This window comes from Erythrobacter donghaensis (genome assembly GCF_002155425.1).
GTDB classification, from domain to species: domain Bacteria; phylum Pseudomonadota; class Alphaproteobacteria; order Sphingomonadales; family Sphingomonadaceae; genus Erythrobacter; species Erythrobacter donghaensis.
The window spans coordinates 115,343-169,948 of the sequence record NZ_MUYG01000010.1 but is presented as its reverse complement, the minus strand read 5'-3'; the positions used below and the strand labels follow the sequence as shown (position 1 = coordinate 169,948).

Below are 54,606 nucleotides of genomic sequence, written 5' to 3'. Positions count from 1 at the left end.
CGCGCTGTTTGGTGGCGGGCTCCTCTGGTGGCGACGGCGCAAGCCCGCCGTCCGGCGTCTCGCCCCGCCGCCTGTCTCCGGCGATGCAGACGCCGTCGGAATCGCGGAGGATGCCGAGCAACCCCGCCTCGACCTCACGCTCGAAATCGTCAGCGCCACCCGCAGCCTGATGATGTTCACGCTGCAATATCGCCTCACCATCGCCAACCGCTCGCCGCGCGCGGTGAACGACCTCGCGCTGGCGCTCCAGTTGGCCTGCGCCCGGGCCAATGCCGCCAACGCGCCTTCGCCCGGCGCGGCGCAGGGGCTGGAGCGGATCGCGCGGATCGGCCCGCACCAGTCGCGCAGCGTGACGGGGACGGTGCAATTGCCGCTCTCCGCAATCAGCCCGGTGCGGCAGGGCACCACCCCGATGTTCGTGCCGCTCGCCCACATCACGCTCGAAGGAGATGGCCTGCGCGCCCTGAGCCGCAGCTTCGTGATCGGCTTGCGCAGCGCCAGTGGTCGGTTGCACCCGATCCTGCTCGACCAGCCGCCCGGAGGCATCGCGGGCCTTGTCGCGCAGGCCATCGCGATTCCCCCCGCCACCGCAGCCGCCTGAGGCGCGCGGCCGTCAAGCGCGTTTGCCCGATGCGGGATCAGCCGCTAGGGTTGCGCGCATGATCTCATGCCCTGCTCCGCTCGTTTCCTGCCAATGGCTTGCCGCGCAGCTTGGCGCGCCCGGTCTGGCGGTGCTCGATGCCTCCTACCACCTTCCCGCCGCCGCGCGCGACGCCCGCGCCGAGTTTGCCGCCGCGCACATCCCCGGCGCGCGCTTTCTCGATCTGGCGAGCCTTTACGACGCCGCTTCGCCCGTGCCCTATGCCTTCCCCACCCCCGATCAGCTGGCCGAGCGGCTGGCGAGCCTCGGCGTCGGGCCGGATGACGCGATTGTCGTTTATGACGACAGCGCGATCCGCACCGCCGCGCGCGCGTGGTTCGTGCTGACGGCGAGCGGCCGTGGGAACGTCGCGTTGCTCGACGGCGGGTTGGCGAAGTGGCGCAGCGAAGACCTGGCGCTTGAGGACGGCACGCCCGCCCTCGCACAAGCCGCGCCCGCATCCTTCAGCGCCCCGACACGCGTGCGCAGCAAGGCCGAGATGCTCGCCAATCTCGACGCGCCGGCCTTTCAGGTGCTCGACGCGCGCGGGGCCGACCGGGTCTATGGCAGCGGGGTCGATCCGGTCCACGGCGGGCCGAACGGGCGCATCCCAGGCGCGCTCAACCTGCCCTTCAACGCGCTGTTCAACCCCGATGGCACCTACAAGTCTCCGTCCGAACTGCGTGCGCTGTTCGAGGGTGCCGGGGTCGATCTGTCGCAGCCCCTCACCGCCACCTGCGGCAGCGGGGTGACGGCGAGCGTGCTGCTCTTCGCGCTCCACCTCATCGGGGTGGACAGTGCGGGCCTCTATGACGGCAGCTGGAGCGAATGGAGCGCCGATCCCGATACCCCGAAGCAGCAAGGGCCTGCTGCATGAGCGGCGGCGGGGACGACCGGCATCTGAAGCCCGCCACCCGGCTGGTGCGCGGCGGGCGGCGCAAGGAATGGACCGGGCCGGTGGTCAATCCCCCGGTGTGGCGCGGCTCGACGCATCTCTATGATTGCGACGCGGATCGCCATGCGGCGGGCGGCAACAATGCCGACGGGCAGTTCTTCTACGGCCGCCGCGGCGCGCCGACTCAATGGGCGCTGGCCGAGGCGCTGACCCAGATCGAACCGGGCGCCTACGGCACCCTGCTCTATCCCAGCGGCGTGGCGGCGATTGCCGGGTGCATGTTTGCCGTGCTTAAGCCCGGTGACCGGCTGCTGATGGCCGACAATGCCTATGACCCTTCGCGCTCCATGGCGACCGGGCTGCTGGCGCGGATGGGGGTGACGACGACCTTCTTCGACCCGCGCGACCTCGCCGCTTTCGAAGCGCTGTTTGCCGAGCCGGTCAAGGCCGTATGGCTCGAAGCACCCGGTAGCCTCACCTTCGAAATGTGCGACGTGCCCGCCCTTACCGCCATCGCCCGCGCGCACGGGGCGATCAGCATGATCGACAACACCTGGGCCAGCCCGCTCGGTTTCGCCGCGCTGGAGCATAGCTGCGACATCGTGATGATGAGCCTCTCGAAGCACGTCGGCGGCCATTCCGACCTGATGATGGGCAGCGCCAGCGCAGGCAAGCGCTGGTACACCGCGCTGAGGCGCACCGCGCAGGAACTGGGGCAGGTGGTCTCGCCCGACGATGCCGCGCTCGCCGCGCGGGGGCTGCGGACGATGGGCGTCAGGCTGGAAGCGCAGACCCGCACCGCGCTGAAGGTCGCGCAATGGCTGGAGGCACACCCCGCCGTCGCGCGGGTGATGTGCCCGATGCTCCCCTCCGACCCCGGCCATGCCTTGTGGAAGCGCGACTTCACTGGCGGCTGCGGGCTGTTCGCCTTCCAGCTGGCGAGCGACGATCCCGCCGCTTCGGCCCGCGTCGCCGACGCGCTGGAGCTGTTCGGGATCGGCTACAGCTGGGGCGGGTTTGAAAGCCTCGTCCTGCCGATCCGGCCTGAGGATTACCGCACCTGCATGCCCGGCACCCACGGCGCGCCCGCGCTGCGGCTGGCGATCGGGCTGGAGGATGCGGACGACCTGATCGCCGATCTGGCGCAAGCGCTGGAGCCGCTGTCATGAGCCTGTCTTCCCCCGCCTCGACCATCGATATCGCCCCCGAAGCGGACAGCACGGCCACCCCCGCGCCGGGCGAGACGCCAGCGGCCGAAGCTGCGGCCACGCCCTCACCCGCACCCACCGCCGACGCCGAAATCGTCAGCGGGGCGGACACGGTGCGCGCGGATATCGCCGAACGCAGCGAGACGGTCGGCGGCATCGTCAACCGGCTGGACACCTTCGCGATCGAGATTGGCGACTGGCGCATCTCGGCCTTTGACGTGATGTTCACCGTCGTGGCGGTGCTGGTGGTGCTGGCCTTCGCCTGGACCGCGACCCGGCTGGTGCGCAGCGGTCTGCGCCGCGTTCCGCAGCTCGACAGCACCCAAAGCGTGCTGGTCGAAAAAATCGCCACCATCGTCATCTGGATCGCGACTTTCCTGTTCGGGATCGACCTGCTCGGCATCGATCTCACCGCGCTGACGGTGTTCTCGGGCGCGTTCGGTCTTGCCATCGGCTTTGGCCTCCAGAAGACCTTCGGTAACCTCATCTCGGGGATCATCCTCTTGATGGACAAGTCGATCAAGCCGGGCGACGTCATCGCCGTGGCCGACCAGTCGGGCCAGCAGACCTTCGGCCAGATCCGCAAGATCGGCATCCGCGCGATCTCGGTCGTCACCCGAGACGAGCGCGAATATCTGATCCCGAACGAGAACCTGATGATCAATCAGGTGGAGAACTGGTCCTATTCCTCGCGCAACGTGCGGGTGCAGGTGCCCGTCGGCGTCAGTTACAACACCGATATGGAGCTGGCCGAAAAGCTGATGCTGAAGGCCGCGGCCGAGGCGAACCGCGTGCTCGAAACCCCGCCGCCGACGGTGTGGTGGGGCGGGTTTGGCGACAATTCGGTCGATTTCACGATCCACTGCTGGATCAACGATCCCGAGGACGGCGTCGGCAATGTCCGCAGCGCGGTGCTGAAGAACCTGTGGGGCCTGTTCAAGGAAAACGGGATCGAGATCCCCTATCCGCAGCGCGACGTGAACCTGCGCGACAATGCGCAGGTGCGCGCGCTGATCGCGGCGCTGGGCGGCAAAGAGGCGCCTCAAGAGACTGAATGAAGGTCGCGCTGACGCGCGACGCAGACCTCCCGCCCCGCCTCCCCACCCGGCCACCATAGCCTGATGGTATCCTTGGTGGCCGGGTGGGGAGGCGGGGCGGGAGGTCTGCACCACCGAAGGTGGCTGGCAAACAGACCCGCAATAGTTCCGCTTCGCACAGGGCAATCCATTCTCGCTGGAACGGATCGCGGCGCTGGCCCATTTGCCCTGTCATGCAGCACGTGGGCACCATCTATCTTGTCGGCGCGGGGCCGGGTCCGGTGGACCTCCTTACCCTGCGCGCCGCGCGCCTGATCCAAGGCGCGCGGGTGATCGTCCATGACGGGCTGATCGGGCCCGACATCCTCGACCTCGCCCGTCCGGATGCAAGGCTGATCTCGGTCGCCAAGCAGCGCGCCCGCCACACCCTGCCGCAGGAGGGCATCAACGCCCTGCTCGTCGCCGAGGCGCTGGCGGGGCATGACGTGGTGCGCCTCAAGGGCGGCGATCCCTTCATCTTCGGGCGCGGGGGCGAGGAAGCCGAAACCGCGCGCGCCGCGGGCGTTCCGGTCGAGGTCGTCCCCGGCATTTCCGCCGCCAACGGCGCTGCCGCCGCCAGCCAGATCGCGCTGACCCACCGCGACGCCTCGAGCATCGTCAGCTTCGTCGCGGGCCAGTGCAAGGGCCTTGCCGAGCAGGACTGGTCGGGCCTCGCGGGCAAGGGCCGGACGCTCGTCATCTACATGGGCGTCTCGACCGCTACACAAATCGCCGAAAAGCTGATGGCCGACGGCCTCGCCCCCGAAATGGCTGTCGCCGTGATCGAAAACGCCGCGCGCCCCGAAATGCGCGTGCTGCGCGGGCTGCTCGCGGGCCTGCCCGATCTTGTCGAACGCGAGGCGGTCAAGAGCCCCGCTCTCATCGTCATCGGCGAAGTCACCGCGCGCGAGGACGCTGCCGTGGCCGCGCTCGCACAGGAGAGTGCAGAATGAAAATCCTCACCGGCAATGACCTTCGCACAGGCGCTGTGACATGGTGGAACGGCTCCGGCTGGTCGCCCTTCGTCGACGACGCCGTCGACGTGGCCGAGGACGCCGAGGAAATCCTCGCCCGCGAGGAAGCCGCGCGCCGGGTCAACGTGCCCTATGCCATTGAGGCCAGCATCGACGCCGAGGGCCATGTCCGCCCGGCGCATATCAAGGACCGGGTGCGCGCGCTCGGCCCGACCGTGCGGCGCGACCTCGCCGTGCCGACTGCCGACAAGACCGGCTGGGACTGGGTGATCTGAGATGTATCGTTACGACCAATATGACCAAGAGATGGTCGAGGCCCGCGTCGCCGAATTTCGCGATCAGGCCCGCCGCCGTCTCGAAGGGAAGCTGACCGAGGACCAGTTCAAACCGCTCAGGCTGATGAACGGGCTCTATCTCCAGCTTCACGCCTACATGCTGCGCGTCGCGATCCCCTATGGCACGCTCAATGCGCGTCAGATGGAGATGCTCGCCGATATCGCGGACAAGTATGATCGCGGCTACGGGCACTTCACCACGCGGCAGAACATCCAGTACAACTGGATCAAGCTGGAAGACTGCGCCGACGCGCTCGCCGATCTCGCCACGGTCGAGATGCATGCAATCCAGACCAGCGGCAATTGCATCCGCAACATCAGCGCCGATCACTTCGCGGGCGCTGCCGCCGACGAGGTGGTCGACCCCCGCCCCTATGCCGAATTGCTGCGCCAGTGGTCGAGCTTCCACCCGGAGTTCACCTACCTGCCGCGCAAGTTCAAGATAGCGGTGATCGCGAGCGCAAAGGACCGCGCGGCGATGCGCCTGCACGATATCGGCATCCGCATCGTCAAGCGTAATGGCGAGGTGGGCGCGGAGGTCTACGCCGGCGGCGGCATGGGCCGTACCCCGATGATCGCCCCGCTAATCCGCGACTTTGTGCCGATCGATCAACTGATCACCTATGCCGAGGCTGCCTTGCGGGTCTACAACCGCTACGGGCGGCGCGACAACAAGTACAAGGCGCGGATCAAGATCCTCGTCCACGAACTGGGCGCGGCGGAATATATCCGTCAGGTCGAAGAGGAATTCGCGCACATGCTCACCGTGGGCGTGGAACCCCCGCGCGAGGAGCTGGCGCGGATCGCGGAATACTTCGCGCCGCCCGCCTTCGTCGACGGGCCGAAGACGGTGGACCGTTCGGACCCCGATTTTGCCTTGTGGGTCGATCGCAACACGCATCGCCACAAGCATGACGCCTATGTCTCGGCGGTCATCAGCCTCAAGCCCGCAGGCGGCATCCCGGGCGATGCGACCTCGGAGCAGATGCGTCTCGTCGCGAAGCTGGCGCGCGAATATTCCTTTGACGAGCTCAGGGTGATGCACACGCAGAACCTGCTGCTGCCCCATGTCCGCATTGCCGATCTCCACGCGCTGTGGACTGCACTCGACGAAGCGGGCCTCGGCAGTCCCAACATGGACACGATCGAGGACATCATAGCCTGCCCGGGCCTTGATTACTGCGCGCTTGCCAATGCACGCTCGATCCCGCTGGCTCAGCGCATTTCGGAGCGTTTTGCGGAGAGCGGGCGCACCGGCGAATTGGGCGAATTGAAGCTCAAGATCTCCGGCTGCATCAATGCCTGCGGGCACCACCATGCGGGCCACATCGGCATCCTCGGCGTCGACAAGAAGGGCACCGAAAACTACCAGCTCTCGCTCGGCGGGTCGGAAGCGGAGGATGTCAGCCTCGCCAAGATCACCGGCCCCGGCTTCGACGAGGATGGCGTGATCGCCGCGGTCGAGAAGGTCACCGACGTCTACCTCACCCAGCGTTCGGACGGGGAGCGCTTCCTCGACACCTACCGCCGCATCGGCATGGAGCCGTTCAAGGAGGCGCTTTATGGGTAATGCCCGCGATCTCGGCACCTCCCCCGACGAGGTACAGTTCCGCTTCCGCGACGACGAGCCGGTCGATCACGGCACGGTCACCGTCGATGCCTGCTGCGATCAGACCAACGCCACCGCCGTCCGCATCGAGCCGGGCGACGATGCGCGCCTGCTGCTCCCCTTCCTCGACCGGCTGGCGCTGGTCGAAGTGAACTTCCCCGTCTTCGGCGACGGGCGCGGCTATTCGGCAGCGCGGATCCTGCGCGAAGCGGGCTATACTGGCGAATTGCGCGCGGTGGGCGATGTGCTGATCGACCAATTGAGCCACATGCGCCGCTGCGGCTTCGACAGCTTCGCCCCCGACAAGCGCCTCGACAAGGAAGACGCGATGCGCGCCTTCGCGACGTGGGAGAATGTCTATCAACGTGCCGCCGATACGCGGCGCATCATTGCGGACAAGCGCCATGAAGCCTGAACTCGGCCTCAGCGGCAAACCGCGCACCCGCGATACACTCGACCTCGCGCCGCGCTTTACCGAACATGACGCGGTGCGGCTCAACCGCATGTTCCGCGGCAGCTCGACGCCCGAGATGCTGGAAGCCGTGATCCGTGACGGGCTGGCAGGCGATCTTGCCGTGGTCTCCAGCTTCGGTGCGGAAAGCGCCGTGCTGCTGCATCTGGTCGCCTCGGTCGATCCGAGCGTGCCGGTGCTGTTCCTCGATACGGGCAAACATTTCGCCGAAACGCTGGCCTATCGCGACCTTCTGACCGAACGGCTCGGCCTCAATCTGGTGGTGCTGACACCCGACGCGGAGGAACTCGCCAAGCGCGACGAGACCGGCCTCAGATGGTCCTATGATCCCGACGGCTGCTGCGAGATCCGCAAGGTCAAGCCGCTCGAAAAGGCGCTCGCCAACTACGACGCGAGCTTCACCGGCAGAAAGGCATTTCAGGCCGCGACCCGCGCCAATCTGCCGCGTTTCGAGGTGGACACCTCGGACGCGCAGGGCCGGCTCAAGATCAACCCGCTCATCGATTGGGATGCGGGCCGGATCGAAGGTTACTTCATCCAGCACGATCTGCCGCGCCACCCGCTGATCGCGCAGGGCTACCCCTCGATCGGCTGCTCCCCCTGCACCTCGCAGGTCGCGCCGGGCGAAGATCCGCGTTCGGGCCGCTGGAAGGGCTGGGACAAGACCGAATGCGGCATCCACAAGCCGGGCGAGGAGCCGTTCCTCTGATCCCGCAGGCTCAACGCCGGATCGACAAGGCGGGGTTGTAGCCCTTCACCGACACCTCGGGCGCAACCATGGTGTAACCGCGCACGATCATCGCCTGCTTCAGCAGGTCGGGCGATTGCAGCCCGGGGATGTAAAGCTGCATCACCTGCTGGCGGCTGTAGCGCAGCGGATCGATGGTCTTGACCGCGCTCACCTTGTTCTGTGCCACCGCAAGCTTACCGGGCCCGGTGTAGGCGACGAGCGGGGAGCGTGTGACGGCCTGAATCAGCAGGGTCATGCCGCTCCATTCCACCGGCACGGCGCACAATTCGCGCATCGCCGCCTGCACGGGCTTGCCCGTATCGTCAGCATATCCCTCGACAATCTTGTAGTTGGGAAAGTCGAGCCACCACGCACCGGCAGCGGCATGGTGCACAAAGGGCGCATTGGCGAAGCGGATCAGCGTGGTGCCGGGCGGGATCAGCACTTCCTTGGGATTTTGGATTCCGCCGTTGCTGGCGGGCACCATGATCTGCCCGTCGGGGCCGAGAATGTCGCCGGGTCCGGGCGTGCCGGAGGGCACCGCGCTTTGCCCCTGCGCCATCCGCAGCACTTCCGGCCGGTCGAAATATTCCTGATTCAGCGCCGCCATCGGCCCCCTCCCCTAACCTGACGGGCGCGAGACTAACCGATTCGCCGAAAAAATCAGCGACATTCCTCACACACGCGGGGCGGTTTCAGAGCCACCCCTCGCGCTTGTACCACTCCGCCGTCGCCCTCAGCCCCTCGTCGCCCGCGATCTTCGGCTGCCACAGGCCCGGCGGAGGCTTGCGATCGAAGCGCGCGACCCAGTTGGGGTGCGCCATATAACCCACCCGGTCGGGGGTGAGCTTGGCGCGGTCGCCGCGCGCCAGCCGGTCGGCGGCGGCGGCGATATCCAGCACCGCGCGGGGCAGATGCGGGGCGAAAACGCTCGTCTTGCCCATCGCTCGGCCGATCGCCTGGGCGAGCTCCTTGTGACTCCAACCGCCCTCGCGCCCATCGTCGGGCTCGTAGATCTTCTTCTTCGTCGGCGCGGCGTTGCGTGCCGCCAGCGTCACCAGCAGCGCGGCCAGATCATCGGCATGGATGATCGAGGTGGCGCCCCCCGGCGGCAGCGGCACAACGCCCCACTTGGCGGCGCGGAACAGATCGAGCATGTCGATATCGCGCGGGCCATAGACCGCAGGCGGGCGCACCGTCGTCCAGTCCAGCCCGCTCGCTTCCACCAGCGTCTCGGCCCGCGCCTTTGACGCGCCATAGGCCGACAGCTTGGGCTCGCGCGCGGCGAGCGAGGAGACGAACACCAGCCGTGTGACGCCCGCGCCCCGCATCGCCGCGATCACATTGGCGGTGCCGGTGACATTGGCGACTTCGAACTCCGCCGGATCGGGCGTGTTGGTCAGGCCCGCGACATGCACCACTGCATCCGCGCCCGCGACCAGCGCGGCGAGCGCATCCGCGTCAGCCAGATCGCCGCGCACCCACTCGAGCCCCGCGCGCGCCGGCTGATCGCGGCGGGTGAGCGCGCGCACCTGATGGCCCTGCGCCAAGGCCTCAGCCAGCACCGCGCTACCGACAAAGCCGGTCGCACCGGTGATCGCCAAGACGCTCATCGGCGCAGGCTCACAGCAGGACCATGTGATCGCGGTGGATCACGCAGGAGCGCGGCAGGTACCCGAGCCGGTCGGCCACTTCCTCGCTGCGCAGCCCTTTGATGGCGTCGCACTCGTCCCAATCATATTCGACCATGCCCTTGGCGATCAGGCGGCCATCGGGCCCTTCGACCTTGATCACGTCGCCGCGCTCGAAATCGCCATAAACCCCGGTAATCCCGGCTGCGAGCAGGCTTTTTCCGCGCGCGAGGGCCGACACGCAGCCCGCGTCCACCTTGATCCCGCCATTGAAGCGCAGCCGCCCGCCGATCCAGCTCTTGCGGGCATTGTCATCGCGGGTCGGCAGGAACAGCGTGCCGAGCCCGGTCGCCATCGCGCAGGCAATCGGCAGATCGTCGGTGCCCTTGATGATCGCCAGCGCAATCCCGGCGCGTTCGGCGATCTCAGCGGCCAGCAGCTTGGAAGTCATCCCACCCGAACCCTTGCCCGAGGAGGACTTGCCGCTTGCCATCTGGTGGATTTCGTCGGTCACGCCGCGCACTTCGGGCAGGATTTCGGCATCGGGGTGCGAGGGGTCGCGGTCATACAGCCCTTCGACATCGGTCAGCAGCAGCACGCCATTGGCCGCCGCCGCCTGCGCCACGCGCGCGGCGAGGCGATCATTGTCGCCAAAGCGGATTTCCGAGGTGGCGATGGAGTCGTTCTCGTTGATGATCGGCACCGCCCCGCGCTCAAGCAATTCGCGCAGGGTTTCCGAAGCGTTGAGATAGCGCCGCCGGCCTTCCAGATCATCGAGCGTCAGCAGCATCTGCCCCGCGACCAGCCCGTATTCGGCCAAGAGCTGCGCCCAGGTGGCGATCAGCACAACCTGTCCGACCGAGGCCGCCGCCTGCGCATGGGCGAGCGTTTCGCGCCCTCCGCCCGGCAATCCGAGCTTCGCCGCGCCGACGGCAACCGCGCCCGAACACACGACGATGATTTCCTGCCCACGCTCGCGCGCACCGGCGATTTCGGCGGCGACGGTGCGCAGCCATTCGTAACGCAGTTCCCCGTCGGGATGGACCAGCAGGGCCGAGCCCAGCTTGATCACCAGACGCGGGCATTTCGTGATGTCGCGGAAGTCGAGCAGGGACTCGATTTTCATGAATTCCCTCGCTTTCTCTTGCGTTGTTCAGATGGAGAGGCGGTGTCGGCGGGACGCGGGCCTACAGCGGCGACCAGGCGTCGGCATCGTCCGCGTCCTCGACCTCGGCCGCCTTGGTCTCGGTCGAGGTGGAGGCGGGCAGATAGCCGAGCACCGCGTCGAGCAGTTCAGGTATGCCTGCGCCGGTCGCGCCGGAGACCGCGAAGACCTGCTCAGCGCCCGCCGCCAGCAACTCCGCGCGGAAGCCCTCTACCAGTTCGGCGTCGGCCAGATCGAGCTTGTTGAGCACCACCAGCCGGGGCTTTTCATCGAGGCGCGTGTGTTCCTTGTCGCCGTACGCGGCGAGCTCTTCCTCGACGACGCGCATCGCCTCGACCGGGTCGGCGTCCTCGGTGCCGGTGATGTCGATCAGGTGGATCAGCACCCGGCAGCGTTCGATGTGCCCCAGAAACCGGTCGCCGATCCCGACGCCCTCTGCTGCACCCTCGATCAGGCCGGGAATGTCGGCGAGCACGAATTCGCGGCCCTTGTGGCGCACCACACCGAGCTTGGGCACCAGCGTGGTGAAGGCATAGTCGCCCACCTTGGCCTGCGCATTGCTGACGGCGTTGATGAAGGTCGATTTGCCCGCATTGGGCAGGCCGACCAAGCCCACATCCGCCAGCAGCTTCAGCCGCAGCCACACCCACATTTCCTCTCCCGGAATGCCCGGCTGGTGCTGGCGCGGGGCGCGGTTGGTAGAGGTCTTGTAGGAGGCATTGCCGCGCCCCCCCATTCCGCCTTCGAGGAAAACGACGCGCTGGCCGATCTCGGTGAAGTCGGCGAGCACATCTTCCTTGTCTTCGGACAGGATCTGCGTGCCCACCGGCACCTTGATGACGAGCGGACTGGCGCTCGCCCCGGTGCGGTCCTTGCCCATGCCGTGCCCGCCGCGCGGGGCCTTGAAGTGCTGGGAATAGCGGAAGTCGATCAGCGTGTTGAGACCGGCGACGGCTTCGAACACGATGTCGCCGCCGCGCCCGCCATTGCCGCCATCGGGGCCGCCATATTCGACGTACTTTTCACGGCGGAAAGAGACGGCCCCGGGGCCACCTCCGCCGGACTTCACATAGATCTTGGCCTGGTCGAGAAAATGCATGGCGGGCGCATAGGCAATTTTTGCTGCAATTGCGAGGGGAATGGCAAATGGAGGTGAGCCCCCGCGCAGGCGGGGATCTCGGGCGATGTGCGGCATGAGGCCCCCGCCTGCGCGGGGGCTCACACTTCGGGTCAGAATCGCGCGTCCACGCCCACCACCGCGGAGCGTCCCGGCGAGACAAAGCTGAACACCTGCTCGTAGCGGTCGTCCAGCAGGTTCTCGACGCGGGCAAAGGCCCCGAGCCGGTCGGTCAGCTTCACCCGCGCGTTGAGGTTGACGAGAGTGTAATCGTCAAGCTGCACGCGCACCGGCACAAAGCTCGGGTCGGTGAAGGCCACGTCCGGCGTCGCTCCATTGTGCCGCACCACCAGCGTCGCCGAAGCCGCATCCCCAGGCGCAGTCCATGTCAGCGCCGCGCTGGCGATGTGTTCCGGGCGGCGGACCTCCTCCACGCCGTTTTCCTCGGCATCAAGGTAGGAATAGGCCGCATCGAGGCTCCATTGCTCGGCCAGCTGCGCGCTCAGCGACACCTCGACCCCGCGCTGGCGGCTTGTGGTGGTGCGGTTGCCCGGGGTGGCGATGAAGTTCGGCGGCGGGAAGGTGGTGAAGATTTCGCCCTCCAGCTCACTGTCGAAATAGGTCACCGCCACGCTGGCACTGTCGCCGAGCTGCTGGTCGATCCCCACTTCCCACCCGGTCGACTTCTCCGGGCGCAGCGCGGCATTGCCGATGAAGCGTCCGTCGACAAAGCCGTAGAGTTCGAAGAAGCCGGGGTTCTTGACGCCGCTCCCGCCCGCCGCGCGCAGGCGGGTGGTGTCGGTGATCCGGTAGCCCGCGCCGACGCGGAAAGTGGTGGCATCGCGGAACAGATCATTGATGTCGTGGCGCAGCGCTGCCGTCAGGTCGAAGGCTTCACCGCTGTAGCGATATTCGCCGACGAGCCCGACCTGCTCGATCTCGCGCCGCTCGTCGAACACGAAGCCGCCGGGGGTGGCGTTGCGGAAGCCCTCGACCTCGTAATCGGCGGCGAAGGTGAGGTTGTGATCGTCAAGCCGCAGCGCCGAGACGTAGGAGGCCTTGAAGCGGTCGCCCTCGCTGGCCGAGGTGAGGCCGAAGGGGCTGTCAGTCTCGCGGTCGACTTCGGCGACCTGTGCCGAAAGGTCGTGGGTCCAGCGCCCGTCCAGCGTGTCGAGCTTTGCCCCGACGAGGGCGTAGAGCGCCTCGTTGGTGAAGGTCACGCCAGGGCTGTCGATGATGAAGCCGAAGGTGGGGCTGAGGCGATCGAAGTCGCTGTCGTTGGTCTTCCCCTCGGTGCGGATGAAGCGGGCAACAGCGCGCAGGGTGAGGTTGTCTGCCAAGTCAACGCTGCCCTTGCCCGCAAGGGTGTAGCTGTCGCGGCCGATGTCGCGGGTGCCGCCCCGCGCGTTGGGCTGGCCATCGGTGCTGACCACCACAGCGGAGAGCGCCGCGTCCCAGTCGTTGCCGCTGGCGCCGTAGCGTGCCGCGCCGTTGACGGTGCCCTGCGTGCCCCCTTCGAGGCGCGCCGCAAAGCCCGGCACTTCGCCCCCGCTGGCGGATTGATAAGCGACCACGCCCCCGATCGCGTCCGGCCCGTAGAGCGCCGATTGGGGGCCCCGCAGCACTTCAATCCGCGCGCCGGGTTCGGCCTGAAGCGTGCCGATATCGAACTCGCCCGCGAAGGGGTCGGAGACTTCGATCCCGTCGACCAGCACCAGCACGTGGTTGGCTTCCGAGCCACGCAGGCGGATCTGAGTCTGGCCTGCGACGCCTGCGATGGCGACGCCGGGGACATCGCGCAGCACATCGGCAATATCGCGGGTCTGGCGGTTTTCGAGTTGTTCGGCGGTGATGACGAGAGCTGAACCGGTGTAGTCACGCTCGTTGGTGGTACCCGCTCGGCTGGCACTGACCAGGATCGTTGGATAGGTCGCCTTTGGAATGAATTGGGGGATTTCGTTCTCGTCACCCTCATCCTGCGCCACCACAGGCACAGCCCAAACTAGCGCCGCCGCGGCGACGCTTCCCAAATATGCAAAATTCTTCACGGATTTCTCCCGTCATCAGCAACATGGTGGCCGCAAGGGTTTTCGATCCCCCACGGCCCAGCGATGTCGCTCACAACGAAAGTCTGTTTCCGCGCCTGGCCAATCCCTGAGCCGGGCAAAGAGCGACACGCCCCGGTCGGTCTCCTGGCTCACGGATCAGCGCATGGGATGCTCGCCTTCCCAGAGCGTTGCCGCCCCAGTGGCTGCCCCCTTCACCAGAGGGCGCGCATCTCACACTCACCGCTTACAGTTGCAGGGACAGCTGCGGAATCGAACCGCATTCCCGTTACCGAAACGCGGAGAGGCGGATAGCGTCAGGCGGGGCTAACGGCAAGCGGTGAAAAGCGAAGCAAGATTGGTAGCTCCGTAACGGCGCGCAGCGCCGCAAGGCCGACCGGCCGTCCGAGCTTATGCGAGGAAAGCCAAGCAGCGCGGATGCGCTGCGCCCGGCGCCTGAGGGCGAAAACAAAAGACTCCAGTTCAACGCAAAGGGCCTTCCCCGCGGGGGGAAGGCCCTTTGCGTTCAACTGGTGGAGCCGAGGGGGATCGAACCCCTGACCTCGTCATTGCGAACGACGCGCTCTCCCATCTGAGCTACGGCCCCGTTCCAGTTTTCGCACGCCCGCCCCTCAGGGTCTGGCGAGCGCGCGCATTAGCGAGAAGCGCCGGGGCTTGCAACGGCGATTTTGCGCCGCCGAACCCCGCCCCGGCCTACTCGCCGGCCGCGCCTCCCGTGCCCGGTGCAAGCGGCTGCACCACGGGCTGCGAGGTGACGCCTTCATTCACCGGAATGACCGGCACCGGGAGACCGGTCTCGGGATCGATCACGGTCTGCTGCATCATGTCCGGCGACGCCTGTCCGGCGCGGGCTTGCTGCACCGCCACCCAGCCGGGCTGCGAGGCGCCATAGAGCGAGCCCCAGCGAGCGTCCCAGTCGGCCGCCGCACGCTGATAGTCCTCGTATTCGTCGAAAAACTGCTCGAACGGCACCAGCAGCCCGTCGAAATTAGCGCGGGCAAAGCCGAGGATGTCCTTGGGCGGCGCGGCCAGCGCGCGGTTCGCCATGTCGAGCGTGGCGCGGCAGAAGCCTGCCCGCGCGCCCGGCTCGGCAAAGAAGTTGTAGACCTGCGTGGTGTAGCCATCGCGCGCCACGATCGCATCGCGGCGCACCGAGAAGCGGCGGTTATAGCTCTTCTCGATCCGGTCGTTGACCGCCTTCAGCGTCTTGACGTTCCCGGTCAGCAGCTGGCGATAGCCCTGCAGGATCGGCTCATATTCCGGCGCGAGGCAATTGAGCGCGGCGACATTCCAGGCCGAGCGCAGATTCCAGATCAGCTGATCGTCAGACAGGTCGCTGTTGATGGTGATGCGCCGCCCGTCGGGCCCGCGCGCCGGCAGGTCCATCACGTAATGCGCGCCGCCCGGGGGCAGCGGGCGATAGGGCACCGCCTCGACCACCGCAGGCGGCGGCGGGGGCGGGGGAGGCGGCGGCGGCGGCGGGGGCGGCTTGGCGCAGCCCGCCAGCAGCGCGCCGCCGACAGCGAGCGTGGTGATGGTCAGGCGCAGCGGGGTGCGGGCCCGCTGACGGGACGGGGACGGAGGCGTGTGCGTGGCCGCGCTCATTGGGGGGTCTCTCTCTCCTGCTGCGGGTCTGTGCTGCCGCTGGTGCGCAATCCTGCGCGCGCCCGGCTTGCTCCAACCTGAAGGCACCTGCGATAGCCGCCTGCGCTTACAAAGCAAATGCCCGGAGCCTAAGGAAGGCCCCGGGCACTCGACATTTCAACACCTGTGTCAGGCGCTTGGCCCCGAAAGGCCGCTGCGCCGGTGCCAACTTACTCGCGGCTGCCGAGGAAGCTGAGCAGGAACTGGAACATGTTGATGAAGTCCAGATAGAGGCTCAGCGCGCCGAGGATCACGGCCTTGCCCGCGAATTCGGTGCCGCGCAGATACTCGTACTCGCTCTTAAGGCGCTGCGTGTCATAGGCGGTGAGACCCGCAAAGATCAGTACGCCGAGGAAGCTGATCACATAGTGGAACGCCGGCGACTGCAGGAACAGGTTGATCACCATGGCGACGAGCAGGCCGATCACGCCCATGATCAGGAAGCTGCCCATCCCCGAGAGGCTGCGCTTGGTGGTGTAGCCATAGAGCGACAGGCCGGCAAAGGCCGCCGCCGTGGCGAAGAAGGTCGTGGCGATCGAACCGCCGGTATAAACCAGGAAGATCGACGACAGCGACAGGCCCATCAGCGTGGCGAAGGCCCAGAACATCACCTGCAACGTGCCGGTGCTGAAGCGGTTGGCGCCAAAGCTCATCGCAAAAACGATCGCAAGCGGCGAGAGGCCGACGATCCAGCGCAGGGCGCTGAAGTGGATCGTTTCGGCCATGCCGCTGGTAAAGGCCAGCAGCGCGACGATCCCGGTCAACAGAATGCCCGAGGTCATGTAGTTGTAGATCGAGAGCATGTGCTTGCGCAGGCCCTCGTCATAGCTCACGCGGCCGGCGACATCGCCCCCGGCGCGGGGCACGGAGCCCATACGCTGCGCATTGCGCGAGGTGTCATTCCAGTCAGCCATTGTGAAACCCTTAGCCTTTCGTAACGGAGCGCGGAAACAGCCCGCGCTCTCCAATGGGTCGAATATCGGTGTTTGTTCGCCGCTTTTCAAGCGAAACCGGCTTGCAAACGGTGCAATCTATTCAGCTTAACCGTTGTTAAGCTTAAGTCCCTCGGGAAAGTTCCGCGCCCTTGTCAGCGGTGGCGCGCAGCGTGGCGCTGAGCAGACGGCGCAGGGCCGATCCCTCGTCGAGCACGTCAAGGCCTTCGCGCGTCATCCCGCCGGGGCTGGCGACGCGGTCGGCAAGCGCTGCGGGGCCGACATCGGCACCTGCGGCCAGCGCCGAGGCGCCTTCGACCGTGGCGAGCGCCAGCTTGGCAGCGGTGGGCTCGTCGAGACCGAGATCCACCGCGGCTCCGGCCAGCGCGTCGATGAAGCGATAGACGAAGCCCGGCCCCGATCCCGCCAGCGCGGTGACCAGATCGAAGCGCGCCTCGTCCTCCAGCCACACCGCGCTGCCGAGCGTGTCGAACAGCGCAAAGGTGGCGGCGCGCGCCTCGGCGTCGAGGCCGCTTTCGGCGAGGATCACCGGCGACTTGTTGATGCGCGCGGCAAGGTTCGGCATCACCCGGACGTGGGCCGCGCCTTGCGGAAAGGCACTCGCCAACTGCGCCAGCGTGATCCCGGCGAGCAGCGAACATACCGTCCGGTCTGCGGTCAGTTCCTGAAGGCCCGGCCCGAGCATGCCGAGCTGCTGCGGCTTGAAACCGAGCATCACCGCATCATGCGTGCCGGGCACCTCGCCCGCATCGCGATACAGCGCCACGCCTTCGGGGATTGTCTCCATGCCGGGATCGAGCACGCTGAAGCGTTCGGGCGGCAGTCCCGCGGCAAGCCATCCGGCGAGCATCGCGCCGCCCATGTTGCCGCATCCGATAATCAGAAGTTTTTCAATCATGCCCCAAGGCTATCAGGCCTCGCCTGCCGCGTCGACCATTGCGGCGTCCAAGGCCGCGCGCGGGGTCTTTCCGCCCCACAGCACGAACTGGAATGCGGGGTAGAAGCGGTCGCATTCGTCGATCGCGCTTTCGACCAGCGCCTGCGCCATGTCGAGGCTCAGCCGCCCGCCATCGCCCAGCAGTGCGCCGTGGCGATAGAGCAGCACATCGCCATTCGACCAGATGTCGAAATGGCCGAGCCACATCTGCTCGTTGACGAGGCACAGCAGCTCGTAAGCAGCAGCGCGCTTTTCCTCGGTGACGCGGATGTCAGGAAGGCACAGGAACTGGAGCACGCCGTCCTCGGCCCGCCAGATCGCGCGCAGCTGGTAATTGGCCCAGCTGCCCTGCACTTCGCCGGTCATCTCGTCTTCGGAGACCAACTCGCACGGCCACCCGCGCGCCGCGAACAGGCTGACGAGCATGTCGACGGGGGCGGCATCGTCCTCGGCGGAATAGTCCATGTCCTGCGCTCTCATGGCCGAACGGGTTCGGGAGCGGGGGCGGCGGAGGGGGTCGTGAGCACCATTGGCGGACATGTGGACGCGATCACCGGTGCTTGGCAATCACCCGCATCCGAGCGGCTGGGGAGAACCGGATATCCCTGTGCAAAGCCTGTGCAAAGAAACCGGGGGACAGCCCGCAGACGCTACTTAACCGGCTGGATTTCCTCGCCTTCGGGGCTGACATAGAGGAAGCTGTCGACCCCCTTGGCCTTCAACTCGCGCACCATCGCCTGCGCCTTGTCGCGGCTCTCGACCGGGCCCGCCAGCAGCCGGTTCGCCTCGCCCCAAGGGGTGGTATAGGGCTTCAGCTTGGCGAGCGTCGGGCCGCCCTCCTTGGCTATCCGCTTCCAGTCGAAGCCGAGCGCCTTGACGTTCTTGCCGGTCGCGACCTGCACCCAGACGCGGCTGGGATGGACGGGCTTGGCCGGTTCCTTGGGCTTGGGCTTTTCAGGCGGCGGCGGCGGAGCCTCGCGCCGAATTGCGATTCGCGACAGGTCGACTGCATCGCCGCTCACCCGCGCATCGGGCAGCGGGGCATTGGCGAATTCGGCGAAGGCATCGGCCACGCGCATAGGAGCGGGCGGCGACGGCGGCGGCGGTGGAGGCGGTGCTGCAGGGGGTAAGGGCGCAGCGGCGGGTGCCTCAGCGGGAGCCGAGAAAGCGGTAACCGTCACCGGCGCCACCGTCGCCATGCGCGCAGGCTCGGGCGCAGGCGTGGCGGCAGGCGCGGTTGCAGACTGCGGCCGCGCATCGAGCGGCGGGCCCGAGGGCGCAAGGCGGCTGTCGGCTCGCTCTTCGGCGGCGAAGCGGGCGAGGCGCGGGTCGTCGCGCCCGATATCGGCGGCGCGCGGAAACAGCCCGAGATTGGCCGCGGCGGCCTGCTGCGGCTTGGTCAGGCGCGGCATGAATTCGAGATAGGGCACCAGCCGCAGCGCCAGATCGCGCGGCATCACCTGCTCGACGATCGCCTTGGCGCGATCGCCATCGCCCATGATCGCAAGGCCAAAAGCGCGGGCGCGCTGGGCCGCCATGTCGCGCCGGTCGAGCAGCGGACGCAAGGCCTCCTCGAACCGCGCCCGGTTGCCGTCAATCGCGAAGCTGACCGCCATCCGGCGGCGCGCTTCGTCATTGGCGGGATCGAGCGTCAGCGCGCGGGCGTAGGCAGTCTGCGCCGCGGCCTGCTCGCCCACCAGATCGAGCGTCAGCGCCTGATCGGTCAGCACGGCGCGCTCGTCAGCCCCGGCGGCCAGCGCGCGCTCGAACTGCACCAGCGCCTCGCCCGCGCGACCTGCCCGCAGATAGACTGCGCCCAGCCCCTGCGCCGCGCCGGGATGGCCCGGATCGACCTCAGCCGCGCGTCCGAAAAAGCCGATCGCGGCCTCCAGATCGTCAATCCCCAGCGCCGCCTGCCCCGCCTCGATCAGCGCATCACGATCACGCGGGGTCTTGGCCAGCGCAACCAGCGCGCGGTTAAGGCGCTGCACCTCGTCCGAAGGCAAGGCCTGCACCACGGGCTGCGAGACGGTCTGCTGCGCCTGCACGGCAACGCCGGACGCACCGATCAGCGCGGCGCCGAGCGCGAGGCGACTGGACAGGGACATACGCGACACCATCGAGCCTGCTCTACTCACCCCGCCGCCAATCGCCAGACCCGTACGCGAGCGGTGCGACGGACGGCACCGCACACGCGCCGGGCAGCACCGTGCCCGGGCAGACGACCGGGAGGGATTTATTGGTTGTTCTGGCGACCAAGGAAGCGCGGGATGCTGAGCGCCGGACCGTCATCATCGCCGTCGCCATCGTCGTCATCATCGTCGCGGGCGGTGCTGCGCGAGAGGTTGGCCATGCGTTCGAACAGCGTGCTTCCGCCGCCCGCAGCGCCACCATCGCCCTCGCCCGCTGCGCCGCCCAGCAGCGCGCGGCGACGCCCGCCGCCAAGCTTGGCTTCGACCGGGCGGTCTTCTTCCGCCAGACGATCGGCGCTGGCGAGCAGATCGTCCTGCTCGGGCTCGATCGGCTCGTAAGTGGCGTAATCTTCGCCCAGATCGAGCATCCCGTCATCTCCGGCGGTCGCCGGATCGGCAGGCGCGCCCGCAGCGCCAAGGCCCGGCGCGGGAGCCTCATCGGCACCGCGCAGCCCGGCAAGCGGATCGACGATGTCATCGACATCATCGTCATATTCCTCGCCGTAATCGTCCCCGGCCTGCATCCCGGTGAGATCGAAAGGTGCAGCCGCGCTGGGGGCGTCACCATCCTCGTCGCCGTCGCCGTCATCTTCGGCCATCCCGCCGAGGTCGAGCGTGTCGTCGTCTTCGCTTTCCGTCGCCACTACGGCGGCGGCTGCCGGGGCGGCGTAGCCGTAATTCGTTGTCGGCGAAGGGGTCTCTTCGGCCTCGGGCAGTTCGGTCAGGCCTTCATCTTCCGACAATTCGAGCACCGGACGCTTGGGCGCGCGCGACGCGGAAAGCGAGACCGGCTGCGAGCGATCGACCGCACCGATCGCGCTCTGCTCTATGCCGGTGGCGACCACCGAGACGCGGATCTTGCCCTTGAGGTCGGGGTTGAAGGCGCTGCCCCAGATGATGTTCGCGTCTTCGTCGACCAATTCGCGGATGTGATTGGCGGCTTCATCGACTTCGAGCAGGCGCATATCCTCGCCGCCGATGATCGAGATGATGACGCCCTTGGCACCGGCCATGCTGACACCGTCGAGCAGCGGGTTGGCGATGGCCTGTTCGGCGGCTTCGAGCGCGCGGTTCTCGCCCTCGCCCTCGCCGGTGCCCATCATCGCCTTGCCCATCTCGCTCATGACCGATCGCACGTCAGCGAAGTCGAGGTTGATCAGGCCCGGCATCACCATCAGATCGGTGATAGAGCGCACGCCCTGCTGAAGCACTTCGTCAGCGAGCTGGAAGGCTTCCTTGAAGGTGGTTTCCGCCTTGGCGACGAGGAACAGGTTCTGGTTGGGAATGACGATCAGCGTGTCGACATGGCGCTGCAGCTCGTCGATCCCGGCCTCGGCGGCGCGCATCCGGCGCGTGCCTTCGAACAGGAAGGGCTTGGTGACGACGCCCACGGTCAGCACGCCCATGCGGCGCGCAGCTTCGGCGATGACCGGCGCGGCGCCGGTACCGGTGCCCCCGCCCATGCCCGCCGCGATGAAGCACATGTTGACGCCTTCGAGCGACTTTTCGATCTCGGCCACGGTCTCTTCCGCCGCCGCCTTGCCGACTTCGGGCCGCGCGCCCGCGCCCAGACCGCCGGTGATATCGGGGCCAAGCTGAATGCGGCGTTCGGCGGGCGAAGTGCTCAGCGCCTGCGCATCGGTGTTGGCGACGATGAACTCGACGCCTTCGATTTCGGCCGCGATCATGTTGGCGATCGCGTTGCCGCCGGCTCCGCCAATCCCGATGACGGTAATACGCGGGCGCAGATCGTCGCTTGCCGCAGGTCCGATATTGATGCTCATCAGCTGATCCTCCAGCGGGGCGGTATCGTCACCTTGGTCCCCCGCAATGTCGTTCTGTGACACATTCAGGTTGCACGTTTTATCCCAGACCGCCCCTTATCCACAGTGCAAGCTTGCCGGAATATGAGCAAGTCCCTGCGAAAATGGCGTCGGGCCCGGTCAGAAATACTCCTTCACGGCGCGCAGCAAGCGCGTCAGCAGCGCCCAGAGCCCGGTTTCGCGGGTGAAGGCGAAGGTCGCCCCGCCGCGTCCGGCCCCCACCGCACGGATATCGACCGGGTCTTCAGCTGCATAGAGGCACAGGCCCGCGAGCGTCGCAAAGCCGGGCGCATGATGCGCCTCGGGCATGCCGGTCAGCTGCGGCGGGCGGCCAAGCCGCACCGGCTGGCCCAGCGCGCCCTGCATGAAATCGGCCATCCCGGCGAGCTCCGCTCCGCCGCCGGTCAGCACCACCTGCCCCGCGCGCGAGCCGGCAAAGCCCATCACCTTCAGCGCCTTGCCAATCTCGCCGGTGAGCACCGACAATTGCTGGGTAACCACCGCGATCAGCTCTGCCCGCACGATGCGATTCTTGTCGTCCGCCCCGCGCGCCATCGGTCCGGCCGGAACGCCAGTCTCGGCTCCCTCGCCCCCGGCTTCGGCGGGGCCGTTGACGGGGATCAGCTCGCGGTTGTCGGCCGGGCTGGCAATCGCCGAGCCCGCGACGCATTTCAGCCGTTCGGCCTGCGAGCGGCGGATGCCGAAGCTCGAGGCAATCGCGTCGGTGATATCGGCAGAGCCCATCGGCACTGCGTGGAGACCCAGCAGCATCCCGCCGGCAAACACCGCGACATTGGTGATCTCGGCCCCGATCTCGACCAGCGCGACGCCCAGCTCGCGTTCTTCGGGCGAGAGGCAGGCATGGCCCGCGGCGAGCGGGGCTGCGACCACGCCCTCGACCTCGAGATGCGCGTTCTGCACCGCCTCGGTCAGGTTCCGCACCGGCGCGCCATCGGCGAGCATCACGTGAATATCGACGCCCAGCCGCTCGGCATGAAGCCCGCGCGGATTGGCGATGCCGTGTGCGCCGTCCAAGGTGTAATGCGCGGGCTGAGCGTGGAGCACCTTGCGGCCATCGGGCTGGATCATGTCCTGCGCCTGGATCAGCAGCTGCTCGACATCCTCGTCCTCGATCCGCCGTCCGCCGATCTCGATATCGACCGCGACCACGTGGCTGGCGAGCCCCGCCCCGGCGCAGGCGATCCAGACCGAGCGGACCGGCGTGTTGGCGCTCTTCTCCGCGCGCTCCACCGCATCGCGGATCGCGTACGCGGCGGCGCCCATGTCGGTGACATAGCCGCGCTTGATCCCGGCGCTGGCACGGTGGCCGCTGCCGAGCACCTGCAATTCGCCGGTCTCGGTCTCGCCCATGATCATGGCGGAGATGCGGAAAGACCCGACATTGACCGCGGCATAGGTGCGCGCAAGGCGGCGGGAGGCGGCGCGGCTGGCCATCAGGTGGTTTTCCCTTCCCCATCCGTGCCCGGCTTCGCTCCGCCGACAGCTTCGGGCAGACGCATGTAGAGTCGCGGAGGGCTGCGCATGTCGAAGGCCAGCACCTTGCCGCCCAGCAGCCGGTTCTGCCCATCGAGCCGCGCGAACTTGACCAGCGCGCTCGCTGCGGCGACTTCGCCTTCGGGAAGCGCGAGCAATTGCCCGGTGGTGAAGGTGAGATTCCAGCGGCGATTGCCGACCCATTCGGCGGCCTCGACCTTGGGCGCCAGCGCGGGCGCGGCGGCAAGCAGGGTTTCGAGCGCGCGCGCCTGCTTGGCCGCCCCCGGCCCGGCGAGCCGCAGCATGCCCTTGGCCTTGTCGGCGGCAATTGGCTCAAGCTCAACGCCCGAGGGGTCGATCAGCACCAGCCGGTCGGCCTTTTCCAGCACCGCATGCGGCTCACGCTCGACGATGTCGATGGCGAGGGTGTGCGGCAGCTGGATCGAGACGCGCGCGTCCTTGACCCAGGGCAGCGCCTGCAATTCGGCGCGCAGCTTTTCGACATCGACATCGGGCATGGCCTGATTGCGGGTGGCAAGCGCGCGGGCATAGACCTGCTGTTCGTCCATGCGCGAGGTGCCGGTGACGCGCACGTGGCGCACCTCGAACCCGGCGTCGGCGGCGATCGCTGCGACCTGCGCCTGCGCCAGAGCGGGGACACCCGCAAGGCTGGCGATCACAAAGGCGACGCCCACCCCGGTGCCGATGATCATGGCGAGCCAGATGCGGCTCCACTGTTCCTCGGTGAAGGGCAACACGCCCATCACCCGGTCGATGATCCCGCTGGCCGAGCGCCCGGCTTTGCGCGCGGTGACCGCACGGCTCTGCGCCTTGGCGGCGCGGCGCACGCCGGTGGTGCCGTTACGCCGGATCTGCTGTGCCATGCGCGCCTCCCTTCTTCTTGCCCGCGTGAACCCTCAGCGCCTCGGCGACCAGCATTTCGACCAGATCGGCATAGGGGATGCCCCGCCCCGCCGCCTGTTCGGGCACGAGGCTGAGCGGCGTCATGCCCGGCTGGGTGTTGGTTTCGAGCACGAAAAGCCCGTCCTCGCCCGCTTCCTCGTCCCAGCGGAAATCGGTGCGGCTGGTGCCGTTACAGCCGAGCACCTGATGCGCCTTGACCGCATAGGCCTCGCACAAAGCGGTAATTTCGGGCGGAAGCTGGGCGGGGAAGATATGCTCGGTGCGCCCGGCGGTGTATTTGTTCTCGTAGTCGTAGAAGCCGTTGGCGACCACCAGCTCGGTGACGCCCAGCGCGCGCGGGCCTTCCGGGCCGTCGAGCACCGCGGCGGTGAGTTCGCGGCCCTTGATGAAGGGTTCGGCGAGCAGTTCGGCGAATTCCTGCCAAGGCCCGCGCGCTTGCGCGCTGATCGGATTGCCGACATTGCTGTCCGCAGTGACGATCGCCACACCCACCGACGAGCCCTCGTTCACGGGCTTTAGCACATAGGGGCGCGGCAGCGGATCGCGCTGGTAGAGTTCCTCGCGCGTCACGATCCGCCCGCCGGGCATGGGGATGCCGTGCGGGACGAGCGCCTGCTTGGTCAGCTGCTTGTCGATCGCGATCACCGAGGTGGCGAGACCCGAGTGCGTATAGGGCAGCCCCATCAGGTCGAGCATCCCCTGCACCGTCCCGTCCTCCCCCGGAACGCCGTGGAGCGCGTTGAAGACGACATCGGGCTTGGCCTCGTGGAGCCTGAGGGCAACGTCGCGGCCCATGTCGATGCGGGTCACCTTGTGCCCCTTGCTCTCCAGCGCATCGGCCACACCCGCACCGCTGGTCAACGAGACGGGGCGTTCATTGGCCCAGCCGCCCATCAGGACGGCGACGTGGAGTTTCTTATCGAGGCTCACGGCCGTCCCACTCTCTGAATTTCCCATTCGAGGCTCACGCCGGTGGCGGCGTAGACCTTGTCGCGCACCATCTCGCCAAGCCCTTCGATGTCGGCGCTGGTGGCGGTGCCGGTGTTGATGAGGAAGTTGGTGTGCTTTTCGCTCACCTGTGCGCCGCCCAAGGTCAGGCCCCGGCAACCCGCGCGGTCGACGAGTTCCCACGCCTTGTGGCCCTCGGGGTTCTTGAAGGTCGAACCGCCGGTCTTGGTGCGCAGGGGCTGTGAGGCTTCGCGCGCGGCGGCGATACGGTCCATCTCCGCGCCGATCTCTTTCGGATCGCCCGGATGCCCATGGAACCGTGCCGAGACGACGATTGCGCCATCGGGCAGGGCCGAGTGGCGATAGGAATAGTCCAGTTCCTCGGCGTTCAGCGTGATGAAGCTGCCGTCATGCAGGATCACCGCGCAATCGCGCAGCACGTCGGCGACCTCGCGCCCATAGGCACCGCCATTCATCCGCACGAAGCCGCCGACCGTGCCGGGGATGCCGCGCAGGAATTCGAGCCCCGCGATGCCGAGGTCGCGCGCGGTCGAGGCGACCAGGATGCCGCTCGCCCCGCCGCCGCAGGTCAGTTCGAGCTCGCCGGTGTGCTCGACCTTGGCGAAGCTCTTGCCGAGCCGCACCACCACGCCCGGCACCCCGCCGTCGCGCACGATCATGTTCGAGCCCAACCCCAGTGCCATCACCGGGATCTCCCCGCCGAGCCGTTCGAGGAAGGTCTTGAGATCGTCCATATCGGCGGGCTCGAACAGCCAGTCCGCCGGACCGCCGGTCTTGAACCAGGTGTAGGGTGCGAGCGGGGCCTTGCAGGTCAGCTTGCCGCGAAGGCCCTCCAGCGGCACCGGCGCAGACACCGCGCCCTCGACCGCGCAGGTCGGGGCCGCACCATTATCATATTCGTAGCTGTCGCCGGGTTGGTTCATGCCGCCTGAGCCCCCCGCTTTGCGGTGACCGCCGGTGCGAGCCCTGCCGCCCACTTGGTGATGTCGCCCGCCCCGAGGCAGACCACCATGTCGCCGGGCTGGATTTCGTCCGCGAGCGTCGCGGCCAGCGCCTCGGCCCCGGCGATCTCGCGCGCGGCGCGGTGCCCGCGCGCCTTCATCCCGGCGACGAGTGCGGTGTGATCGACGCCCGGCAGCGGCTCCTCGCCCGCCGGATAGACCGGGGCGACATAGGCGATGTCGGCATCGTCGAAGCAGGACTGGAAGGCGTCCATCAAATCGTTGAGGCGCGAATAGCGGTGCGGCTGAGCGACCGCGATCACGCGCCCGCCGCTGTTGCCGACCGCCTCGCGCGCCGCCGCCAGCACGGCGCGGATTTCGACCGGGTGGTGGGCGTAGTCGTCAATCACGGTGACAGCGCCGCCCGCCAGATCGACCGTGCCGACCTTGGTGAACCGCCGCCGCACCCCGCCGAAACGGGCAAAGCCGGTGCGGATCACTTCGTCGCTGCAGCCCATCTCGATGCTGACAGCGATGGCGGCGAGCGCATTCTGGACATTGTGGCGGCCCGGCATCGGCAGATGCACGCCCTCGATCCGGCGGTCTTCGAGACCGCGTTGGCGCACGATCACGTCGAAGCGGTTGCCACCGTCCTCGGAGGCGATGTTGACCCCGCAGATATCGGCCTGAAGCGAAAAGCCGTAGGTCACAACCTTGCGATCGCGCACCTGCCCGATCACCGCCTGCACTTCGGGATGGTCGATGCACAGCACCGCTGCGCCGTAGAAGGGCACGTTGTGGATGAACTCCACAAAGGCGCGCTTCACCCCGTCGAAATCGCCGTAGTGGTCGAGGTGCTCGGGATCGATATTGGTGACGACCGCAATCGTGCCGTCGAGCCGCAGGAAGCTGCCGTCGCTCTCGTCGGCCTCGACCACCATCCAGTCGGAATCGCCCAGCCGCGCGTTGGAGCCATATTGCTCGATGATCCCGCCGTTGATCACGGTGGGGTCGATCCCCCCCGCATCAAGCAGCGTGGCGATCATCGAGGTGGTGGTGGTCTTGCCATGGGTGCCCGCGACCGCGACGGTCGACTTAAGCCGCATCAGCTCGGCCAGCATTTCGGCGCGGCGCACCACGGGGATGCGCGCTTCCAGAGCGGCGGCGACTTCGGGATTGGTGCGGCGCACGGCGGTCGAGGTGACGACCACCGCGACGCCTTCGACATTTTCGGCCTTGTGCCCGATATGGACGGTGATCCCGCGTGCGCGCAGCCGCTCGACGCTCGGCCCTTCGGCGATGTCCGAGCCCTGTACCTGATAGCCGAGATTGCGCATCACCTCGGCGATGCCGGACATGCCGATCCCGCCGATCCCGACGAAGTGGATAATGCCGATATCGGTGCCGACGCCCTTCATGCCGCGTTCTGCTCCTCGGTCTTTTCGCCGCCTGCAGAAGCGGTCGAAGCGCGGGTGCGTAGGCGGCTGGCGGCCGAGGCCGGTTCAGCCACGCGGATCACGTCCATCAGATCGATCCCGCTCATGCTTTCGACCAGATCGGCCAAGTCCTTCGCCGCATCGGGCCGCCCGCAATTGAAGGCGCAATGCGCCGCGTTGGCGAGACTGCCGGGGTTCATCGCCATCGCCTGAATCTGCTTGGCGAGTTCCTTGGGCTGGAAGGCGTCCTGCCGGATCATCCGCGCACCGCCCGCCTTCACCATCTCGCGGGTGTTTGCGGCCTGATGATCGTCGGTCGCAATCGGCAGCGGCACCAGAATCGCCGGGCGGCCCACCGCGGTCAGTTCCGCAATCGTCGAAGCGCCCGCACGTCCGATGAACAGATGCGCGCCCGCCAGCCGTTCGTGCATGTCTTCGAAATAGGTGCCGAGTTCGGCGGGAATGTCATGCTCGGCGTAGCGCGCCCGCACCGCTTCCAGATCTTCCGCGCGGCATTGCTGGGTGACCTGCAACCGCTGGCGCAGCGCGGGCGGGAGCATGGCGAGGCCATCGGGCACCACCTCGGACAGCACCCGCGCACCCTGACTGCCGCCGGTGACGAGGATGCGCAGCAGGCTTTCTTGGGTGAAGGCGGGGAAGTCCGACGCGCGCAGGGCCAGCACCTCGGCGCGCACGGGGTTGCCGACCAGATGTACCTTGGCCGCGTGCTTGGGTGCCAGCCGCTCGACCTTCTCGTAGGAGGTCGCAATCGCGTTGACCCGGCCCGCCAGCAGGCGGTTGACGCGGCCCAGCACGGCGTTCTGTTCGTGGACGATGCTCGGCAGCTTGGCGGCGGTCGCGGCGAGCAGCGCAGGCAGCGCCGGATAGCCGCCGAAGCCGACGATCGCGGAAGGCGCAAAGCTTTCGAACAGGCGCAGCGCCATCGCCCGGCCTTCAAGCACCGCACTCACCCCGGCGGGCCAGCCCAGCGGGTTCTTGCCGAAGCGGCCTGCGGGCAGCACGTGCGCGGTGAGGAAATCGGGCTTGCCGGGAATGTTCGCCCCGCGCTCGTCGGTGATCAGCGCGACATGGTGGCCCCGCGCGTGCAGCTCGGTCGCCAGCGCGAAGGCCGGGATCAGGTGCCCGCCGGTGCCGCCTGCAGCCAGGACGTAGTGACGCGATGCGCCCGTGGGCAAGGGGGTGGAGGTCTCGCTGCTCATGCGGGCGTGTCCTTGCGTTCGATCAGTTCGCGCAGGCCCCCGCCTTCGCGGGCGAGGAACGGATTGCGCCGGGTGATCGCCAGCAATAGCCCAAGCGTGAAGCACACCGCCAGTGTCGATGATCCGCCGTAGGAAATCAGCGGCAGGGTCATCCCCTTCGACGGGAACAGCTTGAGGTTGACGAGGATGTTGATGAAGGCCTGCCCGCCGAACTGGGTGATGAGGCCCGCCGCCGCCAGCAGGGCGAAGAGATTGTCCTCCCCCACCAGCCGCAGCAGCGCGCGCAGCACCAGCGCGCCATAGAGCAGCACCACGACCGCGCAGGTCAGCAGGCCGAATTCCTCACCGATCACCGAGAAGATGTAATCGGTATGCGCCTCGGGCAGATTCATCTTGCGCATGCCGAGCCACAGGCCGGTGCCGGTCCAACCGCCCGCGGTGATGGTGCGCTGGGCGAGGTCAACCTGATCGAAGGCCGTGCCGCCGCCGAGAAAGCCGTCGATACGGTGGCGGGCATTGTCGTAGAACAGGTAGGCCAGCACCAGCCCGCCCACGCCGATGCCGCCCAGCGCGGCGAGGCGCTGCCACGGCATCCCCGCCAGCAGCACCAGCACCAACCAGATCCCGCCGAACAAAATCGCCTCACCGAGATTGGGTTGCAGCATCAGCAGTCCGGCGATGAGGCCGGTAAGGCCGCTGACATACCACAGCACCGGCAGCCCCGGATCGCGCAGCCGCCAGCTGAGGATCCACGCACAGATGATCGCGAAGCCGGGCTTCAGGAATTCCGACGGTTGTAGGCTCATGCCGACATTGATCCAGCGCCGCGCGCCGTTCTTCTCCTCGCCGATGAAGGGCACCACAAACAGCAGCGCCAGCATCACCGCGCCCACCAGAATGCCCAGACGCCGCGCGGAATCGCGGCTGAGGAAACTCAGCCCGATCATCAGCGAAAGGCCCATCAGCTGAAAGATGATGTGGCGCTTGAAGAACATGAACTCGTCGAGCGTGACCTTGCTGGTCGACAGCTGATCGGCGCTGGCGGGCGAGGCGGCGGCGACCGCGATGGTGCCGAAGGCCATCAGCAGCGCGATCAGCAGCAGCAGCACCTTGTCGATCTCGCGCCACCAGATGCGCACCGCGTCACGCCAGCGACGCTGGATCGGGGCGGGCGGCAGATAGCCGCCGGGGCCGCGCGCGGGCGAGGTATAGGCGGGCGCGGTCATGGCAGAATGCTCCGGCTGGCGCTGTCATCGCCGGTATCGCAACCGGTGATCGCGCCGACCATCTGGCGGAAATGGTGCCCGCGCTTTTCGTAATCGCGGAACTGGTCGTAAGAGGCGCAGGCCGGGCTAAGCAGCACCACATCGCCGGGACGCGCAGTCTCGGCGGCGCGGCGCACAGCCTCGCTGATGAGCTCGCAGCGCTCGACGGCCACCTGCCCTTCGAGCAGATCGGCGAACATCGGCCCGGCCTCACCCACGGTGTAGGCCGCCGCGACATTGCCGAGATGGTCGGCGCAGGCGCCAAGGCCATCTTCCTTGGGCAACCCGCCGACGATCCAGTGAATGCGTGGGCCGCCCGCGTGCACGTCAGGGTCGGGCGGGAACGCGGCGAGCGCCGGGGCGGCGGAGGCGGCGTTGGTCGCCTTGCTGTCGTTGATGTAGATCACCCCTCCCGCCTCGCAAACGCGCTCCATCCGGTGCGGCAGCCCGCGATAGGAGGCGAGGCCCGCGGCAATCTGCGCATCATCAAGGCCCAGCTGGCGGCAGATCGCCACCGCGACGGCAGCGTTCTGGGCGTTGTGCGGACCCGCCAGCGAGGGCGAGCGACCATCGGCCAGCCCCGCCGCATCGAGATCGCCGGTCGTCACCCGCACCAGCGGCTTGCCCGAGGTTTCCAGCCCCTCGGCAATCGCTTGCGTCTGCTCGTCCTCGACACAGATCAGCGCCGTGCCGGTGTGCTGCATCTGGAACAGGCGTTCCTTGGAGGCGGCATAGGCGGCGAAACTGGCATAGCGATCGAGGTGATCAGGGGTGATATTGGTGAGCGCCGCGACATCGCAATCGAGCGTGAAAGTGAGGTCGATCTGGAAGCTCGACAATTCGAGCACATAGATCCCGCCTTCCGGAAGCGGCGCCTGCCCGAGGATCGGATCGCCGATATTGCCGCCCATCACAGTGGGCACGCCCGCTGTCTGGAGGATATGGTGCACCAGCGCGGTGGTGGTGGACTTGCCATTGGTGCCGGTGATCCCGACCACCTTGTGCGGCGGCAGCGCGTCGCGCGCCATCGCGAAAAGCTCGATATCGCCGATCACGGGCAGTCCATATTGCCACACGTGCGGGCCGATCGGGTGCGAGTTCAAAGGCACGCCCGGCGAGACCACCACGCCCGCAAAGCCGGTGAGATCGAGCTCGAGCGGGTCGATCATCCGGCAGCGCCCCTCGAAGGGCTCGCGCGCATGGGGTTGACGGTCCCAGGCAATCACCTCCGCGCCGCTCGCCAGCAAGGCTTCGGCCGCCGCCGCGCCCGAGCGGGCGAGGCCTAGCACCGCATAGCGTTTTCCGGCAAAGGCGAGGGAGGTGATCACGCGCGCGCCGCCCTCCCCTATCTCAGCTTCAGCGTCGAAAGCCCGATCAGCGCGAGCACGATGGCGATGATCCAGAACCGGATCACGACCTTGCTCTCGCTCCAGCCGAGCTGTTCGAAGTGGTGGTGGATCGGCGCCATCTTGAACACGCGGCGGCCGGTGCGCTTGAACCAGAAGACCTGCACGATCACGCTGACCGCCTCAAGCACGAACAGCCCGCCGACGATGCCGAGTACGACCTCATGGTGCGAAGCGACCGCGATTGCGCCGAGCGCGCCGCCCAGCGCCAGCGAACCGGTGTCACCCATGAACACGGCGGCAGGCGGCGCGTTGAACCACAGGAAGGCCAGTCCCGACCCCATGATCGCCGCGCAAAAGATCGCCAGCTCGCCCGCGCCGGGGACGTGCGGGATGCCGAGATAGTCGGAGAAGTCCGCCCGGCCCACCAGATAGGCGATGATCGCAAAGGTACCTGCCGCGATGATCACCGGCATGATGGCAAGACCATCCAGCCCGTCGGTCAGGTTCACCGCATTGCCTGCGCCCACGATCACGAAGGCAGCGAAGACGTAATAGGCCGGGCCCAGCGGGATGCTCACGCCAGTAAGGAAGGGGAGATAGAGATTGGTGTTGATCTGGCTGACGATCAGCCAGCTGGCGATGCCCGCCACCAGAAACTCCCCCGCCAGCCGCACCCGCGCCGGGACGCCCGCGTGGCTGTTCTTGGAAACCTTGTCATAATCATCGAGGAAGCCGATGATTCCAAAGCCGATCGTCACCGCCATGCAGGCCCAGACGAAGGGGCTGGAAAGGTCCATCCACAGCAGCATCGCGACGGTCAGCGCGGTGAGGATGAGCAACCCGCCCATCGTCGGCGTCCCGCGCTTGGCGAGGTGCGATTGCGGGCCGTCGAGCCGGATCGGCTGACCCTTGCCCTGCCGCACGCGGAGGAAGTTGATGAAGCGCTCGCCGATCAGCAGGCCGATCACGAGCGCGGTCATCAGTGTCGCGCCCGCACGAAAGCTCTGGTAGCGCACCAGATTGAGGATGCCTTCGAAGCCCAGCCACTCGGCAAGAAGATAGAGCATTCAGTCGTCCTTTGGCCCGGCCTTATCGCCTGCCGGGGCGGATCAGGTGCGGGCATTCTCGGTAAAGTGCGACACCAGCCGTCCAAGGCCCACCGAATTGGACCCCTTGACCAGCACCGCATCCCCGTCAGCCAGGCCGAATTGCCCGAGCAGCGCGATCGCCTCGGCAGGCCCTTGGCAATGGGCGAAGGTCGCAGGCTTGCCAAGCGGGGCCGGGGCGGCTTTCCCCAACTCGTCCGCCAGCGCGCGCATCTCCTCGCCAACCAGAATGGCGTGGGTGACGCCCGCCTCGGCCAGCGGCTCGGCCAGCTGGCGGTGGAAGCGGTCGGAAAAGTCGCCCAATTCCTTCATGGAGCCGAGCACCGCAAAGCGGCGGGTGGCGGGCGTGGCGGCGAGCGCTTTAAGCGTCGCGCGCATCGAGGCGGGGTTGGCGTTGTAGCTTTCGTCGATCAGCAGCGCGGTGCCGCCGGTGGCCGGAATGGTGTGGCGCGCGCCGCGGCCCTTCAGCCCGCCCATCTCGGCCAGCGCCAGCCCCGCGCTCGCCAGATCGCCGCCCGCCGCGCGCACGGCGGCCATGACACCCAGCGAATTGACGATCCAGTGCTCGCCCGGCTCGGCGACCTGATAGCAGATGCGCCGGTCGCCGAGGTCGGCGGTCACCAGCGACCCTCCGCCCGCTGCCGGGATCGCGTCGAGCAGCCGCACATCGGCGCTCTTTGCGCGCCCGAAGGTCACGACATGGGCGCCGCAGGCGCGGGCGTGGCCGATCATCCGCTCGGCAAAGTCGCTGTCCGCCGGGATGATCGCGACCCCGCCGGGCACGAGGCCGGTGAAGATCTGCGCCTTCTCGTCGGCAATCGCCTCGAGGCTGCCGAGGTTCTCGATATGCGCGGGCGCGATGGTGGTGATCAGCGCCACGTGAGGCTGCGCATGGCCTGTGAGGGGCGCGATCTCGCCCTGATGGTTCATCCCCATCTCGAACACGCCGAACTTCGCGCGCGCGGGCATCCGGGCGAGGCTGAGCGGCACACCGACATGGTTGTTGTAGCTGCGCACGCTCCGATGCGCTGCGCCGCGGCTCGCGCGGTCGAGGCAGGCGAAAATCGCCTCCTTCACGCCGGTCTTGCCGACCGATCCGGTAATCCCGATCCGCACAGCTTCAATGGCCCGGTCGCGCGCCGCATGGGCGAGCGCGTGGAGCGCGGCGGTAGTGTCTTCGACGAGGACGTGGGGGTAATCCACCGGGCGGTCGACGATCGCGGCAACTGCGCCCTTTTCAAAGGCCTGGGGGATGAACTTGTGACCGTCCATCGCCTCGCCCTTGAGCGCGACGAAGACGTCCCCCGGCTTCACGTCGCGCGAATCCATTTCGACGCCGCTCGCCTGAAACTCGGCGCTGGCAACGCCGCCGGTCGCCGCCGCGATTTCAGCCGCGTTCCACAGCGCAAGCGGCAGCGTATCGCGCGCGACGACCGGCCAATGATTGAGCAACGGGTGGGCAACGGCCATGTTCATCAGCACTGCCCCCCGGCGCATTCGCGCGCGACTTCGACATCGTCGAAAGCTTCGATCCGCATGTTCTCTCCAGACCCGAATATTTGACCCTGCTCGTGCCCCTTGCCGGCGATCAGCACAATATCGTGCGGCCCGGCGTCCCCAATTGCGGCGGCGATGGCGGCGCGGCGGCCCGCAATCTCCCTGACGTTGTCGCGGGTGTCGCCGCCCGCCCCTGCCATGATCGCAGCGCGGATCGCGGCGGGATCCTCGCTGCGGGGATTGTCGTCTGTGACGATGGCGATGTCGGCAGCGCGCGCGGCGACCTCGCCCATCTGCGGGCGCTTGCCCGCGTCGCGGTCCCCGCCCGCGCCGAATACGACGATCAACTTGCCGCCGGGCGCGACGTGCGGGCGCAGCGCGGCAATCGCGGCCTCGAGCGCGTCGTGCGTGTGGGCATAATCGACATAGGCCGGCGCGCCCGCCGGGTTGAGCGCTGCACGCTCTAGCCGCCCGCGCACGGGTTGCAGCCGGGTGAGCGCGTCGAACACCGTCGAGGCCGCAACACCGGTCGCCAGCGCAAGCCCCGCCGAAACCAGCGCGTTCGCCGCCTGATAGGCGCCGATCAGCGGCAGGTTGACCTTGCGTAACGCCCCTTCATGTTCGATCTGAAGAACCTGCCCCAACTGTCCGGGTTCGCGTGCGATCAGCTTGAGAAAGCTGCCGCCCTCGCCCACCGTGCGCACGTCGAGGCCGCGCTCTGAAGCGACGGCAATGGCCTTGGCGGTCCATTCCGACCCGTCACCCGCGTCATGGATGATCGCCGGGCTGCCCCGCGCGACGACTTCTGTGAAGAGCCGCATCTTGGCCGCGAAATAGGCCTCCATCGTGCCGTGATAGTCGAGGTGGTCGCGGCTGAAATTGGTGAAGGCCGCCGCCGAGACTTTCGGCCCCTCGCCCCGATACTGGTCAAGGCCGTGGCTCGATGCCTCGTAGGCGACGTGCGTCACGCCCTCGCGCGCCAGACCTGCCATATTGGCGAGGAATGTGACGATGTCGGGCGTGGTCAGCCCGGTCGCAACGCTCCCGTCAGGCGTGGTCACGCCCAGCGTGCCGATGCTCGCCGCACGCTCGCCCGCCATGCGCCAGATCTGGCGCGTCATCTCGACGCAGGAGGTCTTGCCGTTGGTCCCCGTCACCGCAACGACGGTGTCCGGGTAAGGAGAAAAAAAGCCCGCGGCGAGGCGCGCAAAGGCGCGTCGGGGGGTGACGTCGGCAATGTGCAGCGCACCTTCGACGCGGGCTTGAGGGCGGGCTACGACGGCAATCGCGCCCGCGGCGATGGCGGGGCGGATGAAGTCCTCGCCATTGACGGTGGCGCCTTCAAAGGCGCCGAAGATGGTTCCGGGGGCGACCTTGCGATGGTCGATGGCAAAGCCGGTGACTTCGCCATCGCCCGCGCCTGCGGTGTCGAGGCCTGCGCGGGCCAGCAGATCGGCGAGCCTCATTTCGCGTCGCCCACCAGATATTTGAGATCCGAGATATCGACATCGCGCGTCTCGTCGGGCTGCACGCCGAGGATCGGGCCGATGCGCGGCACCAGTCGGCCGACGATCGGCGCCGAGGTGAAGGCGGCGGTGCGCTGGAAGCTGCTGGCGACGGTGCCCTTGGGCTCGTCGACCACCACCACCACCACATAGCGCGGCGCGTCCATCGGGAAAGCGGCGGCGAAGGACGAGACGACCTTGGTCTTGCTGTACCCGCCGACGCCCGCCTTTTCCGCCGAACCGGTCTTGCCGCCGACACGGTAGCCGGGAGCATCGGCGCTTTTGCCAGTGCCGTAGAGCGAGATCATCCGCAGCAGCTGGCGCATCCGCGACGAGGTCGATTCCTTGAACACCCGCCGCCCGCGCGGCACGTCCGCGGGGTCAATCTTCAGAAGAGTCGAAGGGCGCCAGATTCCGCCATTGACCATCGCCGCATAGCCGGTGGCAAGGTGCAGCGGGGTGACGGAGACACCGTGGCCGAAGCTCACTGTCATGTTGGTGACCCGGCTCCAGTTGTCGCCCGGCCACAGCGGCTTGGCGCGCGCGGGCAGTTCGATGAAGGGGCGCGCGTCCATGCCGAGGTCGATCATGGTCTTGCGCAGGCGCTCGGCCCCCATCGCATCGCCGACGCGCGCGGTGACGGTGTTGGAGGAATAGATCAGCGCCTGCGGCACGTTCATGGAGCTGCCGTGCGAGTGCAGGTCGCGGATCTGGCGCTTGCCGACTGCGACGGGGCTGGCATCCCACACCTTGCCCAGATCGCGCACCACGCCTGCATCGATCGCGGCGGCGACGCTCAGCGGCTTGAAGGTCGAACCCAGTTCATAGACCGCACCGGTCACGCGGTTCGTCTCGTTGGGCGCGCCGCTCGGCGGAACGGCGTTGGGATCGAAATCGGGGAGCGAGGCAAGCGCCATCACTTCGCCCGTATCGACATCGAGCACCACGCCTGCCGCGCCGATCGCGTTGGTCGCCAGCATCCCGCGGCGCAATTCGTCTTCGAGCGCGCCCTGCACGCGCACGTCGATCGACAGCGGAACCGGCTTGGCCCGCCCGACCGGGTCGGTGAGCCGGTCGTTGAGCACGCGCTCCATCCCGGTCTGCCCGCCGGTGCGCTCCTTGGTCTCGGCGACATAACCGAGCACATGCGCCGCCAGCGAGCCCTGCGGGTAGAAGCGATCGGTCTCGCGCGGGATCTCGAGCGCGATCTCGCCCAGCGCAAAGACCTTGTTGGCCTCTTCCGGCAGGATGCGGCGGCGCAGGTAGCCCGCCTTGCCCGAGGCGAGGCGACGGGCCATGCGCGCTTCGTCGATATCGGGGAAGATCGCCTTCAGCTCGCGCGCAATCTCGGCGGGCGAGCGCACCAGCGGGGAGCCGGAATCGCCCATCGCCGCGGGGTTCAGCCGCAGTGCATAGGCGGGGAAGGCGCGCGCCAGCGGGGCGCCGTTGCGATCGGTGATCTCGCCGCGCGGCGGCAGCAGCGCGTCTTCGAGGCTCGCTTGCGCGGGCGACTGCGCCGCCAGCCCGAGCGAACCGATCCGCACCAGGGCGATCAGCGCGATGCTGACAAAGCCCGCGAGCAGCCACAGCGCCCGCAGCCGCGCGGTCAGCAGCGCCTGCGCCCGCTGACCGATGCCCGGCAGGCGGCCGGCGGGAATGACCGGGGTGGCAGCGCGCGCGGCAAGCGACGCCGCGAGCGCGTTCATTCGCCTGCCTCGTTGGCGAGGGTCGCGGCAGCGGACTTGCGCGGCGTTTCGGCCCGCGCCGGACGGATCGGCGAGGCTTCGATCAGGAAGTCGCCGAAGGCCTGCGTAAAGGCCGTGCCCGCATCATCCGCATCCGCCGCCGAAGCGAGCGTCACCTTCGCCCCCGACACCGGCGAGCGCATCGGCGCAGCCTCTGCCGCGCTCTCGTTAGGAGCGGCATCCTCGGCCCGGGCAAGACGGATCGGCGAAGGCGCATCCGGGCCCAGCCGCTCGCCGAGGCTTGCAAGCTGGCGTTCGGCCTCGAGAAACTGCCCGGCGCGCGGCGACTGGTAGCCGAATTCGACCGTGTTCCACTCGGCCAGCTGGCGCTGGCTGGCGCGGGTCTGGAATTCGGTTTCGAGCAGCAGCGTCTCGCGCTGGAGCGAAATCAGCTGGCGCTCGGCCAGCAGCACCTCGCTCTTCACCGCATGCACCTTGAAGCTGAGCACCACCACCAGCGCGACACAGATCGCCATCACGGCGGCCCAGCCGAGCGAACGGGCCTGAGAGCGGTTCATCATGCGGCTAAGCTCCTGGCGGGGGCGCCGGTGCGGATCGCATGGCGCAAGGTGGATGAACGGGCGCGGGGATTGCGGGCGATTTCAGCCTCCGAGGGACGGATAGCCTTCGACACTTGCGCAAAGGTGGGCGCGGGGCCGGGGATTTCTCCGGGCAGATGGCGCGACACGGCACGCCCGGCGCCGCTCGCAGTGCGCAGGAACTGCTTCACGATCCGGTCTTCAAGGCTGTGGAAACTGACCACGGCCAGCACGCCCTCAGGGGCCAGCAGCGCCTCGGCAGCGGCCAGCCCGATCTCAAGCTCGCCGAGCTCGTCGTTCACATGGATGCGCACCGCCTGAAAGGTGCGGGTGGCGGGGTCTTTCTTGTCGTGCGGCTTGTGGCCCAGCGCGCGGCGCACCACGCGGGCAAGCTCGCCTGTGGTCACCAGCGGACGCGCGGCGACGATGGCGCGAGCGACGCGGCGCGACTGGCGCTCTTCGCCATAGGTGTAGAGCACGTTGGCGATCGCTTCCTCGTCGGCGGTGTTGAGGAAATCCGCCGCGCTCTCGCCATCCTGGCTCATCCGCATGTCGAGCGGGCCGTCATGCATGAAGGCAAAGCCCCGGTCGCCCTGATCGAGCTGCATCGAGGAGACGCCGATATCCATCACCACCGCATCGACCTGGGCAACGCCGATCGCGGCCAGTTCCTCGCGCATCGCCGAAAAGCGCGCAGCGTGCAGCGCAAGGCGGCCGTCGAAGCGGGCAACCAGCGCCTGCCCGGCGGCAATCGCATCGGGATCGCGGTCGAAGGCGTGGACGTTGGCACCCGCCTCCAGCAGCGCGGTGGTGTAGCCGCCCGCGCCGAAGGTCGCATCGACGATGGTCATGCCGGGGCGCGGTTGCAGCGCGGCAATCACTTCGTTCAGCAGCACGGGGATATGGGGCGCGGACTGGCTCATTCGCCGCCCCCCTTCTTCACGCTTGCCATCAGGCGCGCACAGGCGGCCTGCGCGCTCTTCCATTCCGGGCCCATCTGCTTGAGCTGTTCGGGCGCCCACACGAAGAAGAACTTCCCCGAGCCCTGAAAGTAGAGCCCGTCGCCAACCTGACCGAGATCGCGCAGATATTCGGGCATGACGAAGCGCCCGCTGTCGTCGAACGGCAGCTGCTCGAAACCGAACAGCTGAGCGGCGCGCACGTCACGGTCGAAATCGGTGTTCTTCATTTCGACCGCCGCCGCCGCTTCCGCGTCGAGTTCGCGGTGAAGCTCTTCGATGCGCGACAGGCCGAAACCCACGAGGCAATCATACTTGGCGTGGGCGGCAAGGCACAGCGTGCGGCTGCCGCCGGAGCTTTCCTTGACCGCCTTGCGGAACGCGGGAGGCAGAACAAAGCGGCCCTTGTCGCCGGCAGGCGAGAAGGCTTGTCCGCTATATCCCAAAAACGCAGACACGTGCCTGCCATCCCCTCTATCCCGGCGGTCCGGCCCAATGGGCCAGCCGCACAATGCCGCGATCGAATTTCCCCCGGACATGCCTTGTGCGTCCCGGAAAGCGCGCAAGCGCCGCCGGTGCGCCGACCCGACGGGCCGGACGCGAGACATTCAGGCATGTCTGATGAGCCCCGGTATAGTCCGGGAATGCATGGGGATGGAAGGGATTTTCTAGGGATGCTCGGGGAAAATTCGGGAAATCTCTGTTTTAGTTATTTTTTTGTCACTACCTATGGCTCTTATTCCGCCTGAACCTCATCACCTAAGCCCCCAATTTCGCGGAACAAACCACGCACAACGCGGGAATTCCCGGGGTTTGCCCGAATCCGAGTCCCGCCCAGCCCGTGGTTTCCCCAAGCTGCCACCAAGGCGCACGCTCATTCGAACGCCGCCGCGAGCAAGCCCTGCACCGTGGCTCCGTCCTTGCCTGCCAGTTCCTGATGCTCGAACAGCGCGGCATCGGCGATCAGGGTGACGCGGCCCTTGCCCACCGTGCAGCGCGCCGCCGCACCGTCTGCCAGCAGCGCGCATTGCGCCGCAGCAGGATCGGTGATGGCGATCTGGCCGGACAGCACCAGCGGCAGCGCAACCTCGTCGATGCGCGCGTTCCTGACCACAGGCTCCTGCGTCTCGTCGAAACGGATCGCCATGCCCCAGCGCGCCACCACCGGCGGGATCAGCGTGCCTTCGGACGGGCGGCGCGGATCGCCGAGCGGGATGTCATATTCTCCCGTCAGCGCCGGATCGAGCATCAGCAGCAAGCGCCCCCCGCGCCGCACCCACGCATCGAGCGCGACATTATCCGCCGGAGAAAGCCCGCGCGGCTGAATCACGGCGAGCCGCTCGTGCCCTCCCAGCGGTCCGGCATCGACAATGTCGGGGGCCACGCCGGAGGCAGGCGACAGCGTGTCGAGCGCGACCGGCGAATAGCAATGCCCGAAAGCGAATTGCTGCCACGGCATCGGCGCCGCGCCGCTCAAAACGTCGGCCATGTCCGCGCCGAGCGGGAAGAAGAACGGCAGGCTGGTCATGACGGCGACCGCAGGCGGCGGCTCTCCGCCAGAACGCCAGCCATTGGCGCAGGGGGCCGGTGATGCGGCCTCGGCGGGGACTGGGTCGGACGACGCTTCCCGGCACGCGCCAAGCCCCGCCAGCACCGCCAGCAGCGCGACTGCGACGGCGTTACGGCCGAGGCGCGGCATTGCCCGGCGGGACTGGTGCCGAAGGCCCGGGCGCAGGGCTCGGCTCGTCGGCGATGTCGGGCACGACGCCTGCGTCGGCGAGCGGATTGGCCTGCGCGGGCTTGGGCTCGGGCTCGGTGGTCGGCGCGGCTTCGGGCGCGGCGAGGACTTCGTTCTTGTCCGCCTGCCCGCCGATGATGCTTGCCAGCCCCACCAGCAGCACCATCGCGCCGATGCCGAACAGCCCGACCTGCAAGCGCTGCATCGCTTCGGCACGGGTCTCGGCGGCGCTCGAAATGTCTTCCGGCAGGCCCTCGGGCGCGGCGGCAGCGGCGGCGGCGGTCGCGGCCTTGCCCGGACCGAACAGGCTGCGCTGGTTCATCCGCCCCAGCCGCTCGCGCCATGACAGGCGGCTCATGCGGCCTCTCCGGGCACCAGCCAGTCGAACACCGGCAGGCTCTTGGCCGCCAGCCACTCGGGGTTGTAGAGCGTCGAGAGATAGCGGAAGCCGGTGTCGCACAGGATGGTAACGACCTGCGGGTTGGTGCGCCCCTCGGCCACCAGTTCCCGGCCCAGCATCACCGCGCCCGCAACATTGATGCCCGAGCTGAGGCCGAGGCACAGCCCCTCCTCGCGCAGCAGGCGGGCGACCCATTCGAGCCCTTCCTCGTCGCTGATGCGGTATTGCGTGTCGATCACCGCGCCTTCGAGATTGGCGGTGATGCGGCCCTGCCCGATCCCCTCGGCGACCGAGGAGCCTTCGGCCTTCAGCTCGCCATGGGCGTAATAATTATACAGCGCCGCGCCGTGCGGGTCGGTGAGCGCGATGCGGATATTCTCGTCGAAGGCCTTGAGGCCAAGGCCCACGCCCGCGATCGTCCCGCCAGTGCCCGCCGCGCAGGTGAAGCCGTCGACCCGGCCCTGAAGCTGCTCCCAGATTTCCGGGGCGGTGCCCTCGATATGCGCCTTGCGGTTGGCGACATTGTCGAACTGTCCGGCCCAGACCGCGCCCGGCATCTCCTCGGCCATACGGCGCGAGACGTGCTGGAAGTGGCCGGGATCGGCATATTTGGTCGGCGGCACCAGCACCAGCTGCGCCCCCAGCGCGCGCAGGGTGTCCATCTTCTCCTTGGACTGGTTGTCGGGCATGACGATGATCGTCTTGTAGCCCAGCGCATTGGCGACCAGCGCAATGCCGATGCCCGTATTGCCCGCTGTCCCCTCGATCACCGTGCCGCCGGGCTGCAATTCGCCGCGCGCCTCTGCGTCGCGGATCATCCACAAGGCCGCGCGGTCCTTCACCGAGGAGCCGGGGTTAGCGAATTCGCACTTGCCGTAGATGTCGCAGCCAGCCGCGGCGCTGGGGCCGGCAAGGCGGACAAGCGGGGTGTTGCCGATCAGGGCGAGCGTATCGCCGAAGGGGCGGGTGATGTTCATGGCGCTGAATTAGGCGCTCGAAGCCCGACCCGCAACGGCGAAGTCCTTCAACCCAGCGCCAGCACCGCTTCGACGGTAGTGCCTTCGACGATCTTCTCCGCCTTGCGCACCGCCGCCTTCAGCGGCAGCAACCAGCCGCCATGGGCCTTGGAGGGGAACAGCGAGGTGCGCCATGTCGTGCCGCCGATAGTGGCCTCGACATAGACCGATCCCCACGCCGCGGCGTTGACGGCCGAGGCACGGATCGCGCCTGCGGTCTCGCCGTCGATGGTGAGGAAATACCAGCTGCCCTTGGCGGGCGCGCCGTCGGAGCCCTGCCACAGCCACACCGGGCCGCGCACGGTCCACGGCCCCGCCCCGGCCTCGGTCGCAAGGCCCAGCTCGTCGCGCAGGAAACGGGCGAGGTCGGCGTCCATATCGTCCGCTCCCGCCCCTGCCCGCGTGCCGCTCAGTCTTCCGGCGCGATCGTGACGTGCAGCCCGTCAAGCTCGGGCGTGAACGGGATCTGGCACGACAGGCGGCTGGTGGCGACGCGGTGGTCGGAGGATTCGAGCAGGTCGTCCTCGTCTTCGCTGATCTTGGGCAGCTTGTCCGCGAAGGCGGGATCGACGACCACGTGGCAGGTCGCGCAGGAACAGCACCCGCCGCACAGCGCCAGCAGCTCGTCGAAGCCATTGTCGCGGATCGCTTCCATCACGGTCAGGCCATCGCTGACCTCGATCTCGCTGGTGGCGCCTGCGCGGTTGGTGACGACCAGTCTGGGCATGGATCGGTGTTCCTTCTTGAAAGGTTGCGCGCAAGGATCTGCGCTGTGAGAATGCGGTTCGGCTGCTATGACACTCTCAGGGCCAAGGCAAGTTAAGGAAAGTGCGAGTGGGGTTGTCAGCCGAAAAATTGCGCGCCGATCTCGATGCGCTCGCCCGGCGCGAAGCGGCGCTGGCGCGGGCGATCAAGCGGGTTGGCTATCCCGACGCGCGCATCCGCGAGCCGGGCTTTGCGACCATGCTGCGCACGATCATCGGCCAGCAGGTCTCGGTCGCCTCGGCGGCCTCGGTCTGGAACAAGCTGGAGGCGGAGCTGGGCGCCGATTTCACCCCCGCCTGCCTGCTCGCCCGCGATTTCGAGACCCTGCGCGCCTGCGGCCTCTCGCGCCAGAAACAGGGCTATGCGCGTTCGCTGTGCGAGTTGGCGCATTCGGGCGAGCTCGACTTGGCACAGCTGCCCGCAGACGACGAGGCAGCGATCGAACTCCTCACCCGGATCAAGGGCATCGGCCGCTGGTCGGCGGAGATCTACCTGCTCTTCGCCGAAGGCCGCCGCGACATCTGGCCCGCGGGCGACCTCGCCGTGCAGGAAGGCGTCAAGCGCCTGCTCGATCTGGAGGAACGCCCGGGCGAAAAAGCCACCCGCCGCCTCGCGGAAGCCTGGTCACCGCAGCGCGGGGCGATGGCGATCTTCACCTGGCATTTTTATGCGAACCCGGCGCTGTGATTTGGCATCCGGTGCGCCACATTGCGGTGCCGGATGCGGCGCTTAAGCGTTACAAAGCGGACACCGTGTCCGCTTAGCGAACTGGATTATCTTATATAATAATCATATATTTATTCCGCGCCGCAATAAGCGGACGGACAGGGGAGAGGGGCCTTGTCTGTCCCTCGGCGGTCTTGCGACCACCCTTGCTGCGATGGGAATGAGCTGGCGCAGGGTGTAGCGGCTGGCAGGCGTGTAGGAAATGTTGGCGAATGCGGGCTGACTGCCGAAAGCTGCCATTCAGCTAGCGCCACCTCATCGGTCATTGCAGTTTGATGGCCGGTCGGCTGGTCGTGAATAACATCCTTGCCCGCACCATTCTGTCATGCTGAGTTCATATCGGACGATCAATAAATGACTGAAGGTAAAAGGGGATGTGCTTTATGATCGGGATCATCCTTGCGGGTTTTTTGCCACTCGCGGCGGCCGGGGCCGGGGAGATTTCCTGCGCTGATGTCAGATCAACGCCCGAGTATCATCTGTCGGATGCCTGTGACCCGTTTCTTGCAGGAAATACGGCATATTCAATCACCTACCGGGCAAGCCTGTCACCCATGCCCGCATCGCAACAGGTCATGATTTTCCGAACGGATGACGGGTGGTTCATGAGTATATCTGGATACCGTTGGGACCCAGACACCCAAGTCGTCGTGACGCGGCGCAATGAAGTTGCCATCTCCTTCGACGAATTTCGACAGCTTTCGGATCGCCTGACCGAGGCTTCGATCAACAAGCTTGCGTCTCTGCCCTACTACGGAGCCAGGGATGTAATTTGCACCGATGGAGCAAAGTATGAAATTGCCGTGGCAAAGGGCGGCAAAAAGCTGATCGCGGAGCAGCACAGTTGCGCTGGAAAAACAGAGATTAATGAAATTGCCGCCGCATTTCGGGACTTGGCTTTGACACATGATCCCGAGTTCGAAAATCTTCTTTCAGGTCTGAAAAACTAGGGGTCGATATGAGCAAATTGAGATTGGCAGCTGCCATCCTGTTGGGACTTGGCATGGCGACTTCCGCTTCGGCGCAAGAGCAGCAGCTGGACGGGCTAACCTCAGATGAGGCTGCTTCGATTATCGCTTCGCTTGAAAAAAGTCAGGAGGCCCTGCGTAGCGGCGAGTTTCAGCCCTTTACACTGCTCTCCGGATCAGTGGCATCTTACGGGCAGGCCGATATTTCGCCCCGGCAAATCTTTGTGGACCTCCCGTTCAGGGACGCATGGAAGGTCGTCCGTGTCGAAACCAACACAAAGACCCGCCAGCCATATCGACTTTCATACGCGCCCGAAGGATTGGGACGCCGCTACTGGGATATCGAGGCCGTTTTCGGGGCGAACGGTGAACTTGAAATGGTCACGATGACTTACAAGGTGCCGGCACCGTTCTGAATTGCAGCATGGCGACTTCTCAACCAACCCAAGCCATCCGCTCCCCTTCGATCCGCCCCAAACCTCGCCACAGCAAACTGCCCAATTCTGCCTGCTGACAAGCGCGTCGGCCCCCTCTAGACAGGCCCGCAAACAGCATTCGGGAGAGGGATCACCATGGCCGCGCAGCGCAGCATTTTCATCACCGGCGGTGGCTCCGGCATCGGCCGCGCCACAGCGTTGCACTTTGCCGCGCGCGGCTGGTTCGTGGGCGTTTCCGACATCAACGAGGCCGGGATGGCCGAAACCCTCTCGCTTATCGCAGGCGAGTCCAAGTGGGCAGGCCGGCTCGATGTGCGCGACCGCGCGGCGTGGGACGAGAGCCTCGCCGCTTTCGCCGCCGCCGCAGGGGGCCGGATCGATGCGCTGGTCAACAATGCCGGGATCGGCACTGGCGGACCGCTCGCCGAGCTTTCGAAGGACGAGATCGACGCCTGTCTCGACATCAATCTGCGCGGGGTGCTCTACGGCGCGCAGGCGGCCTATCCCTTCCTCAAGGCGAGCGGCCCGGGCAGCGCGCTGGTCAATATCGCCAGCGCCGCGGGGCTGACCGGCGGGAGCGGGATGAGCGTCTATTCCGCCACCAAGTTCGGCGTGCGCGGAATTGCCGAAAGCCTTGATGCCGAATGGGCACAGGACGGGATCACGGTCTGCTCGATCTGCCCGAGCTTCATCGACACGCCGCTGCTCGACGGCACCGGCAACCGCAACACCAACGAGAACATCCGCACCCGCGTCACCGCCGCAGGGCTCGAGATCACGCCGGTCGAGGAAGTCGCCGAGGCCGTGTGGAACGCGGTCCACGGGCACGAGCTGCACTATCTGGTCGGCAAGACCGCGCGCCAGCTCGCCTTCGCCAAGCGCTGGATGCCGGGCAAGGTCAGAAAGCAGCAGCGCGCCGCCGGGCGGCAGGGCTTGCTGGGGAAGTAATTACTTCAGGCTGTCCATCACTGCCCTGCCCTCGGCGGAGAGGAACGGGCGCGCCTCGGCCCACGGCACCACGATTTCCTCGGTGCTGGCAAAGATCACGTAGGGCAGCTGCGGCACGAACACCGGGCCTTCGCGAGTCAGGCCGATCTCCCAGCCGGAGCTGACCCAGCCGCCGTTGAACGGCTCTTCGGGCGGCACCGAACCGTTTTCGTCGTCCCACCCGGGCCAACGGGCTGCGACGAGCTTCCATAAGTCGTCGCCCAGCGCCGCGACGTAGCGCGTCACCGGCTTGGGTTCGATCTCGCTCTCCCACTCGTAAAACCCTAGCGCGCCCGGCCTGAACCATGTCGAGGGATCGACCTCAGCCCCGGTGTCGCGGTCGTAGACGGCCATGGTGAGGAAGTGGTTGGGATGCGCGCCGCCGCAATAGCCCGTGCCCGAATGGCGGACACCCAGCCAGCGCGGCGTGAGTAGGATTGGCACCAGCGCTTCTTCCGCATAGCCGCTGATCCCGCCGGGCAGCGACATGCCGACGCATTGGCCCATAGAGTGGTCCGCGGTGCCATCGGGCAGGAACGCGGCCAGCGCGCGGTTGATCGCGGTATCTCCGGGCTGGACGGGATTGAGCGCGAGGGAGGCATAGCTATAGCCCTCCAACCCCGCCCGCGCCGGCCCTTCGTATTCGCGCATGGTGTAGGCCGTTCCCGCAAAGCGCTTGCGCCGCGAAGTAACCTTGCCCCCCGCGAGCAAGGCATCGAGAAACGCGCCCGTCTCGCAGGCAGAGCCATATTCGGGGAGCGTAACAGTGGTGGAAGTAAGGCTGATCGGCTGAGCCTTGCCGCCCTTGCGCCTTTGGCCGGTCAGTTGGCCTTCGTGGGGAGCATCCATCGCCCAGACCGCACCGGTCTGGCCATCCCGGCCAGCGATTTCGGTAAATGTTGGCGGCTCGGCCTCGTCGATCTCGACCAGCCGGACCGGCTCGCGCACATCGTCGACATAGTAAAGCCCGTCGCGGATGTGCTCTTCGAAAAAGCACGCCGTGATCGCTTGATCGCCCAGCGTCCCCTTCCAGATTCGGCCCTGCTGTTGCGACTCCTGCGCAACGAGGGGTGCTGCGACCAATGCGAGCGCCGCAAGCAGGGAGGCGCGAAGCATCACACCAGCGCGTCGATCGCGCGCGCCAGTTTGGCGTCGCGCTGCGACAATCCGCCGCTTTCCCCAGCATCATGCGTGGTCAGCGTCACCTCGACCTTGGCGTAGACGTTGAACCATTCGGGGTGGTGATCCTGCGTCTCTGCCAGCAGGGCGACGCGGCTCATGAAGCCCCAGGCTTCGGAGAAATCCTTGAACTGGAACGTGCGCGTGATCGCCTTGCCGTCGCGTGCGCTGCTCCATTCGGGATGCGCCTTCAGCAGATCGGCGGTTTCCTCGGCGGTGAGTTCGGGCACGGACATGGTTCAATTCCTTGGATAGCGTCGCTTGTTTGCTCGCCCCCTTTTCCCTAACGCTGCGGACGAATGCAAGCGCCCCGCCCCTCGCTGATCGCCGAGAACCTCGCCTGCCGCCGCGGCGAGCGGCTGCTGTTCCGGCGGCTGTCGTTCCGGCTCGAAGCGGGCGCGGCGTGCCATGTGACGGGGGCCAACGGCGCGGGGAAGACGACGCTAATCCGCACGCTTGCGGGGCTGACGACGCCCTATGCGGGGACGGTGACGCGCGAGGGCGCGCTGGGGCTGCTCGACGAGCGCACCGGGCTCGATCCCGACCTGCCGCTGGGGCAGGCGCTGGGCTTCTGGGAGCGGATCGATGGCTGCACCAGCCCGGACGGCGCGCTCACGATCCTCGGGCTGCATGCGCTGCTCGATGTGCCGGTGCGGTTTCTCTCGACCGGGCAGAAGAAGCGCGCGGCGCTCGCCGCGTTGCTTAACCGAGCGGTGCCGATCTGGCTGCTCGACGAGCCGCTGTCCGGGCTGGACGCCGAGACGATCGGGAAGGTGACAGGGCTGATCCGCCTGCATGTCGGCGGCGGCGGGATCGCACTGATCGCCTCGCACCAGCCGCTGGACGTGCCGGGCATGAAGAGCTTCGCGATCGAGGACTTCGCCCCAGCCGCGCGAGAGGAGGAGACATGATCGCCGCGCTCCTCAAACGCGATCTGGCGCAGTTCTTTCCATTTACCGGTAGCGGCGCGGCGCTGCCGGTGGTGTTCTTCGTTGCGGTCGCCATGCTGTTCCCCTTCGCGGTCGGACCGGATGCCAATGTGCTGGCGCGGACCGGCGGCGGGGTGGTGTGGATCGCGGCGCTGCTCGCGGCGATCCTGCCGCTCGAAAAGCTGGTGGCGCGGGACATTGCGCTCGGCTTCTTCGACCAGCTGCGGCTGCGTGGGCTAGCGGAGGAGGCGATGATGGCGGTGCGATTGCTAGCCCATTGGCTCAGCTTCGGCCCGCCGCTGCTGCTGGCGACTTTCCCGGCGGCTGCGCTGCTGAAGATCGAGGGCGAGAGCTTTTGGATCCTGCTCCTCGGCCTGCTCGCGGGCACGCCGGGGCTGGCCGCCATCGGCCTGATGATCGCCGCATTGACCGCTTCCCTTCGCGCAGGGGCGGCGCTTTCGGGTCTGTTGCTGATCCCGCTCGCCCTGCCGATCCTGATTTTCGGCGCCGGTGCGCTCGCCCGTCAGGATCAAGTGAGCCTCGGCTTCGTTGGGGCTATAAGCCTCGCGCTGGTGGCACTCGCTCCGTTTGCCGCCGGAGCTGCGATCCGGGCGGCAAGGGAGAACTAGTGCGCGCACCCGAGAGCCACGTCAGAGCCAACACATTGATGGGCAATATCGCGCTGGGGCTGCTGGGCTTCACGCTGTTCGCCTTCGGTCTGAAAGCGATCGCGCATCCCGAAGTCCAGGCGCGCTACACCCCGATCGTAGTGTTTCACGCCGGGAGCATGATCGCCTGGCTGATCCTGCTGGCGAGCCAGAGCTTCCTCGCCGCGAAGTTCAAGCTGGCCGCCCACCGGGCAAGCGGCCGCGCTTCGATTGCGCTCGTCGGCGCGATGCTGGTGAGCGGCGGGGTGATTTCGTGGCGGATCGGCGAGGAGCTTGGCCGCCCCGAGGTGACGGTGGTGAACCTCGCCGCCTTCGCGACCTTCGTGCCGCTCTATTTCCTCGCCCTCCACTACGCCCGCCGCCGCGACATCGCAGCGCATCGGCAGGCAATGCTGATCGCAACCCTCGCCCTGATGACCCCGGCCTATGCCCGCGTGGTGCAGGTGTTGGGCCTGCCCGATCCGGTCGCGATTGCGGTGCAGGTGCCGATTACTGTGCTGGTCTCGGCGGGCTATGACTGGGTGCTGCACGGGCGGGTAACGCGGCCGGTGCTGGCGATGCTGGGGTTTTCCGTGGGGCTGGTGGTGGTGATGAGCGCTGTGCTGGCGGTGCTGTTTCTTTGACCTAACCGTCTCCCCGGCCTTGAGCCGGGGCCCCGCTTCTTCATCACTTCAGGATGTCGTCAAACAAGTCACGCCATTCGGGATTCGCCTTTTCGATCAGCGCGAATTTCCACTCGCGCCGCCAGCGTTTGACGCGCTTTTCCTGATCCATCGCCTCGTGCATGGTCGGGAGAAGTTCCGCCCAAACCGGCCGCGTCAGGCCATACTCGGCACAGAACCTCGAACCTTGCCCTTCGCGGTGCTGGCTCACGCGAAACGCCAGATCGGCGGTCGATCCGACATAGATTGTGCCGCGATAACGATCGGCCATGATGTAAACCCAGCCGCCATGTTGTTCGCGATCCATGCCCCAAGGAAATAAGAAGCGGGGCCCCGGGTCAAGCCCGGGGAGGCGTTATTTCAGTGCTTTGCCTCACACGTAAGGCGGGCAATCCCGCCCGGTCGGGCTCTTGGTGAAGATCTCGTTGCCCGTTTCCGTAATCGCGATCGAGTGTTCGAACTGCGCCGACAGGCTCTTGTCCCGCGTCACCGCGGTCCAGCCGTCGCCCAGCACCTTGGCCCAGGGCTTGCCGAGGTTGATCATCGGCTCGATGGTGAAGAACATTCCCGGCTTCAATTCCGGCCCCGTGCCCGCGCGGGCATCGTGGACCACCTCGGGGGCATCGTGGAACAGGCGGCCGAGGCCATGCCCGCAGAACTCACGCACCACGCCATAGCGGAACTGCGCCGCGTGGGCGGCAATCGCCGCGCCGATATCGCCCAGCCGCGCGCCGGGCTGTGCGGCCTGAATGCCCAGCATCAGACACTCATAGGTCACTTCGACCAGCTTGCGCGCCTTGAGCGGCGGCTCGCCGGCGTAGAACATGCGGCTTGTATCGCCGTGCCAGCCGTCGACCAGCGGGGTCACATCGATGTTGAGGATGTCGCCATCCTTCAGCGCCTTGTCGCCCGGAATGCCGTGGCAGATCACATGGTTGATCGAGATGCAGCTCGAATGCGCATAGCCGCGGTAGCCAAGCGTCGCGGGGATTGCACCCGCATCCAGCATCATCCCCCGGATCGCATCGTCGAGCGCGCCGGTGGTCACCCCCGGCTTGACCATGTCGGCCAGCGCATCGAGGATCTCGGCGGCCAGCCGCCCGGCCTTGCGCATGCCTTGGAAGCCCTCGGCCGTGTGGAGCTTGATGGAGCCATCGCGATAGACGGTCTGATCGCCGTCGACGAGTTGATAATCGTGCATGGCGGCTACATAGCGAGCCCCGCGCCAAAAAGCTACGTTCCGAGCGCGAAAGCCGCCTTGTATTCGGGCTTCACCGCCGCCAGCACCGCCGGGGTCACGGGCAACGTCACCTCATAGGCACCCTCGGCATAGGAGCCCGCCACATAAGGATCGGCGATCAGGCCGATGCGGTCGAAGTGGGTCTTGCTCTTGGAACCCAGCAGCACGGTCAGATCGGCGATCGGCGGACAGGGGAAGGTGCCGTCATCGACCGGCGCGTCGGCGCCCATCTTGCGGCGGCGCGCGGCGACAAGCCCCTTGCACCACGCCGCGCCGAGCGCGTCCTGCAAGGCCGCTGGCGAGGCGAAGAAGTCGCGCGATTCCAGCCCCGTGCCGGTCTCCCGGTCCCAGACCAGCGCTGCCGAACCGCTGTTGCCGTGTGCGCCGCCGGTATAGGCGTAGATCTCTGCCGAAAGCGACAGGAAGCGCGGCAGATCGGCCACCACCGCCCAGCTCTTTTCCGCCCCGCGATTGACGCAGGCGACGCAGTCGCTGCCCGCAAATTCGCGCAGCGATTCCTCCCATTCCGCCTTCTGTTCGCCGAGCAAGCGGTCGCGCTCCTCTGTCAAGCGCGCTTCCAGCGCCGGGATCGCGGAGACCTCGGCGGGCCAGGAATAGGAGAATTCGCGCTTCGCCTCGCCCTTTTCGGCATTGTCGGTGAAGGCCACCGCCTTTGCCGCCGGAGAAGCCGGGCCCGTGGGCGTCGCAGGGGTCGCCGCCGCGGCGGTCGCGGCGGCGCTATCGTCGGCGGCCTCGTCGGGCGCGGCGCAGGCGGTCAGCCACAGCGCAGCCATTGCGGGCATCGCCATCATCGCCTTTCCGGCCCGAGTTGAAACTCCCATCACACCACTCCCCTCATACCGAATCTGCTGGTGACATCGGTGCAGGGGTGATTATGGAACAGGCATGAGCCAACCCAAAGCCTTGATCCGCCCCGACCGCAGCGAAGACGCGATTGCCATTCACCTCGTCAACAAGGACGGTTACGAGGCCTTCGCCAAGGCGCTCTCCCCCGTCCAGTGCGCGGCCCTTGCCGCGCAGAAGTTCGAGGGCGGCGGCTATCAGACCGCGATTGTCCCCGATGGCGACAAGTGGTTCGCCGTCGGCGGCGTCGCCAATCCCGAAAGTCTGTCGAGCTGGTGCCTTGCCAAGCTTGCCGAGGAACTGCCCGAGGGCACCTATCGCCTCGCCACCGGGGATCCGGGCCCGGCGATGTTCGGCTGGGTGACAGGGCAATACCGCTTCAATCGCTACAAGAGCGAAGACAAGTCGCAAGGCCCGCGCGTGCTGCTGACCGGGCAGGTCGGGCAAATCGACGCAATCTTGGCCGAGGCCGAGGCCGAGTGCTTGCTGCGTGACCTCGTCAATGCCCCGCCCGAGGACATGGGCCCAGCCGCGCTCGAGGCCGAGTGCGAGCGGCTCGCCAAGGCGCACAAGGCCGAGCTCACCGTGGTGCGCGGCGATACGCTGGAGCAGGACTATCCGATGATCCACGCCGTCGGCCGCGCCGCCGCACGGCATCATGCGCCGCGGCTGATGCACATCGTCTGGGGCGACCCGGCGCATCCGGTGCTGGCGGTGGTCGGCAAGGGCGTGTGCTTCGACAGCGGGGGTCTCAACATCAAGCCGGGCGCCGGGATGCGGCTGATGAAAAAGGACATGGGCGGCGCGGCCCACGCGCTGGCGCTGGCGGGTCTCGTGATGGGCGCACGGCTGAAGGTGCGGTTGCACCTGCTGATCCCGGCGGTGGAAAATGCGATCAGCGGCGGCGCGTTCCGGCCCGGCGATGTGCTCAAGAGCCGCAAAGGTCTGACGGTCGAGATCGACAACACCGACGCGGAAGGCCGGCTGATCCTTGGCGATGCCCTCACCCGCGCCTCGGAGGAAAGCCCCGACCTCATCGTCGATTTCGCCACGCTGACCGGCGCGGCGCGGGTCGCGCTCGGGCCCGATCTGCCTGCGCTGTTTGCGCGCAACGACGCAACCGCCGAGGCCTTCCTCGCCGCGGGCAAGGCGCATGACGATGCCGCATGGCGCCTGCCGCTGCCCGAGGCCTACCGCGAATACCTCGCCTCCGACGTTGCCGACATGGCCAATTCGGCGAGCAATCCCTACGCCGGGGCGAGCGTCGCCGGGCTGTTCCTCGACCGCTTCGTGGGAGAGGGGACCGACTGGGTGCACTTCGACACCTTCGCCTGGACCCCTGCCCCCAAGCCCGGCCGCGCGCGCGGCGGGCGCGGGCTGGGCCTGCGCGCCAGCTGGCACGCCATCCGCGCGCGCTATGCCTAGGTTTGGGGGCGCGTGACCTTGCCCCGCGCGCCGCTTGGCGCTAACGGGCCTGCCACGCCGCGCCCGCAGGGGACAGGGCGCGCGTGTCACCTGAGAAGGCCAAGGCAAGACCCATGAGCGGCGCGTCGCGCGAGATTTCCGATTATGCCGTGCCGGCGGGCGTGCTGGGTCTGAAGGGCCCGGTCGACAAGCCCGCGCCGGGAACGCTGCCCTTGCGCGGCGATCTGGCACATATGGCGCTCGCCGGGACGCATCTCGCTGCGCATTATGTCATCCCCCATGTTCGCAGCGTCGGTGCAGCGGGCGCAGGCCTCAGGCTCAATCCGCGCGAGGATGCCGAGGTGTTCGCGCAGCTTCCCGCCGCCAGCCGGTTCGAGCTGCTCGACGTGGCGGGCGAATGGGTGTGGGGCTGCCCTGGGCCGCAAGGCCCGAGCGGCTGGTGCCGGGCGAGCGAACTCGCTCCTTCGGACGCCTGACGCGCCGTGGCGATACGGCTGTTCATCGACGGGGCCGCGGGCACCACCGGCCTTGAAATCCGCGAGCGGCTGACCGGGCGCGACGAGTTCGAATTGCTGGTGCTCGACGACGCACAGCGCAAGGATGAAGCCGCGCGACGCGACGCGCTCCACGCCGCCGACATCGCGATCCTGTGTCTGCCGGACGATGCGGCGAAGGAAGCGGTGAAGCTGGCGGAGGGCTCGGGGACACGGATCATCGACGCCTCCAGCGCTCACCGTGTGGCCGAAGGCTGGACCTACGGTTTTCCCGAGCTCGTCAATCACATGCCCGGCACGGGCCGCGACGCCATCGCCAATGCCCAATTCGTGAGCAATCCGGGCTGTTATCCGACGGGCTTTCTTGCCCTGCTGGCGCCGCTGGTCGATCCGGGAATTTCCGTGCGCGGCGGAGACCCGATCAACGGCGGGCTCCTGCCTTTCGATTTTCCCTATAGCGTCAATGCGGTGAGCGGCTATTCGGGTGGCGGCAACGCGCTAATCGACCGTTTTGCTGCCGAACCGAACATCGCGTTCCGCGCCTACGGGATGGCGGGGGGGCACAAGCATCTGCCCGAAATGCAGACCTATGCGCAGCTTGCATCGCCACCGGTTTTCTCGCCGTCCGTCGTCCCTGCCCATCGCGGGATGATCGTCGATATTCCGCTCCCGCTGGCTATGATGGGCGCGCGCGGGTGGCCATTGGCGCTGTGGAATCTCCTCGACGAGATGTACGAGGATTCCGATGTGGTCCGGGTCCACGAGATGTCGGATAACCCTTCCGAACTTCTGCTGATGTCGGACGCCGATCCGTGGGACGGCATGGACCTTTACGTGTTCGGCCCCTTCCATGAGCAAGGCGCGGACGATTTGCCGACCCACGCCCGCCTCGTCGCCCGGCTCGACAACCTCGGCAAGGGCGCTTCGGGGGCGGCGATCCAGAACCTCAACATCATGTGCGGCCTGCCCGAGACCACCGGTCTGCGCCTGTAAGCGCGGACAAGTTGCTTAAAATTTAGGCATGGCGCGATGAATGGCTGTGCACCATTGCGCGGTGCACCATAATCTTGCTAACCCGCCCCCATCGGCGAAAGACATCCTCACCCTTGAGTCTTCAAGCGGCAAGGATCGTTCACAGCCTTCACCTTAGGGCTTGGCACGGTTCTTGTTAAGAATCGGTCAGTAATCCAGCCAGGCGCGGATGGCCCAACCGGACGGGGACGACGTGAAAAAGATCGAAGCGATCATCAAGCCCTTCAAACTCGACGAGGTGAAGGAGGCTCTGCACGAAATCGGCGTGTCCGGCATCACCGTTACAGAAGCCAAGGGTTTCGGCCGCCAGAAGGGCCATACCGAGCTCTATCGCGGCGCCGAATATGTCGTCGACTTTCTGCCCAAGGTGAAGCTCGAAGTGGTCGTCGCCGACGATCAGGCCGAACGTGTGGTGGAGGCCATCGCCGCCGCCGCGCAGACCGGGCGGATCGGCGACGGCAAGATCTTCGTCACCCCGATCGAAAGCGCGCTGCGCATCCGCACCGGCGAAACCAACGACGACGCGATCTGATTTTCCACCCTCTCCTGCCTGCCAGCACGGCGGGCCACGCATAAACCGGAGGCAATACCAAAATGTCGAAAGCAAAAGACGTCCTGAAGAAGATCAAGGACGAAGAAATCGAGTGGGTCGATCTGCGC

57 protein-coding genes, 1 tRNA gene, 2 pseudogenes and 1 riboswitch (2 of these 61 only partly in view) are annotated in these 54,606 nt (G+C 67.2%); of the genes and pseudogenes, 23 read left to right on the top strand and 37 right to left on the bottom strand.

Going from position 1 to position 54,606, the window contains the following annotated elements; all coding sequences use genetic code 11:
* From BZF59_RS09235 to BZF59_RS09195, 11 genes and pseudogenes are all read left to right on the top strand, one after another.
* A protein-coding gene (locus BZF59_RS09235) for a hypothetical protein (protein WP_086607972.1) crosses the window boundary here: on the top strand, positions 1-601 show its 3' portion. It extends 509 nt beyond the left edge of the window; only the last 601 of its 1,110 coding nucleotides appear in the window; its start codon lies beyond the left edge, outside the window; it ends in the stop codon at positions 599-601.
* Positions 602-659: 58 nt separating this feature from the next.
* Positions 660-1,517 (top strand): sulfurtransferase, encoded by an 858-nt coding sequence (locus BZF59_RS09230; protein WP_086607971.1) that lies wholly within the window; start codon positions 660-662, stop codon positions 1,515-1,517.
* Positions 1,514-2,704, top strand: a complete 1,191-nt coding sequence (gene metC, locus BZF59_RS09225) for a cystathionine beta-lyase (RefSeq protein WP_086607970.1) — start codon at positions 1,514-1,516, stop codon at positions 2,702-2,704. The genes BZF59_RS09230 and metC overlap by 4 nt, the downstream gene beginning before the upstream one ends.
* Positions 2,701-3,198 (top strand): annotated as a pseudogene (locus BZF59_RS16535) (mechanosensitive ion channel protein); the annotation flags it as partial. The gene metC and the pseudogene BZF59_RS16535, both read left to right, overlap by 4 nt.
* Before the next feature lie 75 nt (positions 3,199-3,273).
* Positions 3,274-3,366, top strand: a pseudogene (locus BZF59_RS16530) (hypothetical protein); the annotation flags it as partial.
* Positions 3,367-3,399: 33 nt separating this feature from the next.
* A complete protein-coding gene (locus BZF59_RS16525) occupies positions 3,400-3,801 on the top strand; it encodes a mechanosensitive ion channel family protein (RefSeq protein ID WP_425429574.1) in 402 nt (133 codons plus the stop codon).
* 212 nt (positions 3,802-4,013) lie between these two features.
* Positions 4,014-4,772 carry a uroporphyrinogen-III C-methyltransferase gene (gene cobA / locus BZF59_RS09215; protein ID WP_086607968.1) on the top strand — a complete coding sequence of 253 codons (759 nt, stop codon included), beginning with the start codon at positions 4,014-4,016 and terminating at the stop codon, positions 4,770-4,772.
* Positions 4,769-5,068 carry a DUF2849 domain-containing protein gene (locus tag BZF59_RS09210; protein ID WP_086607967.1) on the top strand — a complete coding sequence of 100 codons (300 nt, stop codon included), beginning with the start codon at positions 4,769-4,771 and terminating at the stop codon, positions 5,066-5,068. Before cobA ends, BZF59_RS09210 begins: the two co-directional genes overlap by 4 nt.
* 1 nt (position 5,069) lies before the next feature.
* Positions 5,070-6,698 carry a nitrite/sulfite reductase gene (locus BZF59_RS09205; RefSeq protein ID WP_086607966.1) on the top strand — a complete coding sequence of 543 codons (1,629 nt, stop codon included), beginning with the start codon at positions 5,070-5,072 and terminating at the stop codon, positions 6,696-6,698.
* Positions 6,691-7,152 carry a DUF934 domain-containing protein gene (locus BZF59_RS09200; RefSeq protein ID WP_086607965.1) on the top strand — a complete coding sequence of 154 codons (462 nt, stop codon included), beginning with the start codon at positions 6,691-6,693 and terminating at the stop codon, positions 7,150-7,152. Before BZF59_RS09205 ends, BZF59_RS09200 begins: the two co-directional genes overlap by 8 nt.
* Complete coding sequence (locus tag BZF59_RS09195; protein ID WP_086607964.1) at positions 7,142-7,918, top strand: phosphoadenylyl-sulfate reductase; 777 nt, start codon at positions 7,142-7,144, stop codon at positions 7,916-7,918. The genes BZF59_RS09200 and BZF59_RS09195 overlap by 11 nt, the downstream gene beginning before the upstream one ends.
* Positions 7,919-7,928: 10 nt before the next feature.
* On the opposite strand, the gene BZF59_RS09190 is transcribed toward BZF59_RS09195, so the two are convergent.
* The 32 genes from BZF59_RS09190 to BZF59_RS09035 all read right to left on the bottom strand — a co-directional run bounded on the left by BZF59_RS09190 (position 7,929) and on the right by BZF59_RS09035 (position 42,297).
* The gene (locus BZF59_RS09190; protein WP_086607963.1) at positions 7,929-8,549 is read right to left on the bottom strand and encodes a hypothetical protein; all 621 of its coding nucleotides are present in this window, start codon (positions 8,547-8,549) and stop codon (positions 7,929-7,931) included.
* Between the two features lie 85 nt (positions 8,550-8,634).
* Positions 8,635-9,552, bottom strand: a complete 918-nt coding sequence (locus BZF59_RS09185; RefSeq protein WP_086607962.1) for an NAD-dependent epimerase/dehydratase family protein — start codon at positions 9,550-9,552, stop codon at positions 8,635-8,637.
* A gap of 10 nt (positions 9,553-9,562) precedes the next feature.
* Positions 9,563-10,696: a glutamate 5-kinase gene (gene proB / locus BZF59_RS09180; RefSeq protein ID WP_086607961.1), complete on the bottom strand. Its 1,134-nt coding sequence runs from the start codon at positions 10,694-10,696 to the stop codon at positions 9,563-9,565.
* A gap of 61 nt (positions 10,697-10,757) precedes the next feature.
* Positions 10,758-11,834 carry a GTPase ObgE gene (gene obgE, locus BZF59_RS09175; RefSeq protein ID WP_086607960.1) on the bottom strand — a complete coding sequence of 359 codons (1,077 nt, stop codon included), beginning with the start codon at positions 11,832-11,834 and terminating at the stop codon, positions 10,758-10,760.
* A 131-nt stretch (positions 11,835-11,965) separates the two neighbouring features.
* On the bottom strand, positions 11,966-13,900 hold the full coding sequence (locus tag BZF59_RS09170) for a TonB-dependent receptor plug domain-containing protein (protein ID WP_086607959.1): 1,935 nt from the start codon (positions 13,898-13,900) through the stop codon (positions 11,966-11,968).
* 117 nt (positions 13,901-14,017) lie between these two features.
* A riboswitch (cobalamin riboswitch) is annotated at positions 14,018-14,209 on the bottom strand.
* Between the two features lie 219 nt (positions 14,210-14,428).
* A tRNA-Ala gene (locus BZF59_RS09165) sits at positions 14,429-14,504 on the bottom strand.
* A gap of 107 nt (positions 14,505-14,611) precedes the next feature.
* Entirely contained in the window at positions 14,612-15,523 is a 912-nt protein-coding gene (locus BZF59_RS09160) for a hypothetical protein (RefSeq protein WP_086607958.1), read from the bottom strand.
* Positions 15,524-15,732: 209 nt separating this feature from the next.
* Positions 15,733-16,476, bottom strand: coding sequence for a Bax inhibitor-1/YccA family protein (locus BZF59_RS09155; protein ID WP_086607957.1), 744 nt, complete (start codon positions 16,474-16,476; stop codon positions 15,733-15,735).
* Positions 16,477-16,618: 142 nt separating this feature from the next.
* Positions 16,619-17,413 (bottom strand): pyrroline-5-carboxylate reductase family protein, encoded by a 795-nt coding sequence (locus BZF59_RS09150; RefSeq protein WP_169712061.1) that lies wholly within the window; start codon positions 17,411-17,413, stop codon positions 16,619-16,621.
* Positions 17,414-17,425: 12 nt separating this feature from the next.
* Positions 17,426-17,917 (bottom strand): type III secretion system chaperone family protein, encoded by a 492-nt coding sequence (locus BZF59_RS09145; RefSeq protein ID WP_086607956.1) that lies wholly within the window; start codon positions 17,915-17,917, stop codon positions 17,426-17,428.
* A gap of 185 nt (positions 17,918-18,102) precedes the next feature.
* Entirely contained in the window at positions 18,103-19,560 is a 1,458-nt protein-coding gene (locus tag BZF59_RS09140) for an SPOR domain-containing protein (protein ID WP_086608402.1), read from the bottom strand.
* A gap of 128 nt (positions 19,561-19,688) precedes the next feature.
* A complete protein-coding gene (ftsZ, locus tag BZF59_RS09135; RefSeq protein WP_086608401.1) occupies positions 19,689-21,428 on the bottom strand; it encodes a cell division protein FtsZ in 1,740 nt (579 codons plus the stop codon).
* A 159-nt stretch (positions 21,429-21,587) separates the two neighbouring features.
* A complete protein-coding gene (gene ftsA / locus BZF59_RS09130; protein WP_086607955.1) occupies positions 21,588-22,922 on the bottom strand; it encodes a cell division protein FtsA in 1,335 nt (444 codons plus the stop codon).
* Positions 22,922-23,845, bottom strand: a complete 924-nt coding sequence (locus tag BZF59_RS09125; protein WP_086607954.1) for a cell division protein FtsQ/DivIB — start codon at positions 23,843-23,845, stop codon at positions 22,922-22,924. Before BZF59_RS09125 ends, ftsA begins: the two co-directional genes overlap by 1 nt.
* Positions 23,823-24,842 (bottom strand): D-alanine--D-alanine ligase, encoded by a 1,020-nt coding sequence (locus BZF59_RS09120; protein WP_425429570.1) that lies wholly within the window; start codon positions 24,840-24,842, stop codon positions 23,823-23,825. The genes BZF59_RS09125 and BZF59_RS09120 overlap by 23 nt, the downstream gene beginning before the upstream one ends.
* A complete protein-coding gene (gene murB / locus BZF59_RS09115; protein ID WP_245806092.1) occupies positions 24,812-25,777 on the bottom strand; it encodes a UDP-N-acetylmuramate dehydrogenase in 966 nt (321 codons plus the stop codon). The genes BZF59_RS09120 and murB overlap by 31 nt, the downstream gene beginning before the upstream one ends.
* Complete coding sequence (gene murC / locus BZF59_RS09110) at positions 25,774-27,213, bottom strand: UDP-N-acetylmuramate--L-alanine ligase (protein ID WP_086607952.1); 1,440 nt, start codon at positions 27,211-27,213, stop codon at positions 25,774-25,776. The genes murB and murC overlap by 4 nt, the downstream gene beginning before the upstream one ends.
* On the bottom strand, positions 27,210-28,451 hold the full coding sequence (murG, locus tag BZF59_RS09105; RefSeq protein ID WP_245806091.1) for an undecaprenyldiphospho-muramoylpentapeptide beta-N-acetylglucosaminyltransferase: 1,242 nt from the start codon (positions 28,449-28,451) through the stop codon (positions 27,210-27,212). The genes murC and murG overlap by 4 nt, the downstream gene beginning before the upstream one ends.
* The gene (locus BZF59_RS09100) at positions 28,448-29,677 is read right to left on the bottom strand and encodes an FtsW/RodA/SpoVE family cell cycle protein (RefSeq protein ID WP_086607951.1); all 1,230 of its coding nucleotides are present in this window, start codon (positions 29,675-29,677) and stop codon (positions 28,448-28,450) included. Before BZF59_RS09100 ends, murG begins: the two co-directional genes overlap by 4 nt.
* Positions 29,674-31,044 (bottom strand): UDP-N-acetylmuramoyl-L-alanine--D-glutamate ligase, encoded by a 1,371-nt coding sequence (murD, locus tag BZF59_RS09095; RefSeq protein WP_086607950.1) that lies wholly within the window; start codon positions 31,042-31,044, stop codon positions 29,674-29,676. Before murD ends, BZF59_RS09100 begins: the two co-directional genes overlap by 4 nt.
* Positions 31,045-31,061: 17 nt before the next feature.
* Positions 31,062-32,132 (bottom strand): phospho-N-acetylmuramoyl-pentapeptide-transferase, encoded by a 1,071-nt coding sequence (gene mraY / locus BZF59_RS09090; RefSeq protein ID WP_086607949.1) that lies wholly within the window; start codon positions 32,130-32,132, stop codon positions 31,062-31,064.
* A 42-nt stretch (positions 32,133-32,174) separates the two neighbouring features.
* Positions 32,175-33,647 (bottom strand): UDP-N-acetylmuramoyl-tripeptide--D-alanyl-D-alanine ligase, encoded by a 1,473-nt coding sequence (locus tag BZF59_RS09085; protein WP_086608399.1) that lies wholly within the window; start codon positions 33,645-33,647, stop codon positions 32,175-32,177.
* Entirely contained in the window at positions 33,647-35,134 is a 1,488-nt protein-coding gene (locus tag BZF59_RS09080; protein WP_086607948.1) for a UDP-N-acetylmuramoyl-L-alanyl-D-glutamate--2,6-diaminopimelate ligase, read from the bottom strand. The genes BZF59_RS09085 and BZF59_RS09080 overlap by 1 nt, the downstream gene beginning before the upstream one ends.
* Entirely contained in the window at positions 35,131-36,879 is a 1,749-nt protein-coding gene (locus BZF59_RS09075) for a peptidoglycan D,D-transpeptidase FtsI family protein (protein WP_086607947.1), read from the bottom strand. Before BZF59_RS09075 ends, BZF59_RS09080 begins: the two co-directional genes overlap by 4 nt.
* On the bottom strand, positions 36,876-37,439 hold the full coding sequence (locus tag BZF59_RS09070) for a hypothetical protein (RefSeq protein ID WP_086607946.1): 564 nt from the start codon (positions 37,437-37,439) through the stop codon (positions 36,876-36,878). Before BZF59_RS09070 ends, BZF59_RS09075 begins: the two co-directional genes overlap by 4 nt.
* The gene (rsmH, locus tag BZF59_RS09065) at positions 37,436-38,380 is read right to left on the bottom strand and encodes a 16S rRNA (cytosine(1402)-N(4))-methyltransferase RsmH (RefSeq protein WP_086607945.1); all 945 of its coding nucleotides are present in this window, start codon (positions 38,378-38,380) and stop codon (positions 37,436-37,438) included. The genes BZF59_RS09070 and rsmH overlap by 4 nt, the downstream gene beginning before the upstream one ends.
* Complete coding sequence (locus BZF59_RS09060; RefSeq protein WP_245806090.1) at positions 38,377-38,874, bottom strand: division/cell wall cluster transcriptional repressor MraZ; 498 nt, start codon at positions 38,872-38,874, stop codon at positions 38,377-38,379. The genes rsmH and BZF59_RS09060 overlap by 4 nt, the downstream gene beginning before the upstream one ends.
* A gap of 416 nt (positions 38,875-39,290) precedes the next feature.
* Positions 39,291-40,115 (bottom strand): motility-associated ABC transporter substrate-binding family protein, encoded by an 825-nt coding sequence (locus BZF59_RS09055; protein ID WP_086607944.1) that lies wholly within the window; start codon positions 40,113-40,115, stop codon positions 39,291-39,293.
* Positions 40,096-40,512, bottom strand: coding sequence for a hypothetical protein (locus BZF59_RS09050; RefSeq protein WP_086607943.1), 417 nt, complete (start codon positions 40,510-40,512; stop codon positions 40,096-40,098). The genes BZF59_RS09055 and BZF59_RS09050 overlap by 20 nt, the downstream gene beginning before the upstream one ends.
* Complete coding sequence (locus BZF59_RS09045; protein WP_086607942.1) at positions 40,509-41,531, bottom strand: cysteine synthase A; 1,023 nt, start codon at positions 41,529-41,531, stop codon at positions 40,509-40,511. Before BZF59_RS09045 ends, BZF59_RS09050 begins: the two co-directional genes overlap by 4 nt.
* A 47-nt stretch (positions 41,532-41,578) precedes the next feature.
* Positions 41,579-41,947 (bottom strand): DUF1905 domain-containing protein, encoded by a 369-nt coding sequence (locus BZF59_RS09040; RefSeq protein ID WP_086607941.1) that lies wholly within the window; start codon positions 41,945-41,947, stop codon positions 41,579-41,581.
* Between the two features lie 32 nt (positions 41,948-41,979).
* The gene (locus tag BZF59_RS09035) at positions 41,980-42,297 is read right to left on the bottom strand and encodes a 2Fe-2S iron-sulfur cluster-binding protein (protein WP_086607940.1); all 318 of its coding nucleotides are present in this window, start codon (positions 42,295-42,297) and stop codon (positions 41,980-41,982) included.
* A 107-nt stretch (positions 42,298-42,404) separates the two neighbouring features.
* Between BZF59_RS09035 and BZF59_RS09030 the strand changes: the two genes are divergently transcribed.
* From BZF59_RS09030 to BZF59_RS09015, 4 genes are all read left to right on the top strand, one after another.
* Positions 42,405-43,022: a DNA-3-methyladenine glycosylase family protein gene (locus tag BZF59_RS09030; protein ID WP_086607939.1), complete on the top strand. Its 618-nt coding sequence runs from the start codon at positions 42,405-42,407 to the stop codon at positions 43,020-43,022.
* Between the two features lie 422 nt (positions 43,023-43,444).
* Complete coding sequence (locus BZF59_RS09025; protein WP_143738133.1) at positions 43,445-44,011, top strand: hypothetical protein; 567 nt, start codon at positions 43,445-43,447, stop codon at positions 44,009-44,011.
* Positions 44,012-44,019: 8 nt separating this feature from the next.
* The gene (locus tag BZF59_RS09020) at positions 44,020-44,445 is read left to right on the top strand and encodes a hypothetical protein (RefSeq protein ID WP_086607937.1); all 426 of its coding nucleotides are present in this window, start codon (positions 44,020-44,022) and stop codon (positions 44,443-44,445) included.
* Between the two features lie 156 nt (positions 44,446-44,601).
* Complete coding sequence (locus BZF59_RS09015; RefSeq protein ID WP_086607936.1) at positions 44,602-45,414, top strand: SDR family oxidoreductase; 813 nt, start codon at positions 44,602-44,604, stop codon at positions 45,412-45,414.
* On the opposite strand, the gene BZF59_RS09010 is transcribed toward BZF59_RS09015, so the two are convergent.
* Both BZF59_RS09010 and BZF59_RS09005 read right to left on the bottom strand, forming a co-directional pair.
* On the bottom strand, positions 45,415-46,569 hold the full coding sequence (locus BZF59_RS09010) for a hypothetical protein (protein ID WP_086607935.1): 1,155 nt from the start codon (positions 46,567-46,569) through the stop codon (positions 45,415-45,417). It lies immediately after the preceding gene.
* Positions 46,569-46,868 (bottom strand): 4a-hydroxytetrahydrobiopterin dehydratase, encoded by a 300-nt coding sequence (locus tag BZF59_RS09005; RefSeq protein ID WP_086607934.1) that lies wholly within the window; start codon positions 46,866-46,868, stop codon positions 46,569-46,571. Before BZF59_RS09005 ends, BZF59_RS09010 begins: the two co-directional genes overlap by 1 nt.
* 63 nt (positions 46,869-46,931) lie before the next feature.
* Between BZF59_RS09005 and ccmA the strand changes: the two genes are divergently transcribed.
* The 3 genes from ccmA to BZF59_RS08990 are packed head-to-tail and all read left to right on the top strand — an operon-like array spanning position 46,932 to position 48,852.
* Complete coding sequence (gene ccmA, locus BZF59_RS09000) at positions 46,932-47,543, top strand: heme ABC exporter ATP-binding protein CcmA (RefSeq protein ID WP_086607933.1); 612 nt, start codon at positions 46,932-46,934, stop codon at positions 47,541-47,543.
* A complete protein-coding gene (locus BZF59_RS08995; RefSeq protein WP_086607932.1) occupies positions 47,540-48,190 on the top strand; it encodes a heme exporter protein CcmB in 651 nt (216 codons plus the stop codon). Before ccmA ends, BZF59_RS08995 begins: the two co-directional genes overlap by 4 nt.
* A complete protein-coding gene (locus BZF59_RS08990; protein WP_245806089.1) occupies positions 48,190-48,852 on the top strand; it encodes a hypothetical protein in 663 nt (220 codons plus the stop codon). Before BZF59_RS08995 ends, BZF59_RS08990 begins: the two co-directional genes overlap by 1 nt.
* Before the next feature lie 43 nt (positions 48,853-48,895).
* On the opposite strand, the gene BZF59_RS08985 is transcribed toward BZF59_RS08990, so the two are convergent.
* From BZF59_RS08985 to BZF59_RS08975, 3 genes are all read right to left on the bottom strand, one after another.
* Positions 48,896-49,198: a GIY-YIG nuclease family protein gene (locus BZF59_RS08985; RefSeq protein WP_086607930.1), complete on the bottom strand. Its 303-nt coding sequence runs from the start codon at positions 49,196-49,198 to the stop codon at positions 48,896-48,898.
* A gap of 66 nt (positions 49,199-49,264) precedes the next feature.
* Positions 49,265-50,092, bottom strand: a complete 828-nt coding sequence (gene map, locus BZF59_RS08980; RefSeq protein ID WP_086607929.1) for a type I methionyl aminopeptidase — start codon at positions 50,090-50,092, stop codon at positions 49,265-49,267.
* Between the two features lie 32 nt (positions 50,093-50,124).
* Entirely contained in the window at positions 50,125-50,973 is an 849-nt protein-coding gene (locus BZF59_RS08975; RefSeq protein ID WP_143738132.1) for a PdaC/SigV domain-containing protein, read from the bottom strand.
* Between the two features lie 64 nt (positions 50,974-51,037).
* On the opposite strand from BZF59_RS08975, the gene BZF59_RS08970 reads away from it, so the two are divergent.
* From BZF59_RS08970 to glnA, 5 genes are all read left to right on the top strand, one after another.
* On the top strand, positions 51,038-52,420 hold the full coding sequence (locus tag BZF59_RS08970; protein ID WP_086607927.1) for a leucyl aminopeptidase family protein: 1,383 nt from the start codon (positions 51,038-51,040) through the stop codon (positions 52,418-52,420).
* 113 nt (positions 52,421-52,533) lie between these two features.
* A complete protein-coding gene (locus BZF59_RS08965) occupies positions 52,534-52,896 on the top strand; it encodes a hypothetical protein (protein ID WP_086607926.1) in 363 nt (120 codons plus the stop codon).
* A 6-nt stretch (positions 52,897-52,902) separates the two neighbouring features.
* A complete protein-coding gene (gene argC, locus BZF59_RS08960) occupies positions 52,903-53,907 on the top strand; it encodes an N-acetyl-gamma-glutamyl-phosphate reductase (RefSeq protein ID WP_086607925.1) in 1,005 nt (334 codons plus the stop codon).
* A gap of 232 nt (positions 53,908-54,139) precedes the next feature.
* Positions 54,140-54,478: a P-II family nitrogen regulator gene (locus BZF59_RS08955; RefSeq protein WP_086608397.1), complete on the top strand. Its 339-nt coding sequence runs from the start codon at positions 54,140-54,142 to the stop codon at positions 54,476-54,478.
* 62 nt (positions 54,479-54,540) lie between these two features.
* Positions 54,541-54,606 carry the start of a type I glutamate--ammonia ligase gene (glnA, locus tag BZF59_RS08950; protein ID WP_086607924.1) on the top strand. The gene runs 1,344 nt beyond the window's last position, so only the first 66 of its 1,410 coding nucleotides appear in the window; the start codon lies at positions 54,541-54,543; its stop codon lies beyond the right edge, outside the window.

What these genes read in the sequence shown, in the direction of transcription:
- BZF59_RS09100 (WP_086607951.1), bottom strand. Translation starts at nt 29,677, where the DNA reads ATGACCGCGCCCGCCTATACCTCGCCCGCGCGCGGCCCCGGCGGCTAT.
- BZF59_RS08975 (WP_143738132.1), bottom strand. Translation starts at nt 50,973, where the DNA reads ATGGGAGTTTCAACTCGGGCCGGAAAGGCGATGATGGCGATGCCCGCA.
- BZF59_RS09160 (WP_086607958.1), bottom strand. Translation starts at nt 15,523, where the DNA reads ATGAGCGCGGCCACGCACACGCCTCCGTCCCCGTCCCGTCAGCGGGCC.
- BZF59_RS09035 (WP_086607940.1), bottom strand. Translation starts at nt 42,297, where the DNA reads ATGCCCAGACTGGTCGTCACCAACCGCGCAGGCGCCACCAGCGAGATC.
- BZF59_RS08995 (WP_086607932.1), top strand. Translation starts at nt 47,540, where the DNA reads ATGATCGCCGCGCTCCTCAAACGCGATCTGGCGCAGTTCTTTCCATTT.
- BZF59_RS09070 (WP_086607946.1), bottom strand. Translation starts at nt 37,439, where the DNA reads ATGATGAACCGCTCTCAGGCCCGTTCGCTCGGCTGGGCCGCCGTGATG.
- metC (WP_086607970.1), top strand. Translation starts at nt 1,514, where the DNA reads ATGAGCGGCGGCGGGGACGACCGGCATCTGAAGCCCGCCACCCGGCTG.
- BZF59_RS09020 (WP_086607937.1), top strand. Translation starts at nt 44,020, where the DNA reads ATGAGCAAATTGAGATTGGCAGCTGCCATCCTGTTGGGACTTGGCATG.
- BZF59_RS09195 (WP_086607964.1), top strand. Translation starts at nt 7,142, where the DNA reads ATGAAGCCTGAACTCGGCCTCAGCGGCAAACCGCGCACCCGCGATACA.
- BZF59_RS09205 (WP_086607966.1), top strand. Translation starts at nt 5,070, where the DNA reads ATGTATCGTTACGACCAATATGACCAAGAGATGGTCGAGGCCCGCGTC.
- ccmA (WP_086607933.1), top strand. Translation starts at nt 46,932, where the DNA reads ATGCAAGCGCCCCGCCCCTCGCTGATCGCCGAGAACCTCGCCTGCCGC.
- BZF59_RS09010 (WP_086607935.1), bottom strand. Translation starts at nt 46,569, where the DNA reads ATGCTTCGCGCCTCCCTGCTTGCGGCGCTCGCATTGGTCGCAGCACCC.
- BZF59_RS09150 (WP_169712061.1), bottom strand. Translation starts at nt 17,413, where the DNA reads ATGATTGAAAAACTTCTGATTATCGGATGCGGCAACATGGGCGGCGCG.
- BZF59_RS09140 (WP_086608402.1), bottom strand. Translation starts at nt 19,560, where the DNA reads ATGTCCCTGTCCAGTCGCCTCGCGCTCGGCGCCGCGCTGATCGGTGCG.
- ftsA (WP_086607955.1), bottom strand. Translation starts at nt 22,922, where the DNA reads ATGGCCAGCCGCGCCGCCTCCCGCCGCCTTGCGCGCACCTATGCCGCG.
- BZF59_RS09080 (WP_086607948.1), bottom strand. Translation starts at nt 35,134, where the DNA reads ATGAGGCTCGCCGATCTGCTGGCCCGCGCAGGCCTCGACACCGCAGGC.
- cobA (WP_086607968.1), top strand. Translation starts at nt 4,014, where the DNA reads ATGCAGCACGTGGGCACCATCTATCTTGTCGGCGCGGGGCCGGGTCCG.
- map (WP_086607929.1), bottom strand. Translation starts at nt 50,092, where the DNA reads ATGCACGATTATCAACTCGTCGACGGCGATCAGACCGTCTATCGCGAT.
- BZF59_RS09125 (WP_086607954.1), bottom strand. Translation starts at nt 23,845, where the DNA reads ATGGCACAGCAGATCCGGCGTAACGGCACCACCGGCGTGCGCCGCGCC.
- ftsZ (WP_086608401.1), bottom strand. Translation starts at nt 21,428, where the DNA reads ATGAGCATCAATATCGGACCTGCGGCAAGCGACGATCTGCGCCCGCGT.
- BZF59_RS16525 (WP_425429574.1), top strand. Translation starts at nt 3,400, where the DNA reads ATGATCAATCAGGTGGAGAACTGGTCCTATTCCTCGCGCAACGTGCGG.
- murC (WP_086607952.1), bottom strand. Translation starts at nt 27,213, where the DNA reads ATGAAGGGCGTCGGCACCGATATCGGCATTATCCACTTCGTCGGGATC.
- BZF59_RS09005 (WP_086607934.1), bottom strand. Translation starts at nt 46,868, where the DNA reads ATGTCCGTGCCCGAACTCACCGCCGAGGAAACCGCCGATCTGCTGAAG.
- BZF59_RS09155 (WP_086607957.1), bottom strand. Translation starts at nt 16,476, where the DNA reads ATGGCTGACTGGAATGACACCTCGCGCAATGCGCAGCGTATGGGCTCC.
- BZF59_RS09075 (WP_086607947.1), bottom strand. Translation starts at nt 36,879, where the DNA reads ATGAACGCGCTCGCGGCGTCGCTTGCCGCGCGCGCTGCCACCCCGGTC.
- BZF59_RS09200 (WP_086607965.1), top strand. Translation starts at nt 6,691, where the DNA reads ATGGGTAATGCCCGCGATCTCGGCACCTCCCCCGACGAGGTACAGTTC.
- murG (WP_245806091.1), bottom strand. Translation starts at nt 28,451, where the DNA reads ATGAGCAGCGAGACCTCCACCCCCTTGCCCACGGGCGCATCGCGTCAC.
- BZF59_RS08985 (WP_086607930.1), bottom strand. Translation starts at nt 49,198, where the DNA reads ATGGATCGCGAACAACATGGCGGCTGGGTTTACATCATGGCCGATCGT.
- BZF59_RS09190 (WP_086607963.1), bottom strand. Translation starts at nt 8,549, where the DNA reads ATGGCGGCGCTGAATCAGGAATATTTCGACCGGCCGGAAGTGCTGCGG.
- proB (WP_086607961.1), bottom strand. Translation starts at nt 10,696, where the DNA reads ATGAAAATCGAGTCCCTGCTCGACTTCCGCGACATCACGAAATGCCCG.
- rsmH (WP_086607945.1), bottom strand. Translation starts at nt 38,380, where the DNA reads ATGAGCCAGTCCGCGCCCCATATCCCCGTGCTGCTGAACGAAGTGATT.
- murB (WP_245806092.1), bottom strand. Translation starts at nt 25,777, where the DNA reads ATGAACCAACCCGGCGACAGCTACGAATATGATAATGGTGCGGCCCCG.
- BZF59_RS09145 (WP_086607956.1), bottom strand. Translation starts at nt 17,917, where the DNA reads ATGGACTATTCCGCCGAGGACGATGCCGCCCCCGTCGACATGCTCGTC.
- obgE (WP_086607960.1), bottom strand. Translation starts at nt 11,834, where the DNA reads ATGCATTTTCTCGACCAGGCCAAGATCTATGTGAAGTCCGGCGGAGGT.
- mraY (WP_086607949.1), bottom strand. Translation starts at nt 32,132, where the DNA reads ATGCTCTATCTTCTTGCCGAGTGGCTGGGCTTCGAAGGCATCCTCAAT.
- BZF59_RS09045 (WP_086607942.1), bottom strand. Translation starts at nt 41,531, where the DNA reads ATGAACATCACCCGCCCCTTCGGCGATACGCTCGCCCTGATCGGCAAC.
- BZF59_RS09230 (WP_086607971.1), top strand. Translation starts at nt 660, where the DNA reads ATGATCTCATGCCCTGCTCCGCTCGTTTCCTGCCAATGGCTTGCCGCG.
- BZF59_RS09025 (WP_143738133.1), top strand. Translation starts at nt 43,445, where the DNA reads ATGATCGGGATCATCCTTGCGGGTTTTTTGCCACTCGCGGCGGCCGGG.
- BZF59_RS09185 (WP_086607962.1), bottom strand. Translation starts at nt 9,552, where the DNA reads ATGAGCGTCTTGGCGATCACCGGTGCGACCGGCTTTGTCGGTAGCGCG.
- BZF59_RS09055 (WP_086607944.1), bottom strand. Translation starts at nt 40,115, where the DNA reads ATGCCGCGCCTCGGCCGTAACGCCGTCGCAGTCGCGCTGCTGGCGGTG.
- BZF59_RS09120 (WP_425429570.1), bottom strand. Translation starts at nt 24,842, where the DNA reads ATGGGAAATTCAGAGAGTGGGACGGCCGTGAGCCTCGATAAGAAACTC.
- BZF59_RS09085 (WP_086608399.1), bottom strand. Translation starts at nt 33,647, where the DNA reads ATGAACATGGCCGTTGCCCACCCGTTGCTCAATCATTGGCCGGTCGTC.
- BZF59_RS09015 (WP_086607936.1), top strand. Translation starts at nt 44,602, where the DNA reads ATGGCCGCGCAGCGCAGCATTTTCATCACCGGCGGTGGCTCCGGCATC.
- BZF59_RS09040 (WP_086607941.1), bottom strand. Translation starts at nt 41,947, where the DNA reads ATGGACGCCGACCTCGCCCGTTTCCTGCGCGACGAGCTGGGCCTTGCG.
- BZF59_RS08965 (WP_086607926.1), top strand. Translation starts at nt 52,534, where the DNA reads ATGAGCGGCGCGTCGCGCGAGATTTCCGATTATGCCGTGCCGGCGGGC.
- BZF59_RS09050 (WP_086607943.1), bottom strand. Translation starts at nt 40,512, where the DNA reads ATGAGCCGCCTGTCATGGCGCGAGCGGCTGGGGCGGATGAACCAGCGC.
- BZF59_RS09210 (WP_086607967.1), top strand. Translation starts at nt 4,769, where the DNA reads ATGAAAATCCTCACCGGCAATGACCTTCGCACAGGCGCTGTGACATGG.
- BZF59_RS08970 (WP_086607927.1), top strand. Translation starts at nt 51,038, where the DNA reads ATGAGCCAACCCAAAGCCTTGATCCGCCCCGACCGCAGCGAAGACGCG.